The sequence below is a fragment of the uncultured Sphingomonas sp. genome (assembly GCF_902806265.1).
Classification (GTDB): Bacteria; Pseudomonadota; Alphaproteobacteria; order Sphingomonadales; family Sphingomonadaceae; genus Sphingomicrobium.
The window spans coordinates 1-54,219 of sequence record NZ_CADCVZ010000014.1 but is presented as its reverse complement, the minus strand read 5'-3'; the positions used below and the strand labels follow the sequence as shown (position 1 = coordinate 54,219).

The 54,219-nt window shown below is 66.8% G+C and carries 51 protein-coding genes, 1 tRNA gene and 1 other RNA gene; 22 read left to right on the top strand and 31 right to left on the bottom strand.

The window, feature by feature from the left end:
• Window positions 1–78 precede the first annotated feature (78 nt).
• A complete protein-coding gene (locus QZX62_RS03705; RefSeq protein ID WP_294172215.1) occupies window positions 79–801 on the bottom strand; it encodes a phosphatidylcholine/phosphatidylserine synthase in 723 nt (240 codons plus the stop codon).
• Window positions 802–842: 41 nt separating this feature from the next.
• Window positions 843–1,571, bottom strand: coding sequence for a phosphatidylserine decarboxylase (locus QZX62_RS03700; RefSeq protein ID WP_294172213.1), 729 nt, complete (start codon window positions 1,569–1,571; stop codon window positions 843–845).
• A gap of 106 nt (window positions 1,572–1,677) precedes the next feature.
• Here QZX62_RS03700 and QZX62_RS03695 point away from each other — a divergent pair, with 106 nt between their 5' ends.
• Window positions 1,678–2,913 carry an NADP-dependent isocitrate dehydrogenase gene (locus QZX62_RS03695; RefSeq protein ID WP_294172212.1) on the top strand — a complete coding sequence of 412 codons (1,236 nt, stop codon included), beginning with the start codon at window positions 1,678–1,680 and terminating at the stop codon, window positions 2,911–2,913.
• A 54-nt stretch (window positions 2,914–2,967) separates the two neighbouring features.
• Here the strand turns inward: QZX62_RS03695 and QZX62_RS03690 are convergent, their stop codons facing one another.
• Together QZX62_RS03690 and QZX62_RS03685 are read right to left on the bottom strand one after the other, a co-directional pair.
• Window positions 2,968–4,176: an FAD-dependent oxidoreductase gene (locus tag QZX62_RS03690; protein WP_294172211.1), complete on the bottom strand. Its 1,209-nt coding sequence runs from the start codon at window positions 4,174–4,176 to the stop codon at window positions 2,968–2,970.
• Between the two features lie 50 nt (window positions 4,177–4,226).
• Window positions 4,227–4,439 (bottom strand): DUF2945 domain-containing protein, encoded by a 213-nt coding sequence (locus QZX62_RS03685; RefSeq protein ID WP_294172209.1) that lies wholly within the window; start codon window positions 4,437–4,439, stop codon window positions 4,227–4,229.
• A gap of 76 nt (window positions 4,440–4,515) precedes the next feature.
• On the opposite strand from QZX62_RS03685, the gene QZX62_RS03680 reads away from it, so the two are divergent.
• A complete protein-coding gene (locus QZX62_RS03680; RefSeq protein WP_294172207.1) occupies window positions 4,516–6,246 on the top strand; it encodes a cation:proton antiporter in 1,731 nt (576 codons plus the stop codon).
• On the opposite strand, the gene alaS is transcribed toward QZX62_RS03680, so the two are convergent.
• Window positions 6,243–8,888, bottom strand: coding sequence for an alanine--tRNA ligase (gene alaS / locus QZX62_RS03675; RefSeq protein ID WP_294172206.1), 2,646 nt, complete (start codon window positions 8,886–8,888; stop codon window positions 6,243–6,245). The two genes, QZX62_RS03680 and alaS, sit on opposite strands and share 4 nt — an antisense overlap.
• A 121-nt stretch (window positions 8,889–9,009) precedes the next feature.
• Between alaS and QZX62_RS03670 the strand changes: the two genes are divergently transcribed.
• Window positions 9,010–9,501 (top strand): DoxX family protein, encoded by a 492-nt coding sequence (locus tag QZX62_RS03670; protein WP_294172204.1) that lies wholly within the window; start codon window positions 9,010–9,012, stop codon window positions 9,499–9,501.
• 25 nt (window positions 9,502–9,526) lie between these two features.
• Here QZX62_RS03670 and ettA read toward each other — a convergent pair whose 3' ends face one another.
• From ettA to QZX62_RS03650, 4 genes are all read right to left on the bottom strand, one after another.
• Window positions 9,527–11,206 (bottom strand): energy-dependent translational throttle protein EttA, encoded by a 1,680-nt coding sequence (ettA, locus tag QZX62_RS03665; protein WP_294172203.1) that lies wholly within the window; start codon window positions 11,204–11,206, stop codon window positions 9,527–9,529.
• Window positions 11,207–11,288: 82 nt separating this feature from the next.
• Entirely contained in the window at window positions 11,289–12,896 is a 1,608-nt protein-coding gene (locus QZX62_RS03660) for a long-chain fatty acid--CoA ligase (protein WP_294172202.1), read from the bottom strand.
• Window positions 12,897–13,055: 159 nt separating this feature from the next.
• Window positions 13,056–13,379: a YbaB/EbfC family nucleoid-associated protein gene (locus QZX62_RS03655; protein WP_294172214.1), complete on the bottom strand. Its 324-nt coding sequence runs from the start codon at window positions 13,377–13,379 to the stop codon at window positions 13,056–13,058.
• A gap of 10 nt (window positions 13,380–13,389) precedes the next feature.
• Window positions 13,390–15,039, bottom strand: coding sequence for a DNA polymerase III subunit gamma/tau (locus QZX62_RS03650; protein WP_294172200.1), 1,650 nt, complete (start codon window positions 15,037–15,039; stop codon window positions 13,390–13,392).
• 105 nt (window positions 15,040–15,144) lie between these two features.
• Between QZX62_RS03650 and ffs the strand changes: the two genes are divergently transcribed.
• An RNA gene (gene ffs / locus QZX62_RS03645) (signal recognition particle sRNA small type) lies at window positions 15,145–15,242 on the top strand.
• 123 nt (window positions 15,243–15,365) lie between these two features.
• Here the strand turns inward: ffs and QZX62_RS03640 are convergent.
• From QZX62_RS03640 to QZX62_RS03630, 3 genes are read right to left on the bottom strand one after another with little or no spacing between them, the layout of a single operon-like run.
• Window positions 15,366–15,677, bottom strand: coding sequence for a 2Fe-2S iron-sulfur cluster-binding protein (locus QZX62_RS03640; protein ID WP_294172199.1), 312 nt, complete (start codon window positions 15,675–15,677; stop codon window positions 15,366–15,368).
• Window positions 15,674–16,777: a cysteine desulfurase family protein gene (locus tag QZX62_RS03635; RefSeq protein ID WP_294172192.1), complete on the bottom strand. Its 1,104-nt coding sequence runs from the start codon at window positions 16,775–16,777 to the stop codon at window positions 15,674–15,676. The genes QZX62_RS03640 and QZX62_RS03635 overlap by 4 nt, the downstream gene beginning before the upstream one ends.
• Complete coding sequence (locus QZX62_RS03630) at window positions 16,774–17,865, bottom strand: aminotransferase class V-fold PLP-dependent enzyme (RefSeq protein ID WP_294172191.1); 1,092 nt, start codon at window positions 17,863–17,865, stop codon at window positions 16,774–16,776. The genes QZX62_RS03635 and QZX62_RS03630 overlap by 4 nt, the downstream gene beginning before the upstream one ends.
• Window positions 17,866–17,963: 98 nt before the next feature.
• On the opposite strand from QZX62_RS03630, the gene QZX62_RS03625 reads away from it, so the two are divergent.
• Window positions 17,964–18,626, top strand: coding sequence for an alpha/beta hydrolase (locus tag QZX62_RS03625; protein ID WP_294172190.1), 663 nt, complete (start codon window positions 17,964–17,966; stop codon window positions 18,624–18,626).
• A gap of 4 nt (window positions 18,627–18,630) precedes the next feature.
• Here the strand turns inward: QZX62_RS03625 and QZX62_RS03620 are convergent, their stop codons facing one another.
• Window positions 18,631–18,798 (bottom strand): hypothetical protein, encoded by a 168-nt coding sequence (locus QZX62_RS03620; RefSeq protein WP_294172188.1) that lies wholly within the window; start codon window positions 18,796–18,798, stop codon window positions 18,631–18,633.
• A gap of 48 nt (window positions 18,799–18,846) precedes the next feature.
• On the opposite strand from QZX62_RS03620, the gene QZX62_RS03615 reads away from it, so the two are divergent.
• Complete coding sequence (locus QZX62_RS03615) at window positions 18,847–19,098, top strand: hypothetical protein (protein ID WP_294172187.1); 252 nt, start codon at window positions 18,847–18,849, stop codon at window positions 19,096–19,098.
• Here the strand turns inward: QZX62_RS03615 and QZX62_RS03610 are convergent.
• Window positions 19,077–20,057 (bottom strand): threonine/serine dehydratase, encoded by a 981-nt coding sequence (locus QZX62_RS03610; RefSeq protein ID WP_294172186.1) that lies wholly within the window; start codon window positions 20,055–20,057, stop codon window positions 19,077–19,079. The genes QZX62_RS03615 and QZX62_RS03610 overlap by 22 nt on opposite strands.
• Window positions 20,058–20,246: 189 nt before the next feature.
• Between QZX62_RS03610 and QZX62_RS03605 the strand changes: the two genes are divergently transcribed.
• From QZX62_RS03605 to QZX62_RS03595, 3 genes are all read left to right on the top strand, one after another.
• Window positions 20,247–21,488, top strand: a complete 1,242-nt coding sequence (locus QZX62_RS03605) for a type III PLP-dependent enzyme (RefSeq protein ID WP_294172185.1) — start codon at window positions 20,247–20,249, stop codon at window positions 21,486–21,488.
• 131 nt (window positions 21,489–21,619) lie between these two features.
• On the top strand, window positions 21,620–22,675 hold the full coding sequence (locus tag QZX62_RS03600) for a deoxyhypusine synthase (RefSeq protein ID WP_294172184.1): 1,056 nt from the start codon (window positions 21,620–21,622) through the stop codon (window positions 22,673–22,675).
• Between the two features lie 64 nt (window positions 22,676–22,739).
• On the top strand, window positions 22,740–23,171 hold the full coding sequence (locus tag QZX62_RS03595; RefSeq protein WP_294172182.1) for an MAPEG family protein: 432 nt from the start codon (window positions 22,740–22,742) through the stop codon (window positions 23,169–23,171).
• Here the strand turns inward: QZX62_RS03595 and QZX62_RS03590 are convergent.
• Genes QZX62_RS03590 through QZX62_RS03570 form a run of 5 tightly spaced genes read right to left on the bottom strand, consistent with a single transcriptional unit; the run spans window position 23,168 to window position 29,805 of the window.
• Window positions 23,168–24,340, bottom strand: coding sequence for a class I SAM-dependent RNA methyltransferase (locus tag QZX62_RS03590; protein ID WP_294172180.1), 1,173 nt, complete (start codon window positions 24,338–24,340; stop codon window positions 23,168–23,170). The two genes, QZX62_RS03595 and QZX62_RS03590, sit on opposite strands and share 4 nt — an antisense overlap.
• Window positions 24,337–25,695 (bottom strand): NAD(P)H-hydrate dehydratase, encoded by a 1,359-nt coding sequence (locus tag QZX62_RS03585; protein WP_294172178.1) that lies wholly within the window; start codon window positions 25,693–25,695, stop codon window positions 24,337–24,339. Before QZX62_RS03585 ends, QZX62_RS03590 begins: the two co-directional genes overlap by 4 nt.
• Window positions 25,696–25,704: 9 nt before the next feature.
• Window positions 25,705–26,520, bottom strand: coding sequence for a 4-(cytidine 5'-diphospho)-2-C-methyl-D-erythritol kinase (locus tag QZX62_RS03580; RefSeq protein ID WP_294172177.1), 816 nt, complete (start codon window positions 26,518–26,520; stop codon window positions 25,705–25,707).
• Complete coding sequence (locus QZX62_RS03575) at window positions 26,520–28,178, bottom strand: tetratricopeptide repeat protein (protein WP_294172176.1); 1,659 nt, start codon at window positions 28,176–28,178, stop codon at window positions 26,520–26,522. The genes QZX62_RS03580 and QZX62_RS03575 overlap by 1 nt, the downstream gene beginning before the upstream one ends.
• The gene (locus tag QZX62_RS03570) at window positions 28,153–29,805 is read right to left on the bottom strand and encodes an electron transfer flavoprotein-ubiquinone oxidoreductase (protein ID WP_294172175.1); all 1,653 of its coding nucleotides are present in this window, start codon (window positions 29,803–29,805) and stop codon (window positions 28,153–28,155) included. The genes QZX62_RS03575 and QZX62_RS03570 overlap by 26 nt, the downstream gene beginning before the upstream one ends.
• An 88-nt stretch (window positions 29,806–29,893) precedes the next feature.
• On the opposite strand from QZX62_RS03570, the gene QZX62_RS03565 reads away from it, so the two are divergent.
• From QZX62_RS03565 to QZX62_RS03525, 9 genes are all read left to right on the top strand, one after another.
• On the top strand, window positions 29,894–30,652 hold the full coding sequence (locus QZX62_RS03565; RefSeq protein ID WP_294172173.1) for a uracil-DNA glycosylase: 759 nt from the start codon (window positions 29,894–29,896) through the stop codon (window positions 30,650–30,652).
• Window positions 30,649–32,382: a lytic transglycosylase domain-containing protein gene (locus QZX62_RS03560; RefSeq protein WP_294172172.1), complete on the top strand. Its 1,734-nt coding sequence runs from the start codon at window positions 30,649–30,651 to the stop codon at window positions 32,380–32,382. Before QZX62_RS03565 ends, QZX62_RS03560 begins: the two co-directional genes overlap by 4 nt.
• A gap of 106 nt (window positions 32,383–32,488) precedes the next feature.
• On the top strand, window positions 32,489–33,559 hold the full coding sequence (locus QZX62_RS03555; protein ID WP_294172171.1) for a PA0069 family radical SAM protein: 1,071 nt from the start codon (window positions 32,489–32,491) through the stop codon (window positions 33,557–33,559).
• 685 nt (window positions 33,560–34,244) lie between these two features.
• Entirely contained in the window at window positions 34,245–35,627 is a 1,383-nt protein-coding gene (locus tag QZX62_RS03550; protein ID WP_294172169.1) for a M28 family peptidase, read from the top strand.
• Between the two features lie 193 nt (window positions 35,628–35,820).
• Window positions 35,821–36,141, top strand: coding sequence for a hypothetical protein (locus QZX62_RS03545; RefSeq protein WP_294172167.1), 321 nt, complete (start codon window positions 35,821–35,823; stop codon window positions 36,139–36,141).
• Window positions 36,142–36,175: 34 nt separating this feature from the next.
• Window positions 36,176–36,252, top strand: a tRNA-Pro gene (locus QZX62_RS03540).
• Window positions 36,253–36,373: 121 nt separating this feature from the next.
• Window positions 36,374–36,505, top strand: coding sequence for a hypothetical protein (locus QZX62_RS03535; protein WP_294172166.1), 132 nt, complete (start codon window positions 36,374–36,376; stop codon window positions 36,503–36,505).
• An 81-nt stretch (window positions 36,506–36,586) separates the two neighbouring features.
• Window positions 36,587–38,470, top strand: a complete 1,884-nt coding sequence (locus QZX62_RS03530) for an asparagine synthetase B (protein WP_294172165.1) — start codon at window positions 36,587–36,589, stop codon at window positions 38,468–38,470.
• Window positions 38,471–38,502: 32 nt separating this feature from the next.
• Complete coding sequence (locus QZX62_RS03525) at window positions 38,503–38,802, top strand: PqqD family protein (protein WP_294172163.1); 300 nt, start codon at window positions 38,503–38,505, stop codon at window positions 38,800–38,802.
• 10 nt (window positions 38,803–38,812) lie between these two features.
• Here the strand turns inward: QZX62_RS03525 and QZX62_RS03520 are convergent, their stop codons facing one another.
• A complete protein-coding gene (locus QZX62_RS03520) occupies window positions 38,813–39,730 on the bottom strand; it encodes a hypothetical protein (RefSeq protein WP_294172162.1) in 918 nt (305 codons plus the stop codon).
• Between the two features lie 55 nt (window positions 39,731–39,785).
• On the opposite strand from QZX62_RS03520, the gene QZX62_RS03515 reads away from it, so the two are divergent.
• Window positions 39,786–40,928: a nucleotidyltransferase family protein gene (locus tag QZX62_RS03515; RefSeq protein ID WP_294172161.1), complete on the top strand. Its 1,143-nt coding sequence runs from the start codon at window positions 39,786–39,788 to the stop codon at window positions 40,926–40,928.
• On the opposite strand, the gene QZX62_RS03510 is transcribed toward QZX62_RS03515, so the two are convergent.
• The 8 genes from QZX62_RS03510 to QZX62_RS03475 all read right to left on the bottom strand — a co-directional run bounded on the left by QZX62_RS03510 (window position 40,891) and on the right by QZX62_RS03475 (window position 49,078).
• Window positions 40,891–42,246 (bottom strand): O-antigen ligase family protein, encoded by a 1,356-nt coding sequence (locus tag QZX62_RS03510; protein ID WP_294172160.1) that lies wholly within the window; start codon window positions 42,244–42,246, stop codon window positions 40,891–40,893. The genes QZX62_RS03515 and QZX62_RS03510 overlap by 38 nt on opposite strands.
• Window positions 42,243–43,262 (bottom strand): tetratricopeptide repeat protein, encoded by a 1,020-nt coding sequence (locus QZX62_RS03505; protein WP_294172159.1) that lies wholly within the window; start codon window positions 43,260–43,262, stop codon window positions 42,243–42,245. The genes QZX62_RS03510 and QZX62_RS03505 overlap by 4 nt, the downstream gene beginning before the upstream one ends.
• Window positions 43,263–43,441: 179 nt before the next feature.
• Window positions 43,442–45,643: a polysaccharide biosynthesis tyrosine autokinase gene (locus QZX62_RS03500; protein ID WP_294172158.1), complete on the bottom strand. Its 2,202-nt coding sequence runs from the start codon at window positions 45,641–45,643 to the stop codon at window positions 43,442–43,444.
• Window positions 45,644–45,681: 38 nt separating this feature from the next.
• The gene (locus QZX62_RS03495) at window positions 45,682–46,386 is read right to left on the bottom strand and encodes a polysaccharide biosynthesis/export family protein (RefSeq protein ID WP_294172157.1); all 705 of its coding nucleotides are present in this window, start codon (window positions 46,384–46,386) and stop codon (window positions 45,682–45,684) included.
• Between the two features lie 127 nt (window positions 46,387–46,513).
• Complete coding sequence (locus tag QZX62_RS03490; protein WP_294172155.1) at window positions 46,514–47,290, bottom strand: metallophosphoesterase; 777 nt, start codon at window positions 47,288–47,290, stop codon at window positions 46,514–46,516.
• A gap of 22 nt (window positions 47,291–47,312) precedes the next feature.
• Window positions 47,313–48,452: a glycosyltransferase family 4 protein gene (locus QZX62_RS03485; protein WP_294172153.1), complete on the bottom strand. Its 1,140-nt coding sequence runs from the start codon at window positions 48,450–48,452 to the stop codon at window positions 47,313–47,315.
• 7 nt (window positions 48,453–48,459) lie between these two features.
• Window positions 48,460–48,729 (bottom strand): hypothetical protein, encoded by a 270-nt coding sequence (locus tag QZX62_RS03480; RefSeq protein WP_294172152.1) that lies wholly within the window; start codon window positions 48,727–48,729, stop codon window positions 48,460–48,462.
• Window positions 48,730–48,937: 208 nt separating this feature from the next.
• A complete protein-coding gene (locus QZX62_RS03475) occupies window positions 48,938–49,078 on the bottom strand; it encodes a hypothetical protein (RefSeq protein ID WP_294172150.1) in 141 nt (46 codons plus the stop codon).
• A gap of 46 nt (window positions 49,079–49,124) precedes the next feature.
• On the opposite strand from QZX62_RS03475, the gene QZX62_RS03470 reads away from it, so the two are divergent.
• Window positions 49,125–49,454 carry a hypothetical protein gene (locus QZX62_RS03470; RefSeq protein ID WP_294172148.1) on the top strand — a complete coding sequence of 110 codons (330 nt, stop codon included), beginning with the start codon at window positions 49,125–49,127 and terminating at the stop codon, window positions 49,452–49,454.
• Here the strand turns inward: QZX62_RS03470 and QZX62_RS03465 are convergent.
• Both QZX62_RS03465 and asnB read right to left on the bottom strand, forming a co-directional pair.
• Window positions 49,429–49,965: a CAP domain-containing protein gene (locus tag QZX62_RS03465; RefSeq protein ID WP_294172147.1), complete on the bottom strand. Its 537-nt coding sequence runs from the start codon at window positions 49,963–49,965 to the stop codon at window positions 49,429–49,431. The two genes, QZX62_RS03470 and QZX62_RS03465, sit on opposite strands and share 26 nt — an antisense overlap.
• A gap of 99 nt (window positions 49,966–50,064) precedes the next feature.
• Window positions 50,065–52,026 carry an asparagine synthase (glutamine-hydrolyzing) gene (gene asnB / locus QZX62_RS03460; protein WP_294172145.1) on the bottom strand — a complete coding sequence of 654 codons (1,962 nt, stop codon included), beginning with the start codon at window positions 52,024–52,026 and terminating at the stop codon, window positions 50,065–50,067.
• Window positions 52,027–52,136: 110 nt separating this feature from the next.
• Between asnB and QZX62_RS03455 the strand changes: the two genes are divergently transcribed.
• Together QZX62_RS03455 and QZX62_RS03450 are read left to right on the top strand one after the other, a co-directional pair.
• Window positions 52,137–52,553: an FdtA/QdtA family cupin domain-containing protein gene (locus QZX62_RS03455; protein ID WP_294172144.1), complete on the top strand. Its 417-nt coding sequence runs from the start codon at window positions 52,137–52,139 to the stop codon at window positions 52,551–52,553.
• Window positions 52,550–53,647, top strand: coding sequence for a DegT/DnrJ/EryC1/StrS aminotransferase family protein (locus QZX62_RS03450; RefSeq protein WP_294172143.1), 1,098 nt, complete (start codon window positions 52,550–52,552; stop codon window positions 53,645–53,647). The genes QZX62_RS03455 and QZX62_RS03450 overlap by 4 nt, the downstream gene beginning before the upstream one ends.
• A 55-nt stretch (window positions 53,648–53,702) precedes the next feature.
• Here QZX62_RS03450 and QZX62_RS03445 read toward each other — a convergent pair whose 3' ends face one another.
• The gene (locus QZX62_RS03445; RefSeq protein WP_294172142.1) at window positions 53,703–54,176 is read right to left on the bottom strand and encodes an enoyl-CoA hydratase-related protein; all 474 of its coding nucleotides are present in this window, start codon (window positions 54,174–54,176) and stop codon (window positions 53,703–53,705) included.
• Window positions 54,177–54,219 lie beyond the last annotated feature (43 nt).

Genomic DNA, 54,219 nt, shown 5'->3' with positions numbered 1-54,219 from the left:
CCTTGGCGGAAGCGGCGATTGCTACCCGGCCGGTGACGGTCCGTTATGCGCCCCGGCCTGCGCCCATGCGTGCGACGGTCAAGCCGGCCGCGGAGTTGCGCGTCGCTGCTTGACCCGGGCGTAGCTGTGCAGCGCCCACGGCAGACATAGCAGGTACAGCGCAGACACGCCGAGCAGGCTCCACCATGGCTCGATCACCAGCGCTGCGCCTAGCAGAGCGACGAATGCCAGCGCGAACAAGCGCATGGAGCGCCGGATCCGGATCGACGACCAGCTGAAAGTCGGGATGTTGGAGATCATCAGCAGCGCGATGAACAAGGTCCATGCCATCACCGGCGGCCAACTGCGGAACAGCTCATTGCCGGTGACCAGCCACAGGTAGACGGGCACAAAGGCCAACCCAGCGCCGGCTGGAGCGGGAACCCCCGTGTTGAAGCCCGCGGACTTGTGCGGCTGTTCGGCGACGTCGATGCGCGAATTGAAGCGCGCGAGGCGCAGAGCACAGCAGACCGCCAACGCGAGCGCGGCGATCCAGCCGAACCGCGGAGCGCTGCTCAAGGACCACATGAAGAGGATCAAGGCCGGCGCCGTGCCGAACGCAATGTTGTCGGCCAAGCTGTCAAGCTCCGCCCCGAACTTGCTCTGCGCGCGCAGCAACCGGGCGATGCGCCCGTCCATTCCATCGAGGACCCCGGCGAGGACCACCGACCCCAATGCCTTGTCCCATTCGCCTCCAACCGCGAAGCGGACGCCGGTCAGGCCAAGGCAGAGCGCTAGGGCGGTGACCGCGTTGGGTACCATCGCCCGAAACGCAATGCCGCCCGGCGCGGCCGGTCGATCGATCACTGGCTCGCCCCGGCCAGCCCCGGGTCTACTCCGAGTTCGGCCACTACCGTTTCGCCGGCGATGGCACGCTGGCCGAGCAGCAGGCGCGAGCCGGTGCCGGCTGGCAGGAACACATCCACTCGGCTGCCGAAGCGGATCAAGCCGATGCGCTCGCCGGCCGTCACCCGATCTCCCTCTGCCACGAACGACAGGATGCGCCGCGCGACCAGGCCCGCAATCTGAGTGAAGCCTACCTTCAGCCCATCCGCTGCCTCCACTACGAGGTGCTGCCGTTCGTTGTCCTCGCTCGCCTTATCGAGGTCGGCGTTGACGAACTTGCCCGGGACATAGGCGATGCGGCGGACGGTCCCGGCAATCGGCGAGCGATTGATGTGCACGTCGAACACGCTCATGAAGATCGACACGCGGGTGAACTCGCCCTCACCGAGGGTAGAACGCAGCTCCGGCGGTGCCGGCACGCGGGTGATCATGGTGACCAGCCCGTCAGCGGGCGCAACGATCAGGCGCGGGCTGACCGGCGTGGTGCGGACCGGATCGCGAAAGAAGGCGGCGACCCAGATCGTCACCCCGATGAGCAGCCAGCCGAGGAACTGGCTGATCGCCCAATAGGTCAGCAGCGCGACACCCGCGGCGATCATCACATATTTGCGCCCCTCCGGATGTACGGACGGGAAACGCCATTTGACGGCGGTCAACTGACTGTCTGGGTTCTCGATATGCGCCATGAAGCCCCCCTACCCTCCGCTTGCCAAGCGAACAACCGCCGCCGTTGCCAGCGCCGCCCCGCGCCGATAGAGCGCCGCCAACCTCCAGACATGCGCAGGACCGAACATGGCCAAGATCACGGTGAAGACCCCGGTCGTCGAGCTCGACGGCGACGAGATGACCCGCATCATCTGGCAGTGGATTCGCGAGCGGCTGATCCAGCCGTATCTCGACATCGACCTCCTATATTATGACCTGTCCGTCGAGAACCGCGATGCGACGCAAGACAAGGTCACGATCGAGGCCGCCAACGCGATCAAGCAGCACGGCGTGGGCGTGAAATGCGCCACCATCACTCCCGACGAGGCGCGCGTCGAGGAGTTCAAGCTGACCAAGATGTGGAAGTCGCCCAACGGCACCATCCGCAACATCCTGGGCGGCGTGGTCTTTCGCGAGCCGATCGTGATCGCCAACGTGCCGCGGCTGATCCCCGGCTGGACTGACCCCATCGTGGTTGGCCGTCATGCCTTTGGTGACCAGTACAAGGCGACCGACTTCAAGGTGCCGGGCGCAGGCAAGCTGACATTGAAGTGGACCGGCGAGAACGGTGAGGAAATCGAGCACGAGGTGTTCGAGTTCCCCGGCGCCGGTGTCGCCATGGGCATGTACAATCTCGACGAAAGCATCCGCGAGTTCGCGCGCGCCTGCCTCAACTACGGCCTGCAGCGCGGCTGGCCTGTTTACCTCAGCACCAAGAACACCATCCTCAAGGCTTATGACGGCCGCTTCAAGGACATCTTCGAGGAAATCTTCGAAGCCGAGTTCAAGGCCGACTTCGAAGCCAAGAAGATCGAGTATCAGCATCGCCTGATCGACGACATGGTCGCTTCGGCTCTCAAGTGGTCGGGCAAGTTCGTCTGGGCCTGCAAGAACTATGACGGCGATGTGCAATCGGACTTGGTAGCTCAGGGTTTCGGCTCGCTTGGCCTCATGACGTCGATCCTGATGACCCCAGACGGCAAGACGGTGGAAGCGGAGGCCGCGCACGGCACCGTCACCCGCCATTACCGCATGCACCAGCAGGGCAAGGCGACCTCGACCAATCCGATTGCGTCGATCTTCGCCTGGACCGGCGGCCTCAAGTACCGCGGTAAGTTCGACGATACGCCGGATGTGGTGAAATTCGCTGAGACGCTCGAGCGCGTCTGCGTCGAGACGGTCGAGAACGGCCAGATGACCAAGGACTTGGCGATCCTGGTCGGCCCCGACCAGCCCTGGATGACTACCGAGCAGTTTTTCGAAGCTATTCGCGCAAATCTCGATCGGGCCATGCAGGCGGAAGGCATCGGTCAGGCGGCTTAGGCCCTTGAGTCCGGCGAGCGCCCGCTCCCTCCAAGCGGCGCTCTCCGCTTTCGCTTAAGCGGCCTTAGCTACCAACGGCTCAACCCGTTCCCGTCGGATGCCGAGCGCGATGGCCCGGCCGGGGATGCGGCGGAGTGCGGGGAAGCGTTCCAGCACCAGCAACGGCAGCGGCGGCTTGCTGAGGAGCTGGTTCCGACGGAGGACAGGCGCAAGCACCCAATCCTGGGTGATCTTCTGCACCAGTTGGATCAGCTTGGTGGAGCCCTCGCGTCGGCGCTGCACCCGCTGGAGCAAGCGGTCGACGTTCTCCCCCTTCGCGAGCGGTTCGGCCAGCAGGTTCGCCGCCGCGACCGCGTCTTGGATGGCGAGGTTGATGCCGATGCCGCCCATGGGAGACATGGCATGCGCGGCGTCGCCAATCGCTAGCAGGCCCGGGCGGTGCCACCGCTTCAGCCGGTCGAGGCTGACTTCCAGCAGGTGCAATTGGTCGAGCTCGACAAGGTCGCCTGCGATGCTGCCCAGCCTGGGCTCGATCGCCTCGATCTCCGACCGGATCGCCCCGATCCCCCGGGCCTTGAGGTCGTTAGCGCCACCTTTGGCAAACACCAGGGCGCATTGCCAATAGCTGCCCCGATCCACGCGGACCAGGATGCGGCCGCGGTCGACCGCGATCCGCAGCGTCCCCGCCTCGGCCGTGCGCTTGGGCAGCTCGAACCAGAAGACGTCGATCGGTGAACCGAGATCCTTGACGGGCAGCAGCTCGTGCCGTCGCACCAGGCTGTGCCGCCCGTCCGCCGCAATCGTAAGCGTCGCCCGGACCTCCTCGCCGTTCGCGAGCCTGACCCCGGCGATCCTGCCGTCCTCTTGGAGATAAGCCGCGACCGGCGTGGCCATATCCAGGCGGAAATCGGGGTAACGCGAAGCCTCCGCACGGAGGAAGTCAAGGAACTCCCATTGCGGCATCATGGCGATGAACGGCGTTCGGCTCCGCACCCGGCTGAGGTCGCCGACCACCATGTCGCGCCCGCCAATGCGGAGCTCAGCACGTTGAAGCCGCTGGTGCGGGCGCTGGAGGAAGCGGTCGAGCAGGCCAAGCCCGGCGAGCACCTCCATGGTCGAGGGATGAACGGTGTCGCCGCGGAAATCGTGAAGGAAGTCGGGGTGCTTCTCGACCACCCGCACGGACGCGCCGGCACGGGCGAACAGCAGCCCAGCCATCAATCCGGCCGGGCCGCCGCCGACGATCAACAAATCCGTGCTCATTGCTCGCTCGTCACTCCCGCACGCGGGAAGTCGGGCGCGACGCTGCGAAATCAAGCCTTCTTCAGCTCGCTCGGCTTGTGCGCGGCTTCCTTGCCGCTCTTGTCGCTCTTGACGAGGTATTCGGGATTGTCCTTCGACGCGGCAACCTTGTGGCCCTTGATCTGCATGGGGCTGGTCAGCTTCTTCTCGACCTTGCCCACGGAGTGTCCTCCGCTCGAGTCCCACTGAACCTTGTCGCCCTTCTTGAACGTCTTCTCGGTCATCGGTTTTCTCCTGCAACCTAGGCGCAAACGAGTAACGCTGCGCTTGGCTCCACCGGTCCCCCCTGCTTAATGGGGCATGGCAGGCGAACTCGGCGGCGGCGGCATCCGCGACGCGTTGGTGATCCTCGGCGCCGCCGGGGTGGTGATTCCCGCCTTTGCGCGCCTGAGGGTCTCGCCCGTGATCGGGTTCATCCTGGTAGGTGCGGCGATCGGACCGGCGGGCCTTGGTGCGCTGGTGCCCCGTCATCCCTGGCTGGAAGCGGTCACCATTACCGATCGCACCAGGATCGAGCCGTTCGCCGAGTTCGGCATCCTGCTGCTGCTGTTCGCTATTGGGCTCGAGCTGAGCTTCCGCCGACTGTGGGGGATGAGATCGGCGGTGTTCGGCTTGGGCGGCCTCCAGATGCTGGCCACCGCTACCCTTGTCGGCGGCGTGCTGCTGCTTGCCGAGGCATCCCCGATCAGCGCGGCAGTGCTCGGCCTGGCTTTGGCCATGTCCTCCACCGCGCTGGTCATGCCGCTGGTGGGGACCGGCACCGCCACCGGCAGGGCGGCGCTTGCCATGCTTCTGTTCCAGGACTTGGCCCTGGTGCCGATATTGTTCCTGCTCGATGCCAAGGGGTCCGCGGGCGAAGTAGCACAGGTGGTCCTGGGCGGGGCGGCGGCGGTCGCCGGGCTGCTGGTCGTTGGACGCCTGCTACTGCCCGGCCTGTTCGCGCAGGCAGCGCGGACCAAGAGCCCCGAACTGTTCCTGGCAACCAGCTTGCTCGTGGTTCTGCTGGCCAGCCTTGCCACGGGCGCGGCGGGACTCGGTGCCGTCATGGGGGCACTGATCGCCGGACTGCTGATCGCCGAAACCGACTACCATGGCGAGGTCGAGGCCATCACCGCCCCGCTCCGCGGCCTTGCCTTAGGGATCTTCCTCATCACCGTTGGCATGCGGCTGGACGTCGCCGCTCTGGCTGCGGCATGGCCAGCCTTGCTTGCCGCCACGCTGTCGCTGCTGGCCGCCAAGAGCCTGCTGATCTTCCTGCTGCTGCGCTGGCGGCGCGCGCGCGCCTCAACCTCCGTCGAGACGGGTTTCCTCATGGCAAGCCCGTCGGAGCTGACGCTGATCGTGCTCGGCAGCGCGCTTGCGGCAGGAGCGATCAGCGGGGCGCAGGCGAGTTTCTGGACCATCGTCACCGCCTTGGGCCTGACCGTGACGCCGCTGCTGGCGGCGCTAGGCCGCAGGCTGTCCCGCCAAGTGGACGCCGACGCGCTTGCATTGGGATCTGCCCCGGAGCCTGAGCAGACGGTTATCCTCGGGTTCGGCCGGGTTGGGCGCCTGGTCGCCGACATGCTGAGCGCGCACGGCCGCCCGTACCTGGGTGTCGACGGCGACGTTGATGCGGTCGCCGATGCCCGGGCTGCCGGCTATCGGGTCGTGTTCGGTGACGTCAGCCGCGGCGACGTAGTGGAGCGCTTCCGCTGCGGCGAGGCTGCCGCCGCCGTGCTGACCATGAACGAACCGGTGCTCACCATCCGCCTGACCCGCGCCATGCGTCGTGCCTGCCCGGAGCTGACCATTGTCGCGCGGGCCCGGGACAACAGCCATGCCGCCGAGCTCTACCGCGCGGGTGCCACCGACGCCGTGCCGGAGACGCTGGAGGGCTCGCTGCAGATGTCGGAAGCGGTCCTAGTGGACATCGGCGTGGCGATGGGACCGGTAATCGCCTCGATCCACGAGAAGCGAAGCGAGCTGCGGGCCGCCATCATGCGGGAAGGCGATCTCGCCGCCGAGCCGGCGCTGGGCCGGCGGCGCTAGGCCGCGACCTTCGCCAGCACTTGCCTGATCGCGGCCAGCGCCTCTGACGCCCTGCTCCCTTCCGGACCACCGCCCTGCGCCATGTCGGGCCGGCCACCGCCGCCCTGACCGCCGAGCGCCGCCACGGCCGCCTTGACGAGGTTCACGGCGCTGACCTGTCCCGCGAGATCGTCGGTGACTCCTGCCGCCACGCTGGCGCGGCCGTCGTTGACGGCGATCAGCGCGCCGACGCCCGAGCCGAGCTGCTTCTTGAGGGCGTCCACCTCCGAACGGAGCGACTTGGGATCGAGCCCCTCGACCACTCGGCCGAGGAAGTTGATGCCGGCGACCTCCTCCGGCCCTGCTGCTTCCGCCTTGCCGCCACCCAGCGCAAGTTGCCGCCGCGCCTCGGCCAGCTCACGCTCCAGCTTGCGAGTGGTCTCGACCAGAGCGACGACGCGGGCGGGCGCCTCGTCTGGCGTCGCCTTTAAACTGGCGGCGATCTCGCGCAGCCGCTGGTCGCGGCCGAGCAACCACTGCCGTGCTGATTCTCCGGTCAATGCCTCTACGCGGCGCAAGCCCGAACCGACCGCGCCTTCCGACACGATCTTGAACAGACCAATCTGACCCAAAGCGCCGACGTGCGTGCCCCCGCAGAGCTCGACCGAGTAGCGCCCGCCGTCGGTGCCCATGGACACGACGCGCACCTCATCGCCATACTTCTCGCCGAACAAGGCCATCGCGCCCTCGGCGATCGCGTCGTCGGGCGTCATCAGGCGCGTCGAAACCGGCGTGTTCGCGCGGATCTGCCCGTTCACTTCCGCTTCCACCGTCGCCAGCTCGGACCCGGCGATGGCGCTCGGATGCGAGATGTCGAAGCGCAACCGGTCGGGAGCGACCAGCGAGCCTTTCTGAGCGACATGCTTGCCCAGCCGCTCGCGCAGCGCGGCGTGCAGCAGGTGCGTCGCCGAATGGTTCGCCCGAACCGCATCTCGCCGTGCGTGGTCGACCTCCAGCCGCACAGGAGCACCGACGCTGAGCTCGCCGAGCTCCAATACCACCGTATGCACATGGAGCTTGCCAGCCTGCTTCTGCGTATCGAGCACTCGGGCCTGCGTGCCACCCTCCCCACGCAGCGTCCCTTGATCACCGACCTGGCCTCCGCTCTCGGCATAGAAGGGCGTCTGGTTGGTGATCACCTGCACCGTCTGTGCCGCTGCCGCGCCGTCCACCCGCGAACCATCGCGGACGATCGCAAGGACGATCCCCTCACCTTCCTCAGCGGTGTAGCCGGTGAACTCGGTCGCGCCGAATTCCTCAGCGAGATCGACCCACAGCTCGTCCGAAGCCTTGTCGCCCGAGCCCTTCCACGCCGCCCGCGCCGCCGCCCTCTGCGCCGTCATGGCGTCGTCAAAGCCCGAGCGGTCGACCTGCAGGCCACGGGCGCGCAGCGCGTCTTCCGTTAGGTCGTATGGGAAGCCATAGGTATCGTAGAGCTTGAAGGCCGTCGCGCCGGGCAGCGTACCGCCCGCCGGCAGCTCCGCCGTGGCCTCGTCCAGCAGCTTGAGGCCGTTGCTCAGCGTCTGCCGAAAGCGGGTCTCCTCCTGGTTCAGCGTCGCCTCGATCAGCGAGTGCGCCCGGACCAGCTCGGGATAAGCGGCCCCCATCTCCGCGACCAGCGCGGGCACCAGCCGGTGCATCAGCGGCTCGCTTGCGCCCAGCAGATGGGCGTGGCGCATTGCCCGCCGCATGATCCGCCGAAGCACATAGCCCCTGCCCTCGTTGGCTGGCAGCACGCCATCCGCGACCAGGAAGCCCGACGTGCGCAGATGATCGGCGATGATCCGGTGGCTGGCCGCCATGTCCGGGCTGTTGTTGCTCGTCAGCTCCTCGCTGGCGCCAATCAGCGCTTTGAACGTATCAGTCTCGTAGTTGTCGTGCGTCCCCTGCAGCACCGCGGCGATGCGCTCGAGACCCATGCCGGTATCGATGCTCTTACTCGGCAGCTCGGACACGATCTCGCCGCCCGCCTGCTCATACTGCATGAACACGAGGTTCCAGATCTCAACAAAGCGATCGCCATCCTCGTCCGGGCTGCCGGGAGGTCCGCCGGGGATATGCTCGCCATGATCGAAGAAGATCTCCGAGCAGGGGCCGCACGGGCCGTCGTCGCCCATCGCCCAGAAATTGTCCTTGGTCGGGATGCGGATGATGCGCTCGTCAGGCAGGCCCGCGATCCGCTTCCACAAGTCGAACGCCTCGTCGTCGGTGTGGTAGACGGTGACGGTCAAGCGGTCGGGCGAAAGCCCCCACTCCTTCGTGACCAGGCTCCAGGCGAGCTCGATCGCGCGATCCTTGAAATAATCGCCGAAGGAGAAGTTGCCGAGCATCTCGAAGAAGGTGTGGTGCCGCGCGGTGTAGCCGACGTTGTCGAGGTCGTTATGCTTGCCCCCGGCCCGGACGCACTTTTGGTTGCTGGTCGCGGCCGAGTAGGGCCGGGTCTCCAGGCCGGTGAACACATTCTTGAACGGCACCATGCCCGCGTTGACGAACATCAGCGTGGGATCGTTTTGCGGCACCAGCGGCGCCGAGGCCTGGCGCGAGTGGCCGGCATGCTCGAAGAAGTCGAGGAAGCTGCGGCGGATGTCATTGGTCGACGTCATGGTCGCGCCTCTATCATGAGGATGCTGCAGCGCGGAAGAGTGCTGCGCTTGGGTCCCGATCCGCGACGTGGTACAAGAAGATCAGTGCCAGAGTCCTGCCCACCATCAAAGGAGGCAGCCGATGCAGAACCCGATGTTCGAAGAAGGCGGCTGGTGCGACCGCTGGTCACCCACGTTCCTGTCCGTGCTACGGATAATGACGGCGCTGCTGTTCCTGTCGCACGGCACGTCCAAGATCCTCGGCGTGCCCCTGAGCACCGCCAGCTTTCCGCCGCCGTGGACTCAGTTCTGGGTGGCCGGCATGCTGGAGCTGATCGGCGGCACGCTATTGCTGATCGGCCTGTTCACCCGCCCGACCGCCTTTATCCTCGCCGGAGAGATGGCGGTCGCCTACTGGCTGGTCCACGCCCCCGACAATTTCTGGCCCGCCCTCAACCGCGGCGAGACCGCCATCCTGTTCTGCTTCATCTTCCTCTACACGGTCTTCGCGGGACCAGGGCCCTGGAGCGTGGACGCGTGGCTGCGGCGGCGGCGAGCAGAGGAAGGACCAGACAGCTACTACGAGGGCCTGCGTCGGGGCGGCACGCACCACGGCGCGAGGGTCGCGGAGTAGCGCGGGCCACTCCGCGGCATTACAATCAGCGAGTCAGCTTCTTGTAGCTCATCCGGTGCGGGCGGTCGGCTTCGGGGCCCATGCGTCGGCGCTTGTCTTCCTCATAGGCTTCGAAGTTGCCTTCGAACCATTCGACGTGGCTGTCGCCTTCGAACGCCAGGATGTGCGTCGCGAGGCGGTCTAGGAAGAAGCGGTCGTGGCTGATGACCACGGCGCAGCCCGGGAAGGCTTCCAGCGCATCCTCGAGCGCGCGCAGGGTCTCGACATCGAGGTCGTTGGTCGGCTCGTCGAGCAGCAGGACGTTGCCGCCCTCCTTGAGCATCTTGGCGATGTGGACGCGGTTGCGCTCGCCGCCCGACAGCTGGCCGACCTTTTTCTGCTGGTCGGCGCCCTTAAAGTTGAAGGCGCCGACATAGGCGCGGGTCTGCATCTCCTGCTTGCCGACGGTCATCAGCTCGTGCCCGCCCGAGATTTCCTCCCAAACGTTGTGCTTCGGATCGAGCGCGTCGCGGCTCTGGTCCACAAACCCCAGGTGCACCGTTTCGCCGATCTTGATGGAGCCGCCGTCCGGCTGCTCCTGTCCGGTGATGAGCTTGAACAGGGTCGACTTGCCAGCCCCGTTAGGGCCGATCACGCCGATGATCCCGCCCGGCGGCAGGTTAAAGCTGAGGTCTTCGAACAGCAGCTTGTCGCCAAACGCCTTGGTCAGCCCGTTCGCCTCGATGACATTGCCGCCGAGCCGTTCGGGGGACTGAATGACGATCTGCGCCTTGCCAATGCTGCGCTTCTCGGAAGCCTCGACCAGCGCATCGAACGCCTTGATCCGCGCCTTGGACTTGGTCTGACGCGCTTTGGGCGACTGCCGGATCCATTCCAGCTCTTCCTTGATCGCCTTTTGCCGGCCCTCGTCCTCGCGCTCTTCCTGCTCCAGCCGCTTGGCCTTCTTGTCGAGGTAGGTCGAATAATTGCCTTCGTAGATGAAGTATTTGCCGCGATCGAGCTCCAGGATCCAGTTCACCACATTGTCGAGGAAATACCGGTCGTGGGTGACCAGGATGACGTTGCCCGGATAGTCGATCAGGTGCTTCTCGAGCCATTGGACGCTCTCCGCGTCGAGATGGTTGGTGGGCTCGTCGAGCAGAAGAATGCTCGGCTTTTCCAATAGCAGCCGGGTCAACGCCACCCGGCGCTTCTCACCGCCCGAGAGGCTGGTGACGGGGCTGTCGCCTGGCGGGCAGCGAAGCGCGTCCATCGCGATCTCCAGCTGGTTGTCGAGCGTCCAGCCGTCGACCGAGTCGATCTTCTCCTGAAGCTCGCCCATCTCGGCCAGCAAAGCATCGAAGTCGGCGTCGGCCGGCGGGTCACCCATCAGCATGGAGATCTCATTGAAGCGGGTCATCATGTCGGCGACCGGCTTCACGCCCTCGCGAACATTCTCCATCACGGACTTGCCGGGATCCAGCTCGGGCTCCTGCTCGAGGTAACCGACCGTGATGTTGGTGCCAGGCCAGGCCTCCCCCTGGAACTCCTTGTCGTGGCCGGCCATGATCTTCATCAGGGTCGACTTGCCGGTGCCGTTAGGACCGACGATGCCGATCTTGGCGTCCGGGTAGAACTGCAGGTTGATGTGGTTGAGCACCGGCTTGGGCGCACCGGGAAACGTCTTGATCAGGTCCTTCATGACGAAGGAATATTGAGCGGCCATCGGGTCGCGGGTCCTTGTGTCTGGCGGTGTCGAGAGTTGCCGCGCCACTTAGGGGATGGCGCAACCGGAATCCAGATGCGCGCTAGTCGCGCCCGACCATCGCCTCGGCATCCTTGAAGCGGTAGTCGCGGAACTGCTCGCGCAGCGTCTTCTTGCTGAGCTTGCCCGTGGCGGTGTGCGGCAGTTCGTCGACGAACTCGATCCCGTCCGGCTGCCACCACTTGGCGATGTGGCGCGACAGATGGGCGCGGATGTCCGGCTCGCCGACCGCACTGCCGCCGGCGCGAACCACTAGCAGCAGCGGCCGCTCGTCCCACTTCGGATGCGGGATGCCGATCGCAGCGGCTTCGGCCACTCCTGGGCAGCCGACCGCGCAGTTCTCCAGTTCAATGGAGCTGATCCACTCGCCACCCGACTTGATCACATCCTTAGCGCGGTCGGTGATCTGCATGGTGCCGTCGGGGTGCAGCGCGGCCACGTCGCCGGTGTCGAACCAGCCCACCGCATCGGCGCTGTCCGCATCCTCCTTGAAGTAGCGCTGCACGATCCATGGTCCCCGCGCCTGCAGCCGGCCCGACGCCACGCCGTCGCGCGGCAGCCCGCGACCCTCGTCGTCGATGATCCTCAATTCGACCCCGAACGGCACCCGCCCTTGCCGCGCGACGTAGTCGAGCTGCTCAACATCGGTCATCTCGTCCCAGTTCGCCGGCGGCGCTCCACACGTTCCGATGGGCGAGGTCTCGGTCATACCCCAGGCGTGGCCGACGTTGAGCCCACGCCGGCGGAACCACTCGATCATCGCTCGCGGCGCAGCGGAGCCGCCGATCGTCACGCTCTGCAGCGAGCCGAGGTCGGCGCCGGTGCGCTCGATATGCTCGATCATGCCGAGCCAGATGGTCGGCACCCCGGCGGAGTGGGTCACCCCTTCGTCGCGGAACAGGTCGCACATTTGCTGGGGCCGATAGTCAGCGGAGAGTACCAGCTTGCACCCGACCAGCGGCGCCGCCCACGGCACTCCCCAGGCGTTGGCGTGGAACATCGGGACGATCGGCAGCACCACGGAGCGCGCGGACAGGCCGAACACGTCGGGAGTCACCTCCATTAGCGCGTGGAGCATCGTCGAACGATGCTCGTACAGTACGCCTTTGGGGTTGCCGGTCGTGCCGCTGGTGTAGCAGAGCCCGATCGGCTCGCGCTCGTCGCCGTCGATCCAGCGGTAGTCGTCGTCCTCCGTGCTCAGCCACTGCGCGAACTCGCCGTCGTCGAAGCAGATGTACTGCTCGATGGTGCTCCACTGCGGCTTTAGCGCGTCGACCAGCGGTTTGAACGCCGCATCGTAGAGCAGCACGCGGTCCTCGGCATGGTTGGCGATAAAGGCGAGCTGGTCCGCGAACAGCCGCGGGTTAATGGTGTGCAGGACGCCGCCCATCCCGACCGCCCCGTACCATGACGTCAGGTGATGGGCATGGTTCATTGCCAGGGTGGCGACCCGGTCGCCGCGCCCGATGCCGAGCCGCTCCAGCGCCCGCGCCATCCGCCGTGCCTGCGCCGCGACCTCCCGCCAGTTTGTGCGGGTCAGCGAGCCGTCACCCCACGCGGAGACGATCTCCCGCGCGCCATGCTCGCGCTCGGCATGGTCAACCAGGCGGGTGACCCGCAGCGGCCAGTCCTGCATCGCGCCGAGCTTCATGGCGTCGATCCTCCCTCTTTCAAGCAGGAGAGTGGCGGGGGCGGACGACAAGCGCAATGCCGTCATGCCAGCGCAAGCTGGCACCCAGCCCAGCTAGTGTCGCAGGCTGAGGCAGTATGGACCCCAGCCTTCGCCGGGGGTGACCATGTAACGAAGCCGTTAGAACGGCATCTGGAACCCGGGCGGCATCGGCAGGCTCGACTGCATTTTCTCCATCTCCGCGTTCGCCGCCTGGTCGGCTTTGGCGCGGGTGTCGTTCAACGCCGCAACGATCAGGTCTTCGGCCATGGTCTTCTCGGACGGCTGCAGCAGGCTGTCATCCAGCGTCACCGCGATGATCCGGCCCTTGGCCGACGCCCGCACCTTAACGAGGCCGCCGCCGGACTGACCCTCCACCTCGATCTTGTCGAGGTTGTCCTGCGCCTTCTGCAGCTCCGCTTGGGCATTCTGCGCCATCTCGAGGATCGCATTCAGGTCGGGCATTTCGGGCATGTCAGGCTTCCTTGGCGGTTGCGGACTCGAGTTGAGCGCCGGGAAAGGCGGAAAGCACGGCGGCGACGTTCGGGTCCGCGAGCACGGCGGCTCGAGCCCGATCCTCGGCCATCTGGTCCTGCTGACGTAACGACGGCTGCCCGTCTTCGTTCGACAACTCGACCCGCCACGCGCGTTGCATAACCTGCCGAAGCGCGTCCGCGAGCGCGCGCGGGAAGTCGGCGCCGAGCGGCTGCAGCGGGCGGAGAACCAGCTCGCCCGAAGCGAAGCGGACCACGCCGACCTGGTCGCGCAACTGCAAGCCCAGCAACTGCTTGCCGGACTTCTCCAGTGCCTCCACGAGCTGAACGAAGGTGGCGGGCTCGGAACTGGCTTGAGCCATCGCCGCAGGAGTCGGCACCGGAGAGCGCGCAAGCGGAGCGGCGTTTGGAACGGCCTCTCCGTTCTGAAGGCGGGCAAGCACCGTTGCGGGGTCGGGCAGTTCGGCCGCATGGATGACCCGCAGCAGCGCCATAGCCGCAGCTTCCTGCGGATCGGGGGCAATCTGCACGTCGCTCAGGCCCTTCAGGAGCATCTGCCAGAGTCGGTGCAGGCTGCTCCAGCCGAGCTTGCCCGCCAACTCGTCCGCCGCCTCGCGCTCCTCCGCCGACGCCAGCACGTCGCCGTTGCTGCCGACCTTGGCCCGGGTGACTGCGTGGAGGTGCTCCATCAGCCCACGCATCAACGCAGTGGGATCAATGCCAAGCGCGTGGGCTTCGTCCAATTGCGCCAGAGTTGCTCCGGCATCGCCGTTGAGGATGCTGCCGAGAAGCGCCCGGATGCGCCCGCGATCGGCCAGCCCGAGCATGTCGCGGACCTGGGCGGCGTCGACCCTGCCGTGTCCGTGCGCAATCGCCTGGTCGAGGATGGACAGACCGTCGCGGGCGGACCCTTCGGCAGCCCGGGCAATCACCCGCAAAGCCTCGGGCTCGACCTCGACCTGTTCCGCCTCCACCACCCGCGCGAAGTGGTCGGCCAACTGCTCGGCCCCGATGCGTTTGAGGTCGAAGCGCTGGCACCGCGACAAAACGGTCACCGGTACCTTCTGCACCTCGGTCGTGGCGAACAGGAATTTGACGTGCGGGGGCGGCTCCTCGAGCGTCTTCAACAGCGCGTTGAAAGCGTTCTTGGACAGCATGTGCACTTCGTCGATGATGTAGATTTTAAAGCGCGCGCTTACCGCCGAATAGCGTACCGCGTCGATGATCTCGCGGACGTCGTCGACGCCGGTATGGCTGGCGGCATCCATCTCGATGACGTCGATGTGCCGTCCTTCGGCGATCGCCCGGCACGGTTCGCACGCGCCGCACGGATCGATGGTCGGCCCGCCGTGCCCATCCGGACCGATACAGTTCAGCGCCTTGGCGACAAGCCGCGCCGTGGAGGTCTTGCCGACCCCGCGCACGCCCGTCAGCAGAAAGGCATGAGCGATCCGGCCGGAAGCGATGGCGTTGCCCAGCGTGCGCACCATCGCATCCTGGCCGATCAGCTCGGCGAAGCTCTGCGGCCGGTACTTGCGGGCGAGCACCCGATAGGGCGAGGCGGCCGCGCTCTTCTCCAGCGGCTGCGCGGGCACGTCGAGTCCAAGCCCAGGCGATTCGAGTTCATCCATTATGGACCTTTCTAGATTGTCAGTCGGTCCATGTCATGTCGCCGCCGCTTGCCTTGCCTTGCCTTGCCTTGCCTTGCCTTGCTCTAAACCTCCCGCCATATGCGCCGCGGGAGTCGGGCGGACGGGACTGTCGCCAACCTGGTCAGGTCCGGAAGGAAGCAGCCACAACGATTCCGTCCCGGGTCGTTCCGGCTCCCACCGCGCAGCGCACACGACAGCAGCACCAAGCTGCTGACGAGACGCGCAAGCGCGGCCGGCGTGCGGCGCAACCGACAGGACCGACGCCGCGAATTTACTCCGCGGCCGGCTTGCCCATCGAGTTGATACTACCCCGGCATCCGCACCGTCAGCGCTCCAACCTCCTCCCTCAGCACGATCTGGCAAGCCAGGCGGCTGGTCGGCGTGACGCCTGCCGCAAAGTCGAGCAGATAATCTTCCTCCTCGCTTGCCGGCGGCAGGCGGTAAAAGTCGTCCGAGGCGACTATCACATGGCAGGTCGAGCAGCTCATCTGCCCGCCGCAGGTGCCTTCGAGCGGCTGGCCGGCGTCCTGTGCGACCTGCAGCAGGATCGCGTCGCCCGGCGCGTCCATCTCCCGGTCGAGGCTGCCGTCGCTCCTGAGGAACCGCACCACCGTCACGCGGCGAACCGCGCCTGTGCGTCCGCAGCCGCAGCAATCTTGCGGCACGCATCCGTCAGCTCTTGCTCCGTCGTGTAGCGGCCAAAGCCCAGCCGTAGGGACGAGCGCGCCTGTGCGTCGGTCAGTCCAAGCGCGCGTAGGACGTGGCTCGGCCGGCCCGAACCGCTGGCGCAGGCGGAGCCCAGACTGAAAGCGATCTCGCGCAGGTCGCCCATCAGGCGCGCCCCGTCCAGGCCATCGCGGCGGATGTTAAGGTTGCCGCGGTAGCGCTGCTCGGCGCTGCCGTTGATCTTCCATCCCGGACCAAGCACGTGCATTGCTGCACTCCACAAGCGCTCAATATGCTGCCGATCCGCCGCGCGCCTCGCTGCCGCCAGCGCCGCCGCACTGCCGAACCCCGCGCAAAGCATCGGCGACAGCGTTCCGGAACGCAGCCCTTGCTCCTGCCCGCCGCCGTGGAGGAAGGGCTCGAGCTGCAAGCCGGACTTCAGCCACAAGCCCCCGATCATTTTGGGCCCGTGCAGCTTGTGTGCGCACACCGCGACCAAGTCCGGGCCGTCGGGCACGTTCATCCGGCCGAAGCCCTGAACGGCGTCGCACAGCATGAGCGCGCCTGCCCGGTGCGCTATTGCGGCGATCTCGCCGACCGGCTGAATCACCCCGACCTCATTGTTGACCAGCATGGCCGCGACCAGCAGCGTGCGCCCGTCCACCGCAGCCGCGACCTCGTCCAGCTCAACCAGACCGTCGGGCCTGACCGGCAGCCTGACCACTTCATGTCCCTGCGTCTTGAGCCACTCGCAGCAATCGAGCACCGCGGCATGCTCGGTCGCGACCGTCACCACCTTGTTGCGGCCAGGCACGCGGAGGCCCTTCATCGCCCAGTTGATCGCCTCCGTCGCGCCCGAAGTGAAGATCAGCTCTCCATCTGGGGGCATGGCGGCAGCGACCTGCTCGCGTGCCACCGCGATCGCCGCGGCGGCTTCTCGCCCCCACCGGTTGGGGCTGTGCGGATTGGCGAACTTGTCGAGCCACGGCTCCATCGCCGCGCGCACCTCCGGCGCGAGCGGAGTGGTCGCCTGGTAATCGAGGTAGATCATGCGGCGCGGCTCGCGGCTTCGGCCGCCAGCGACTGCCATGCCCGGGCGAAGGCGAGGACGTCTTCGTCCAGCGTCTTCGGCGCGAAGCTGACCCTCACGGCCCGTGCGGCGACGTCGGGAGATATTCCGACCGCCTCCAGCACATGGCTCGGCTTCATGGAGCCCGACGAGCAGGCGCTGCCCGCCGACACGCTGAAGCCCATGCCGTCGAAGCGGACCAATTGCGCCTGCGCCGACATGTGCGGCATCGCGTATGATGCTACGAAGGGTGAGCGGACGCCGTCGCGGCAGATCACCGTTCCCCCTTGCGCTTCCACCCACGCATCGAGGATCGCACGATTGTGCAGCTGTCGCTCCACGGCCTCAGCGTCACGCGCTCGCACTTCAAGCGCCGCTGCCATGCCCATGATTGCGGGGAGGTTCTCGGTGCCGCCGCGGTAGCCCCGCTCCTGACCGCCGGTCGGCATCAACAGCTTAAGGTCCCGCACCAGCAGCGCAGCCGCGCCCGGCGGGCCGCCGAATTTGTGCGCGCTGATGATCAGCAGGTCGCCAGACGGCAGGGGCAGCTTGCCCGCGCTCTGGGCGCAATCCACCAAGAGATGGCTTCCCGCCGCATCGACCGCTTCGATGAGCTCGCCGATCGACTGCACCACCCCGGTTTCGCTGTTGACGTGCTGAACGGCGACGAGCCCGCCGGGCGCGAGCCGCAGCCAGGTGGCGAGCCCTTCGGGGTCGACCAGCCCATCGCTATTGGCTGGCAGGCTGAAGCCCTCACCGGCTGGGACCTGGCGTCGGATGGCGTCATGTTCGACGGCCGACAGCGCCGGCTTGGGACCGGCGGCTCGACAGCGCGCGAAGGCTAAGGCCGCCGCTTCGCTCGCACTGGCGGTGAACACGAGGTCGCCATTCCAGCCAAGCGCGGCCTTGATCCGCTCGCGGGCGTCCTCCAGTACACGCTTGGCAATCCGTCCGTCCGCATGCGGCGACGATGGGTTGGCCCAGCGCTCCAGCCCTTCGCCCATCGCCGCGCGCGCTTCCGGCAGCACCGGCGTGGTCGCCGCATGATCGAGGTAGATGCGCTGCTTCAATGCTGGACTCGCCTGAAAAAGCCGCCGATTGCCTGTTGTTGACTCCGCCTATATAGGCGCTCCGCCCTGCCGCCCACCACCTCTTGCCGAGAGGCTCAATGCCCGAAGTCATCTTTCCCGGTCCCGAAGGCCGTCTTGAAGGCCGCTTTCACCCGGGACTGCGTCCGCGGGCGCCCGTTGCGCTGATCCTCCATTCGCACCCGCAGGCCGGCGGCACGATGAACAACAAGATCGTGCAACTGCTCTACCAGACGTTCGTGAAACGCGGCTTTGCCACCCTTCGCTTCAACTTCCGGGGCGTGGGCAAGAGCCAGGGCTTGTTCGACAGCGGAGTCGGCGAGCTGTCGGACGCCGCAAGCGCGCTTGACTGGGTGCAGCAGATCCATCCGGAGGCCGAGCAGACCTGGGTGGCGGGCGTCAGCTTCGGCGCCTGGATCGGCATGCAGTTGCTGATGCGGCGGCCGGAAATCAAGGGCTTCATCTCCATCGCGCCGCCCGCCAACATGTATGATTTCAGCTTTCTCGCCCCCTGTCCGTCGTCCGGCATCATCATTCAGGGCGAGGAGGACGAGGTGGTCACGCCATCCGCCGTGCAGAAGCTGGTCGACAAGCTCCGCACCCAGCGGCACATCACCGTCCACCATGACGTCATCCCCGGCGCCAACCACTTCTTCGCCAATGAGCTCGATCTGCTGATGAAGAGCGTGGACGGTTACCTCGACATGCGGCTCGCCCAACCGGTACCCGCGGGCAAAAGGTAGCCGTCTACAACGTCCAGATCAGCACGTTCGCCAGGATCACCAGCCCGGCGACGATCATCAACGCGCCGTGCTTGCGCTGCTCTGGGCGAAGCACGAAGCGGACGCCCATCCCTACAAGCACGAACGCCGCGATCATTGCGATCGACATGGTCGTGGCCGCCACTGCTTCCATTTGTCTCCTTTTAGACAAACTTAACCGGTTTCGGTGCAATGACGCGGGATGAGCCCGTGCGAACAACAGCACAAGCTGGCCGAAGCATTTGAACGGATCGAGGAAACGATCCTGCCGTGCATCGCCATGATGCTGGACACGCTGCTGGACGCGTCGGCCAGCCTCGCGGAAGTCGATCCCAAGGCACTTGCCGCCGAGCTTCAGATCCTCGCGGCCGAACTGGAGGAGCTCACCCAAACGGTGGAGCGGAGCTCGCCCGTCAACCTGGAGCCCGGTCGCTACCGTACCGCGGTAGCGTAACTGGAGGCGGCTGAAGCCTCCAAGATCTCGGCATGCAGCGCCGGGTCGATGTTTCCGCCCGACAGCACCGCTACCGTGCCGTGCTCGGCAGCCACCCGGCCGCTCAGCAGTGCCGCAAGCGCGACCGCGCCCCCCGGCTCCACGACCAGCTGCAACTCCCGCCACGCGAGCGCTATCGCCGCCCGGGTCTCCATCTCGCTGACTGCGACCGCTTTCGCGCCCCGCGCATGGAGCACCCCAAAGGTGATCGATGATACTCGGGTGGTCTGAAGCGCGTCGCACAGCGTCGGCGGAGCGTCGGCCGCTACCAAAACGACGCGGCCTTGTTCCAGCGAGTGCCCCATGTCGTCCCACCCTTCCGGCTCTACGCAGACGATCTCGGCCTCCGGGCAAGCCAGCGCGATCCCGGCGGCGAGCCCACCGCCGCCCGTCGGCACCAGGATGCGTCTCGGCGCCGCGCCGAGCTGGCCAACGATCTCGAGCCCGGCCGTCCCCTGCCCGGCAACGATGTGCGGGTCGTCGAAGCTCGGCACCAGCGTCGCCCCGCGCTCGGTGGCGAGCCGGGTCGCGATCTCCACTCGGTCCTCAGCGACTCGATCGTAGAAGACGATCTCCGCGCCTTGCGCCTGCGTCCCTTCGACCTTGAGCGCGGGTGCATCCGACGGCATGACGATCGCTGCCGGGATGCCGAGCCGCTTGGCGGCGATCGCCACCCCCTGCGCATGGTTGCCGGACGAAAAGGCGACCACCCCGCGCCGGCGCTCGTCGGGCGACAGTTGCAGCAGCCGGTTGCTCGCCCCCCGCAGTTTGAACGCCCCACCGGTCTGCAGGCACTCGGCCTTGAGCCACACGGGCGCGCCGTGGATGGTCGTACGCAGCAGCGGGGTGCACCGGATATGACCCGCAATCCGCGCCGCCGCCGCGAGGACGGCGCTGCGGGTCGGCTCAGCCGCAGCCATTCGGCTTTCCCGCCAACGACTTAGCCGGGCTGTTGCAGAGGAGCGACGGGCCGCGTGCTCGCGTCCCATATCTGCCGAAAACTTGTTGCACGCGGGTACCCCCCTCCATATATGCGCCTCCGCTGCCCCATGGGACTTCCAACCGCAAGGCAGCTCTTGTCGAAACTACCCCGTTGGAGGTCCCTTGAGTTGCACAAGCATCATCGCGCGCTGGGGCTAGCGACCGCCCCGTTCGGCACTGCCGCCACTGGTGCTGCCGAGATCGCGAAGCTTAAGCCGGTTCAGCCGGTAACGCTTCTTCGGCCGCACGCCGCGCACCGCGCCGCCCGCTTCTTCGTGGAGCGGTTCCCCGGTCGGTCGCTTTATGCGGTCAAGGCTAATCCGTCGCCCGACCTGCTGCGGGTACTGTGGGATGCCGGCGTAACTCACTACGACGTCGCGTCGATCGGGGAGGTTCGCCTGGTCAGCGAGACGCTGCCGGCCGCGACCCTGTGCTTCATGCACCCGGTCAAGGCCGAGGAGGCTATCGCCGAGGCCTACTTTGAGCATGGCGTGCGCACCTTCAGCCTCGACACGCTTGAGGAGCTGGGCAAGATTGTCGAGGCGACCGCCCGCGATGGCGTTCCGGCGAGCGACCTTAACCTACTGGTCCGCCTGCGGGTGAGTTCGGAGCATGCCAAGCTGAGCCTTGCGGCCAAGTTCGGTGCGGAGCCCCAAGAGGTGAGGCCGCTGCTGTTCGCCGCCCGCCAGGCTGCGGACGCGCTCGGCATCTGCTTCCATGTCGGCAGCCAGGCGATGACCCCGGCGGCTTACGCCCAGGCGATGGGCCGCGTCCGCGATGCGATCGTCGAGGCGGCGGTGACCGTGGACATCGTCGATGTCGGCGGTGGCTTTCCATCAACCTACCCGGGCATGGAGCCGCCGCCGCTGGAGGCGTACTTCTCGGTGATCCATGATGCCTTCGAGAAGCTGCCGATCAGCTACTCGGCGGAGCTGTGGTGCGAGCCCGGACGCGCGCTGTGCGCTGAATATGCGTCCGTACTGGTGCGGGTCGAGAAGCGGCGCAGCGACGAGCTGTACATCAACGACGGTGCGTACGGTGCCCTGTTCGATGCAGCCCATATTGGCTGGCGCTTCCCGGTCGAGCTGGTGCGGGCAGAATCGTCCGACATCCGCGCGATGCCATTCAGCTTCTACGGTCCGACCTGCGATGATCTCGATCATATGACGGGACCGTTCGAGCTGCCCGGAGACGTGGCTGCCGGCGACTATATCGAGGTCGGCATGCTCGGCGCTTATGGTTGCGCGATGCGGACCGGCTTCAACGGGTTCGGCTCGGAGTGGCGCGTGATCGTGGAAGACGAGCCGATGGCCAGCCTGTACGGCGAGGTCACCCGCGAGGCGGCGCGCTCGAACGTGGTGAAGCTGTAAACGGAACACGCTCTCGCCCTGATGGGCGGAGCGGCATGGAGGGTGAGGCTGTCCCCTCCGATGAGACCAACGACACGCCTTTGTGTAAGGCCCTCCCGGCGCGCCCGGGAGGGCATGCATCGGAGTATCAGATGAATACCGAGACCAAGATCAACGACACGCGCAAGGCGGAACTGCTGTCGAGCACGGTCGAGCATATCGACATCACCAAGTTCGACGCGCGCCCGATCGTCGAGGCGATGGGCAAGATGAGCTTCACCAGCCGCGATCTGTCCCGGGCAACCGACATCTACAACCAGATGCTTGCCGATCCCGATTGCTCGGTCATACTGGTAGTCGCCGGCTCGACCTCGGCCGGCGGCTGCATGGACCTGTACGCCGAGCTGGTGCGCAACAACATGGTCGACGCGATCGTCGCTACGGGTGCGACCATCGTCGACATGGATTTCTTCGAAGCGCTTGGCCACAAGCACTACCAAGCGCTTGAAATCCCTGACGACGATACGCTGCGCTCGCTCTACATCGACCGCATCTACGACACCTACATCGACGAAGAGAAGCTGCAGGAAACCGATCACACGATCGGCGACATCGCCAGCGCCCTCGAGCCGCGTCCGTATAGCAGCCGCGAGTTCATCAAGGAGATGGGCAAGTGGCTTATGGAGAATGGCAAGAAGGACAACAGCCTCGTCAAGCTCGCCTACGAGCATGACGTGCCGATCTTCTGCCCGGCGTTCACCGACAGCTCGGCCGGCTTCGGCCTCGTCAAGCATCAGGTCGACGCGATGAAGGCAGGCCGGCGCTACATGACGATGGACTCGATCGCCGACTTCCGCGAGCTGACCGACATCAAGATCAAGGCGGGCACCACCGGCCTGCTGATGATCGGCGGCGGTGTGCCCAAGAACTTCACCCAGGACACGGTGGTCTGCGCGGAGATCCTCGGGCACGAGGACGTCGAGGTGCACAAGTACGCCGTGCAGATCACGGTCGCCGACGTGCGCGACGGCGCCTGCTCCTCCTCGACGCTGCAGGAGGCGGCGAGCTGGGGCAAGGTCTCGACTGCGCTCGAGCAGATGGTGTTCGCGGAGGCGACTTCGGTGCTGCCGCTGCTGGCGTCCGATGCTTACCATCGCGGTCATTGGCGCAACCGTGAACCGCGGCGTTTCGCCAAGCTGTTCGACTGAGCACGTTGCGCTTGTAACGGAATGAACTAACCCTCCTCCGCAGCAACACGGGGGAGGGTTTTTCATGCCGCATAGTCCATTGCTCGGCCCGATCGTGGCGCTGGTCGCCTGGACCCTGCTCATGCTGTTCTGGTTAGCGATCGTGCGCGGTCTCGCGGCCAAGCGCGCCGGCATCAATCTCACCGCAAAGCGCGGCGGCCGCGGGCAACAGCTCGAGGGCGTGCTGCCCGACCGGGCGAACTGGCCCGCGCACAATTACATGCACCTGCTGGAGCAGCCAACGATCTTCTACGCGATCGTATTCGCACTGATCCTGATGAACTTCGATGACCCGATCAACGTCTGGCTGGCATGGGGTTACGTCGGCTTTCGCGTGCTGCACAGCCTGGTGCAGGCGACCTTCAACGATGTCCGCGTGCGCTTCCCATTGTTCCTGCTGTCGACGCTCTGTCTCGTCAGCCTGACGGTGCATGCGGCCTTGCGCCTCTGGCACTAGCGCGCAAAGGCGGCGGCAAGCTCCACATGGGTCGACCAGCGGAACTGACCCACCGGCTGCACCCAATTCAGCCGGAAGCCGCCATCGACCAGGGTCCGTGCATCGCGGGCGAACGTCGCGGGGTTGCAGCTGACGTAGGCGACCCGCGGAACGGCTGAGCCGGCAAGCTCCCGCACCTGCTCGGCCGCGCCGGCGCGGGGGGGATCAAGGACAACCGCCTCGAACCGCCCGAGCTCATCCGCGGACAAGGGGCGGCGGTAAAGATCGCGGTGCTCAGTAGCCATATCGGGCCGTGCCGCCCTCAGCGCCACAACCGCGGCTTGCCAAGCTTCGGCTGCGTACACCAGCTGACCAAGTGAAAGCGCAAAGGTGCCGAGGCCTGCAAACAGGTCGGCCACCCGGCGAGCTCCGCCAGTGCCTTCACGCACGGCTTCGACCAGCGCAGCCTCGCCATCCTCCGTGGCCTGCAGGAACGCGCCGGGAGGCAGCGGCACGGGCACGCCGGACAGGGTCACAGTTGCAGGTACGGGCTCGTAGCGGATCTCCGCACCAAAACCCTCGTCCAGGCTGAGCCGGGCCAGCCGATGCCGCTCGGCAAAGCCGGTGAGTGCTTCGGCTGCCGCCAGGCTTTTAACTGCGACCTTGGAGAGCGCCAAGTCGACGCCTTGATCACACAAGGTAAGCCGCACCTCGGAAATCCGGTCGCCTCCTGCCAGCTCACCCAGCAATCGGCGCAGCGGCGCCACTAAGGCGAACAGTTCCGGACGAAGGATATGGCACTCGCGAATGTCGACAATGCGGTGCGATCGCTCTTCGTTGAAACCAATCGCCACGCCCTTGCGAAGGCGCATCGCCCTCAGCGTCGCGCGGCGGCGACTATTGGGCGGGGACAGGTGCGGCTCGCGCACCTCAGTCTCGAGCCCATGCTGGGCCAACGCCGATGCGACGCGGTCTCGCAGGTACAGGCGGTAGGCGGCATCGGCGACATGCTGCAGCTGGCACCCCCCGCATTGTGGGAAGTGGCGGCATGGCGGCGCCTGGTGCATCGGTCCGGGCGTCAACGTGGCGTCCTCATGGAGAAGGTCGCCGGGTGCGGCCAGCGCCGCATGCCGGCCGGACGCAGTCACGCCATCCCCGCGGGCGGCGATACGGACGATCGGCTCGCTCACGGGCAGAGTGCGAGCGCGTGGGGGATGGCGGCGGCGAGATCGTCGGCGATCATCTGCGGGCCAGCCAGCTCGGCCGCTCGCCCGTGGAGCCAGACCGCTGCGCAAGCGGCATCGAAGCTCGGCATCCCGCGTGCCCGCAGCGCCGCGATCATCCCGGCGAGCACGTCGCCCGTGCCCGCGCTCGCCAGCCAGGCGGGTGCCGGCGGAGCGAAGCCGAGCCGCCCGTCGGGACTTGCCACGAGTGTATCCGGACCCTTGTAGACGACGACTGCGCCCGATTTTTCGGCGGCGGCAAGGGCGCGCTCCGACTTGCTTCCAGGCAGCTCGCCGAACAGCCGTGCGAACTCACCGGCGTGCGGAGAAAGGATGGCGTCATGCCCGCGCAGCCGCTCCGGCTCGCCAACCTGGCCGATTGCATCGGCATCGATCACCTTGGGTGCATGCGACGTCAGCGCGAGCGTCAGGACTTGGGGAAGATCGCCCATGCCCGGCCCGACGAGCAGGCAGCCGATCCGGGGATCGTTGATCATGGCGGTGTCGGTCTGCACCACGGCCGCGGGCAGGCCATCGATCGCGCGCGACGTGCTGACGCGCACATAGCCGGTTCCGGTCCGGGCAGCAGCGGTGGCCGCGAGGGCGATCGCGCCCGGCATCTTGCCGGCCAACGCATGGACTAGCCCGCGGGTAAACTTGTGCCCCCCCACGTCCAACCCAGGCAGCTCGGGACGGCCGATTTCCAGCCAGCCTCCGCCTGTCGGCACGCCAATGTCGCCCGAGACGACTTTACCCATCTGCGCCATGGCCGGCATCAGCCGGTGCGCCGGCTTCAGCGCGCCAAAGGCCACGGTCATGTCGGCATCCGGAATGGAAGACAGCAGCTCGCCTGTGTCCGCATCCACCCCGCTCGGAAGGTCGCAGGCGATCCGGAGCCGCGCTCCATCGCTGAGCCGGCGCAGATCGCTCGCAAGGGCATCGTCCAGGCCGCACTTGAGGCCGATGCCGAACAGGCAATCGATGAGCAGCGGAGCGGGCGGCGCTGCCGCGATCGGCTCGATCGTGCCATCCCACGCGGCTCTAGCCCACTTCGCCGCAGGCGTTGCCGGAGCGCCGAGGGATGCCACCCGGACCCCTACCCCACGTTCCCGCAACAGGCGTGCCGCAACATAGCCGTCGCCGCCGTTGTTGCCGGGCCCGCACAGCAGCAGCGTGTCGGCAGGGCCGGCGAAGCGCAGGGCAGCCTCGGCGAGGCAGGCGCCAGCCCGCTCCATCAACCGCTCGGTCGAGGTGCCCGCCGCGATCACGGCCTCTTCAGCGGCGCGCATTCGAGCAGCGGTCAGGATTGGGCGTCCGGTCACCAACGCGGCCTAGCGCAAGCTGGTCGCCAGATGCCACCACTCCGGTGGGCAGCAGCCCCCCGCAAGGTCACGGCAGGCTTCGTTTTCGAACAGCGCGAAGCAGGTCGCCCCCGAACCCGACATGCGCGCCAGCTGTGCGCCATCCTGCCCGGCGAGCCAGTCGAGCACGCTGCCCACCTCGGGCACCAGGCTCCGCGCAGCCGGCTCGAGATCGTTGCGCCCGGCACGCCACTCGGTCAGCGGGCCAAGGTCCTGCCCGCTCCACCGCGCGAAGACCCCGCCCGTGGACAGCGCGACACCCGGATTGACCAGCAACACCGGCGTGCCGGCCACCGCAGCATCGACCAGCTCGAGCCGGTCGCCGGCGCCTTCGCCCCGCGTTGTCATGCTGAGCAGACAGGCCGGAACGTCGCTGCCGAGCTCCGGTGCGATCGCCGCGGCATGGGCCGGATCGATGCTCCACATGTCGGAAAGCAGGCGCAACGCCGCCGCGGCGTCCGCCGACCCGCCGCCGATGCCCGAAGCGACCGGCAACGCCTTGTCGAGAGTCAGCGCAGCGCCTTGCTCGGTGTCCGCGCGTCGCTGCAACATCTTCGCGGCGCGCATGACTAGATTGTCGTGGCCCGTCAGCGCGTCCGCAAAGGGGCCTCGAACGGCAAGGCTGAGTTCGTCCGCAGGCTCCGCCCACAGGCGATCGCCGTCCGTGCAGAAGGCAAACAGCGTTTCCAACGCATGCCGCCCGTCCGCCAGCCGGCCGCGCACGTGCAGCGCGAGGTTGAGCTTGGCCGGAGCAAGCTCGCTCCAGCGGCCGGCCTCGACCTGCATCAAGGAGCGGCGTTGGCGGCGCTCAGCCCAGCGCCAAGCTTGCCTTCGATCCGCGCCTTGACGTCATCTTCCGCAGTAAGCAGCGCCGCCTGCCAGGCATGCCGCGCCTCGAACTTCCGGCCCACGGTATAAAGGGCATCTCCCAGATGCTCGTGGATCTCGGTTTCGCTTGGGTCGGCCGCCGCAGCGCGCTGCAGGGTGGCGATCGCCTCCTGTTGCCGTCCGCGCTTGAACTGAGCCCAACCAAGCGAGTCGGTGATGGAGGCATCATCCGGCGCGAGCCGGTGCGCTTCGGCAATCAGTGCTTCCGCACCGTCCAGGTTTTCCCCACGTTCGAGCTGCGCATAGCCGAGATAGTTGAGCACCATCGCGTTACGCGGGGCCAGGCGCCGGGCTGCCTCCAGCGATATCTTGGCTTGCGGCCAGCGGTCGCTTTCCTCCAGCATCGCGCCGCGCAGCAGATGGAGCTGCCACAGCTCGGGCCCGGAGCCACCGGCTTCGACCAGCGCGACCGCACGGCCGAACGCATCGGCCGCTTCGCCTGACCGGCCCATCTCGTCCAGCACGTCGCCCAGGCGCGACCAGTCGTTGGCGTTGGCTGTGCCCGACGCCACAAAGGCCCTTGCCCGCGCCAACGCCTCCTCCAGCCGGGCGGCGCGGGTGAGCGCCCGCACCTCGGCATCGCGCGCTTGCGCCGCGAAGGGGGCGCCCTCTTCAACGGACCGCAACAGCACCAGCGCGTCATCGAGCCGGTCCGCCTCGGTCAGCAATATGCCAAGCAGCACCGGGGTGGTCGGAGTGCGTGGCGCCGCATGCCGGGCGACCTGCATGGCGGCAAGCGGCAGACCGCCGATCTCGGCCCGCTGGAGATCGATCGCCAGCGCCGTCAGCAGCTCGGCAAATGCCTCGGCCGGCGTCGTGACGCCGGCTCCCGGCGCCGAGCCGGCCACGACCTGCCTGCGCGCCGGGTCAAGCGCTACGTCTCGCGCCACCAGCATCCGCGCTGCCCGGGCGCGATCGCCTGCGCGGTAGTAAGCGTCGGCAAACGCCAGCCGTAGCCGGGTCTCGCGCCCACCGCCCACCTGGAGCGCCTGCGTCACGAACGGCTCGGCCTCGGCGATGCGGCGCGCTCGGAGGAGCAGCAGAGCGCGATGTTCGGGTACGTAGGCCGCAGTCGCGCTTGCCGGCGGAACCGAGTTCAAGCGGTCGAGGGCAGCCCTGATCCTTCGCTCGCTCCAGGCCTCGACAAAGGGCGCCAGAAAGTTGAGCTCCGCTCCACCTCCGCGGAGGCGGAGAATGGCGACGGCGTCCCGCTCCTTGCCGTTCTTGAGCCGGTCGGCGGCGAGCAGCAGGCGGGCGTCGACCGGCAGGCTCGCGGGCGAGCGCCGGCCCGTAAGCTGCAGGGCAAGCTTGAGATCGCCAGCCGCAATCGCTTGGCTGATCGCGCGATCGGCGACAAGCTGGTTGCCCGGCTCGCTGGCGGCCAGCGCCGCGTAGAGCAGAGCGGCGCGGCGCGGGTCGCCGGTCAGCTCCGCCGCGCGTGCGCCGACAAAAGTCGTCGGACCGCTCGGCCGCGCCAGATCGATCCGTGCGGAGGCCGGGTCAGCGCAGCACAGCAGCACCCCCGCCAAGCTACATATTCGGGTAATTGGGGCCACCGCCGCCCTCCGGAGTCACCCAGTTGATGTTCTGGCGAGGATCCTTGATGTCGCAGGTCTTGCAGTGCACGCAATTCTGCGCGTTGATCTGCAGCCTGGGCGCTCCATCCTCCTCGACGTACTCGTACACGCCCGCGGGGCAGTAACGCTGCTCCGGACCGTCGTAGTCGGGCAGGTTTACCCGCGTGGGGATCGCCGGGTCGTTGAGCGTCAGGTGGATCGGCTGGTCCTCCTCATGGTTGGTGTTCGAGATGAACACGGAGGACAGCTTATCGAAACTGATGACACCGTCGGGCTTGGGATAATTGATTTTGGGCGCGATGTCCCGGCGCAGCAGGGTGGTGTGGTCAGGCACATGCTTCATGGTGACCGGCAGGCCGATCTTCAGCTGCCGCATCCACATGTCGGTGCCGGCGACCAGCGTGCCGATGGTTGAGCCGAGCTTGGCCACCGCAGGCTCTGCGTTGCGGACCTTCTGCAATTCCTGCCCGATCCAGCCGTTGCGAACCGCCGGCTCGTAGCCCTCCAGCACGTCGCCGCGGCGATCCGCAGCGATCGCCTCGAACGCCGCCTCAGCCGCCAGCATGCCCGACTTCATCGCAGTGTGCGTGCCCTTGATCCGCGGCACGTTCACGAAGCCGGCCGAGCAGCCGATCAGCGCGCCGCCAGGGAACGCCAGCTGCGGAATGGACTGGTAACCGCCCTCGTTGATCACCCGTGCCCCGTAGGACACGCGCCGGCCGCCCTCCAGCAATGGGCGGATCGCCGGGTGCTGCTTCCACCGCTGCATCTCGTCGAACGGCGAGAGGTGCGGGTTCTTGTACGATAGCGCCACCACGAACCCGATCGAGACCTGGTTGTTGGCCTGGTGGTAGATCCACCCACCGCCCCAGGCATCATCCAGCGGCCAGCCCTGCGTATGGACCACAGTCCCCGGCACATGCTTGGCCGGATCGGTGTCCCACAGCTCCTTGATGCCAATCCCGTAGACCTGCGGCTGGCAGTTCTTTTCGAGATCAAAGGCGCGCTTGAGCTGCTTGGTCAGGCTCCCCCGCGCGCCTTCCGCGAAGAAACTGTAGCGAGCGTGGATCTCCATGCCCGGCTGGTAGTCGGCACGGTGCGTGCCGTCGCGCGCAATTCCCATGTCGCCAGTCGCCACGCCCTTGACCGAGCCGTCCTCGTTGTAGAGCACCTCGGCAGCGGGAAAGCCGGGGAAGATCTCAACTCCCAGCTCCTCCGCCTTGCCGGCCAGCCAGCGGCACAGGTTCGCCAGGCTGCCCGTGAACATGCCCTTGTTGTCGAGAAAGCTCGGCATCATCAGGTGCGGAAAGCTGAAGCTCTTCGCCTTGGTCAGTACCCAGTGCTGGTTGGACGTCACCGGCACCCGATTGAGCAGGCAGCTCTCGTCTTCCCGCCAGTCGGGTAGCAGCTCGTCGAGCCCCTTGGGATCGATCACCGCGCCCGACATGATGTGCGCGCCGACCTCCGAGCCTTTCTCCAGAATGCAGACCGAGAGATCGCGCCCGCCTTCGTTCGCCAGCTGCTTCAGCCGGATTGCCGCTGACAGCCCGGCGGGACCAGCCCCGACGATAACAACGTCATATTCCATGGACTCGCGATGGCTCACGGGCAATTCTCTCGACTTGGCAGCAAGTTGGTCCCCTGCCCCTCACAAGGCGGTGGCGTCAATGGCTGCGGGCGCTATGCTACACCCTATGGGTGGGGAGTCCGGACGCTTCGATCAAGCGGAAGCGGCCAGCTTGTTGAGCTGGTGGCTGGACGCAGGCGTCGATGTTGCGGTGGCCGAGCGGCCGCGCAATTGGTTGAAGCAAGCCTCACCTGTCCCGTTCCCGGCAGCGTCCAGCGATGGACGTGATCAGCCAGGCGGCGACCTCCATCCAAGGCATGGGGCCGACGCGCAGCGGGAAAGCGCTCCCGACAGCCTTCAGGCCTTTCATGCCTGGCTGAAGCAAGCCAGCGACCTTCCGCTGTTCCACTCGGGAGCGGCTCGCGCATTGCCTCACGGGCCGGCCGCAGCCGAGGTCATGTTGATCAGCGACCTGCCCAGCCGGGAGTGCGCGGCGGAAGGCAAGCCGATCGGCGGCGAGGCCTGGGAGCTTACGACCCGCATGCTCAAGGCGGCCGGGCTGGCGCCAGAACAAGCCTATGTCGCCTCCTTGTCCTGCTTTCCGGCGCCAGGTCAGCGCATCGACGCACCAAGCCTGGAACGCTGCGCCCAGACCATGCGGCAGCACATCGCCTTGGTCGGCCCCAAGCGCATTCTTCTGCTGGGCGATGGCCCTTCCCGGGCGCTGCTCGGTCAAGCCGCTGTTCAGGCGCGTGGGCGGACCCATCGCATTGATGGCGTACCTGCAGTGGCGACCCTCCACCCGCGGCAGCTGCTGCAACGCCCGTCCGATAAGGCGCACGCCTGGCGCGACCTCCTGTTGATGATGAGTGACGAGATTTCATGAGCGTTTTATTTAGCTTGTCCGCCGCTGTTCTTGCCGCAACTCAGCAGGCCGATCCGCTTGCGCCGGTCTCGCAGCAGGTCCAACCCGGGCTGCAGATCCTCCCTGCCCAGCCGACCGCGCAAGTTCTGACGCCCGCTCCGGTCGCGCCTCCGCCGGTCATCGTGGCGGTGCCGCGGGATTGGCGCGGAGTGTTCGACGCGATCCGTTCGGGCCAATGGGCGGCCGCTTCCGCGGGGATTGCCGCGTTGCCACCCGGCCCGCTGAGTGCCGTGGCGAAGGCGGAGCTGTTCACGGCTCGAGGATCGCCCGCGGTCCCTGCCGAGCCGCTGGTCGCCTTGCTAGCGCAAGCGCCGGAACTGCCGGGAGCCGACCAGCTGCTACGGCTTGCACAAAGCCGCGGGGCCACCGCCCTTCCGCAGATCGCCGGTCGCTACCCGCAAGTTCAGATCGGCCACTCGCCCCGGCGGGTGCGTGCCCGGCCAGTCAGCGGCGAAGTCGAGGCGGACCGCCTTCGCGCCGAGCTGGAAGCCTACGTCAAGGCCGACGACGCGGCGGGAGCGGAGCTGCTGCTGCAGTCGCGAGCGCCCTATCTCAGCCCGGAAGCGCGAGCCGAGGTCAGTCAACGCATCGCCTGGATGCACTATACCCGCAACGACGACGCGAATGCCCGCCGAGTGGCCGAGATCGGTCGCATGTCCTCGATCGGTGAGTGGGCCGTGCAGAACGCTTGGGTTGCCGGGCTGGCGGCATGGCGCCAGAACGATTGCAACACCGCCTCCGCCAACTTCCGCACGGTCGGCCAGCGCGCCGGCGAGCAATCGCTTCGTGCCGGCGGGCTTTATTGGGCGGCCCGCGCGGAAATGGCCTGCCGCCGGCCCGGCGCGGTCACCCCCCTAATGCGCGCTGCGGCGGCCATGAACGAGACGTTCTACGGCATGCTCGCCAGGCGGACCCTTGGCATGGACGCGCGGTTTGCACCGCTCTCCGATGTGAGCGACCCGCGGGTGGAGTCGCTGCCCAATGTCCAGCGCGCAGTCGAGTTGGCGAGGATCGGCGAGCGCGATCTCGCCGGCCAGTACCTCCGCCATCAGGCGCGGCTCGGCCGCCCGCAGGACCAGCTCGGCCTGATCGCCGTTGCCCGCCGGCTCGACCTTCCTGCGACACAGCACATACTGGCGCACTTCGGCCAGCCCGGCACCAGGGTTCCCGCTGCCGCCCGCTATCCTCGGCCCAACTGGGCTCCGCGGGGCGGCTGGCGGATCGATCCCGCTCTTGGGATGGCGCATGCCCTTCAGGAGTCCAGCTTCCGCGCCGAGGCGGTCAGCCCGGCCGGCGCGGTCGGCCTGATGCAGGTGCTGCCCACCACCATGACCCTGATCTCGCGCAATCGCGGGCTGGCAGCCGGCGACCTGCGGGACCCCGCGACCAACATGGAGTTCGGCCAGAGCTGGATCGAGTGGATGCGCGGCCATGGCGCCACCCAGGGTCATCTTCCCAAGATTGTCGCCAGCTACAACGCCGGGCCGTTGCCGGTCGGCCGCTGGGCCTATCTCGACCGCGGCGACCCGCTGCTGTGGATCGAGAGCATCCCCTATTGGGAGACCCGCTATTACGTGCCGACGGTGCTCCGCAACATGTGGGTCTATGAAGGCTTCACGGGTGGGCAGATGCCGACGCTGACGCAGCTGGCTCAGCACAAGTGGCCGGCGCTCCCGGTAGCCAGACGATAGCAATTGCAAACCGGCGAACGCTGAGGGCTTCCCGAGACCGCCAGCTCAGGCGTCTGCCTGGAAGTGCGTTCTTGTTCTGTTCTCGGCTTTGGCGTAGGCTGCAGCCATGCCGCACGAGTCGCTGCACGGCCGCGGGGCCACCCGCAACGTAACCCCCACCCGCTTCAACCTGGCGGAGCGGCAGGCGGACGGCGACTGGCTTGACCAGGTCGAAGCTCTTGACGGCATAACGGCACGGCGCACCAGCGTGACCGTCGAAAAGCCCAAGTCGATCCTGACGTTCAACCGCTCGCCCGATATTGGCTTCGACCGCTCGGTGAACCCCTATCGCGGCTGCGAGCATGGCTGCATCTACTGCTTCGCCCGGCCGACCCATGCCTACCACGACCTATCGCCGGGCGTGGACTTCGAAAGCCGTCTGTTCGCCAAGCCGGACGCGGCCAAGCTGCTCCACTCGGCCCTGTCGCGTCCAGGCTATGATTGCGCGCCTATCGCGCTCGGCACCAACACCGACCCATACCAGCCGATTGAGGAGCGATGGAAGATCACGCGCTCGGTGCTGGAGGTACTGGCGGAGACCAAGCATCCCTTCACCATCACCACCAAGAGCAATCGTGTGCTGCGTGACCTGGACCTGATTGCCCCCGCCGCGCACGAAGGACTGGCGGCGGTTGCAGTATCGGTGACGTCGCTTGACCCCGCGATCAGCCGGACGCTGGAACCCCGCGCTCCGGCCGGCCGCAAGCGGCTGGAAGCGGTCCGCACCCTCAACGAAGCCGGTGTTCCCACGCTGCTGGCGGTCGCGCCTGTGATCCCGCAGATTACCGATCACGAACTCGAAACCATCGTCGAGGCTGGCGCTGAGGCCGGCGCACGGGCTGGCTTCTACCTGCCTGTCCGCCTGCCTCATGAAGTCGCGCCTCTGTTCCGCGCCTGGCTGGACGAGCACTACCCGGAGCGAGCCGCCAAGGTAATGGCCACCATCCGCTCGATGCGCGATGGGCGCGACAACGATCCTGATTACTTCACCCGCATGCAGGGCTACGGCCCCTACGCCGACCTTCTCCGCACCCGCTTTGCAAAGGCAGCCCAGCAATTTGGCCTGGGCACTGGCAGGACGGTGCTCCGCCGGGACCTCTTCCGACCACCGAACGAACGACAGATGCGGTTGTTGTAGCACCTTCCGCAGCATCTACGCTGCAGGTGCTTGCGCCTGCAGGCGGGTGGCTCGGCTACCAACCGGCAGGCGGCACGCGCACAAGGAACATGTTAAGTTCGCCGTTAGCGGTAACAAGTGCGGATTGCGCGCTGAGCCGAGCCACCACGCATGTTCGCTGACGTAACTTAAGTTATTGACTGGGAATGCGATTCTTCCCTGACGTCGAGGGCGTCCGACTGCACCGACGGAACTTGGTGAGCGTTGTCGGGGCGTCTGTAGTAGTATGGACGATGCTCCTCGCGGCGGCTGCTGCGCTCGTCTGACCCTCGCGCTCGCTAGCGGTCTACTCCGCAGCGACCGGCGCGTGCGTGCTTCTTCCTAACGCCTTCCCGTCAGCTGCTCTTGCGGGCTCATCCGAGGACGTCGGCGCCTTGCTCTTCAGACGAACCCACAGCAGTGCAGCAGCGAGGATGATCGCTGGTGCAATCCATAGCAGCAGCCCAATAATCCAGATGTTCACAACCATTCCCCTGTTCCGTCGCTGGCGTAACCAAGCACGATGCAGCGGCGCCACTGCCATCTTGCGCCTGTCGCGAAACGGAACAGCCCGTTCAAACGCCCTTAATGCGTCCGGGGCGGTCTGGGAGGCCTTACGGGTCCCAGCTACTCGACTTGATGCCGGGCATCCGGCTAGGCAGCGGCCATGAACAAAGCATTCACCGCGCTTCTACTCACCGCCACCTCACTGCCCGTCCATGCCCAAACAGCTTCTCCGGCGGTCGACATGGACCGTGTCGCTCAGCTGCGTGATGCAGCGCTGACCGACGATCTCGCCTATGCAATCACCGAAGGGCTGACGACGGAGGTCGGACAGAGGATGGCGGGAACGGCGGCCGAGGCTCGGGCGCGGGACTGGGCCGTGCGGCGGCTTCGCCAGCTCGGCTTCGCCAACGTCCGGGTGGATCCCTTCACCATGCCGGTGTGGGTTCGCGGTGCGGAAAGTGCGGACATCATGTCGCCTTTCCCGCAGAAGCTGGCGATCGCCGCGCTCGGCAACAGCGCTTCCACGCCGCCGAATGGCATCACCGCGGAGGTAATCGGTTTCCCCAGCGTCGACGCCCTCCGGGCCGCGCCAGTCGAGCAGGTTCGCGGCAAGATCGTTTACATCACCCACGCGATGCCCCAGACGCAAGATGGCTCCGGCTACGGCGTGTTCGGCGCGCCGCGGCGGCAAGGTCCGACGGTCGCCAGCCAGAAAGGCGCCGCAGCCATTGTTATCCGTTCGATCGGCACTGACTGGCACCGCAATCCCCACACTGGGGTCATGAACTTCGCAGACGGCGCGCAGCCCATCCCGGCCGGTGCTCTCTCGAACCCGGATGCCGATCAGCTCGAGCGCATCCTGAAGCGAGGGCGTGCTTCGATGCGCCTGGTGCTGCAATCGACGACCCTCGCCAACCAGTCTTCGGGCAACGTCATCGCCGAGGTACCCGGACGCGACCGCACGGCCGCACCGGTGCTGGTGGCCTGTCACCTCGACAGCTGGGACCAGGGTACGGGAGCGGTCGACGATGCCGCGGGGTGCGGGATCGTCACCGCCGCAGCCAAGCGGATCATGGGTGCCGGCCGCCCTTTGCGCCCGATTCGCATCGTCTGGTTCGGGGCAGAAGAGGTCGGACTGTTCGGCGGCCTCGACTACCGCGCCAAGTACGGGAAGCAGCCGCACCACGCGATCGCCGAAAGCGATTTCGGCGCGGACCGCATCTGGAAGGTGGACAGCCGGCTCGGGCCCGCCCGGAAGGCAGAAGCGGATGCCCTGAGGCAGGCCCTGCAGCCGCTCGGCATCGTTCCCGGCAGCCTCGAAGAAGCCGACGGTTCAGACATCGGTCCGCTGTTGCAAGACGGCCTCCCCGGTGTCGGCCTCAACCAGGACGGTACCCGCTACTTTGATCTCCACCATACGCCGGACGATACGCTGGACAAGGTCGACCTTAAGCAGATGCGGCAGAACGTCGCGGCTTGGACGGCAACGCTCGCGGTGCTGTCCGGGGGCGTCCAGCCGCCCGCGCGAGGTCGCCGCCGTTGATTCGCCCCGTCGCGTCGGGCATTCTTGCCGTGCTGCTGGTCGCTTGCGGCTCGCAAGGACAGGACGCGATCGAGCCGCCCTCGGTATCGGAAGCGCAAAGTTCGGATCGCCTGATGGACGAAGCGGTGCGCGCAGCCGACAACGCTGAGGGGCGCTCCCAAGACTTACCGGACGCCAACCAAGGAGATGGACGATGACCAAGTATCCGGCACTGCTGCTAGGACTGGCGCTCACCGCCTGCAACGCGCGCGATGAAGGCAATGGCACGACCGTGATCTCCGTGAACGGCGAGGCGGTCGAGCAGGGTGTCGAACAAGGAGTGGACCAAGCCGGCAACGCGCTGGAAAGGGCTGCTGGCGAGGTTGAGCAGGCCGCAGACCGGGCCGCGCCCGTTTTGGAAAACGCCGCGGAGAAGACGGGCGCCGCAGCCGAGCGCGCGGGCGAACGAGTTGAGAGCGCCGTGGAGAACACGGACGTCGACGTGGATGTCACCACCCGCAACGACGGGCGCTAGCCGCGGCAGCAAAGCGGTGCTAACCGCGCCCGGTCGGGGAGTGGCGCAGCCTGGTAGCGCATCTGCTTTGGGAGCAGAGGGTCGCAGGTTCGAATCCTGTCTCCCCGACCAGCTTCAGCCTTGGACGAAACTTCCCAGCCGCGCTCGTTCAGCCGCACGCGAGCGGGTAGCTTTTGAGCCGAAAACCCGCTAATCGCAGTGCAATTAACTTGAAGCTGCAGGGAGATCGCCGGTGCCGGACAAGCCGATGTCGAAAAAGGTGTGGCGCAAGCCGGAGGTCAGGCGAATGCGAGCTGGTGCGGCCGAGTTCAACAACGGACAGCGCGACGACGGCGACAACGGCAGTGCTCTCAACAACTCATAACTGAAGGTCCGGGCCGCAGATCCGATGCTGCGACGACGCGGCGTTATCGCCTGCTTCGGAGATGAGTAACGGAGTACCGCGTTGACGGCCCTTGCCGGCTTCTGGTCCTTCAACGGCAAGCCGCCGGGCCAGGATTGTGAGCGCATGCTTCAAGGGCAAGCGCTGTACGGCAGCCATCGCGCGCTGAACGACGACGGCGTCCTTGCGCTCGGCCGCAACCTGTTCGCCATCCTTCCCGAAGACAGGTTCGATCGCGGACCGCAACAGCGCGCCAACTTCCGCCTCGTGGCGGACGTCCGGCTGGACAACCGTTTGGAGCTTGCCGCCAAGCTAGGCTTGTCGCGGGTCGAACAGGCCCGGCTGTGCGACGCGGCTTTGTTGTTTGAAGCTCTGCTCGCGTGGGGTGCCGCGACGGTTGATCACCTGGCCGGCGAGTACGCCTTCGCCTTTTGGAACGCCGACGCTGGCGAGCTGCTGCTTGGCCGGGACATCCTCGGCCTGCGTCCGCTCTGCTTTCATCGCGGTCCGGGCTTCTTTGCATTCGCCTCCATGCCGAGCGGCCTGCATGCACTTGCCGACGTCCCTTACGACCTGAACACGGGCTGCATGATGAAGCATCTTGCACTTGCCCCGCGGACGGGGTCGGAGACCTTCTTCACGGGGATCGAACGGGTGGAGCCTGCGCACCTGCTGCGAGTCACCGTGCATGGCACGCGTTCGCAAGCTTATTGGAACCCTCCCCGGCCCGCCAACACGACCGGCTCGCCACAGGATCATGCGGCTGGGCTGCGGGCATTGCTCGATGAGGTCGTATCAGCTCAGCTGCGCGGCGCCGGCGACACCATTGCAACGCAGCTCAGCGCGGGTCTCGACAGCTCGACCGTAACGGCAACGGTGGCCAAGAACCGGCCCGACGCGCAGGTCATCGCCTACACCGCGGTGCCCCGAGCGGGCTTCGCCGGCCCCATACCCCCCGGCACCATCGCGAACGAGTGGGAGCTCGCCGCCGCGACGGCCCGCAGATACCCGAACGTTGAACATGTACGGATCGAAGGCCGGCCGGAGTCCCCAATGCGATGGCTCGACCGGAACTTCGCTTACCAGCAGCAACCGATGGCGAACCTCACCAACGCCGTCTGGGGACAGGCCATCCATGCCGCTTCGCGTGCCAGTGGTTCAAAGGTCATCTTCAAGGCATCGGCTGGCAATCTGACGATCAGCTACTCAGGACTGGAATGGCTGGCGCAGCTGCTGACGAGCGGCCAGCTCCTGAAGCTTGCCGGGATCAGCCTTGCCCTGGCGCGTCGAGGCCGGTCGCTGACGTCGCTGGGAGCGCATGCCGTTGGCCCGTTCGTCCCGCCAGCCATATGGCGGGCGCTCCGGAAGATGACCGGCAGGGTCGAGGATACGCTGGCCATGTCGGCCGTCAGCAGGATGCGCGCCGAGTCGCTCGAGCTGGACCATGCGGGTCGCCCGGCTGGAAAGCCGTTCGAGACGCGACTCTGGGCGCTGCGCCGCGCGGATGGAGGAAACGCTTACAAGGGCGTGCTGGGCGAATGGGGATTGAGCGTCCGTGACCCGACCGCCGATCGCCGCATCATCGAATACTGCCTTGCTGCTCCGCCCGAGGAGTTCGTCCGCGATGGCATTGCACGATCGCTGGCAAGGCGAGCCTTTGCGGATCGGCTGCCGCCGGAGGTCGCCGGCTTCGCGCTGCGCGGGTATCAATCCGCCGACTGGTACGAGGCGATGGACCTTGCCCGCCCCGAGATCGAGCAGGAAGTCGCGGCGATCGCGCGTTGCCCAGAGGCGGCGGAGGCGTTGGAGCTGGCCTGGGTGGACGAGGCTCTGGCCGACTGGCCGAGCGACTGGTCGCAGGCCGCGACACGGGACCGCTACCGCCTGGGACTTCTGCGGGGTCTTTCCGCCGGTCATTTCATGCGCAAGGTGAAAGGCACCAACTAGACGGCCCGGTGATGACAGCAGAAAGAGCAGGTATGCGGATCAGCGAAGACACCCTGTTTGCCCGTGCGACCAGCCTGCTAGAAGCCGAGGTGGATGACGAGTTGGTCGCGCTCGACGTGAAACTCGGCAAGTGCTTCGGCTTCAACCCTGTTGCCACCTCGACTTGGAAGCTGCTGGCTCAGACCCGCAGCTTTGCTGAGCTTCGTCGGGAGTTGATGGAGGAGTATGAGGTCAACGCCGAACGCTGCACGGAGGAACTTGCGGCGCTCCTGCACGAGTTGGTCGAGACGGGATTGGCTGAGCAGGTCGAGGCGGCTGCCGACGCGCGCTGATCGTGCCCGACTAGGCCTGACGCTCGGTTGCCTTCAGCACCTCGGCAATCATCGCGCGGGCGTGTTGGCCGAGGTCAGGCAAGGACTCCGGCCGAACCGTTCTCAGCACTGGCACCGTCCTGCTCAAGTGGACGCAGCTTTCCCAATGCGGCTGCGCGGCGCCCGTCACCGTGACGAACGCGCCCCGGTAGGTGTTCTCGTACAACGCCTCGAGTGCGTCGATGCCGGTGAGCCGCGTCACGGCGGGAGCAGGCCCGAACTGCAGCAGGCAGATTGCACGAAGCGGCACGGGCCCGTCGCTGATGCTGCACGGGGACACGGCCACGTCGAACTTGTCGAAACCAGCGTTGCCCACGAGCGATCGCGAATGATTGTCCGGATTGCCGCCCAAGCTTTCGAGCGCCTGCCGCCACAGCCGGATACGCGCCAGCCCCGGCTGAACGAACGGGCGTCCAGCCCCGTCGGTCCCCACGACACTGACGTCATCGGCGATGATCCGGTGGCCCTGCTCGGCGTACCAAGCGGTAAGCGTCGACTTGCCGGCGCCGCTCGGGCCCATAAAGGCGATCGCCTGCGCGCCGACCTGCAGGGCATTGGCGTGGAGCGGCAGCAGGCCACGCTGATGCAGGATCAAGCCCATCGCCGAGCCAAACAGGAACAGCTGGACGTTGCCCTGCGGCGCGTGCGCTTCAGGCTCTACGGCGATCCGGGAACCGCCAGTGCAAAGAAAGCGTCCTGCCCGAGGAACGGACAACAAGGCGCCGCCACCCCATTGGTGCAGGCCAGGCTCGCTTGGACAGTCCGGGCCGAACGTCGCTTGCGCGATGACGAGGTCGGTGGGCGCCGCCGGGTCGCCGCGGGCAAGACCCTCCAGCGGGAATCCGCTCCAAAGCGTCAGGCCAAAGGCACGATAAACGAAGTTGCCCATCACGCGCCGTAGGTGTTGATTGAGGGCGTCACCCGATCTTCCATCGCGCCTGCCCATGGCAAGCGCAACCGGAGCGCCATCGCGATTGTCGTTCACGTCCATAGAGACTGCCGAGTTCCGGCTGCTGCGCCAGAGCTGTGCGGCGTCTTTCCCCAGGAGCGGCGCTCCGGTTCTGGACGACCTGACCGATCTCAACTGGGATCGCTTCTTGGCGCTTGCGCGACGCCACCGCGTCCAGGGTCTTTGCTCCGCAGGTCTCGAACAACTGCGTGTGGGCGTGCCGGCAGCGGTCCGGGCCGCCCTGCAAGCGGACCGGCGCACGATCGCAGCAGACGGGCTGCGCGCAGTCAGCCTGTGCGGCGACCTCCGGGCGGCCTTCGATAAGGCCTCACTTCCCCTGTTGTTCCTGAAGGGGATCACAGTCGGGCAGCTGGCCTATGGCGACCCGTTCGTGAAGATGGGGTGGGACGTCGACATCCTCGTCCAACCCGCCGACCTGCCGGCCGCCGCGGTGCTTCTGCAGCGGCTCGGCTATGCGGCCATCCTCCCCCTGGATGTTCGCGCCATCGCCGCATGGCATCGCCGCAACAAGGAGTCCGTCTGGGTCAGGGACGGTGGCCTGACCATCGAACTGCACACCCGGCTGGCGGACAACCCCGAGCTGCTCGACGAGCTGAACCCCTTCTCGGCAACTCAGTTGGTGGAGGTGTTGCCGGGCGTGACGCTCCCTACCCTGCATCCGGAAAAGCTGTTTGCCTATCTCGCGGTTCATGGGGCATCGAGTGCTTGGTTCCGGCTGAAATGGCTGTGCGACTTCGCCGCGCTGATCGCCGCGAAGTCCGAGGCGGAAATCGAGCGCTTGCATCGACGCGCGTCTGAGTTGGGCGCAGGCCGCGCCTCTGCCTGGGCGTTGCTGCTGTGCCAGCGGCTGCTCGGCGTAGCCGGAGCAAGCGTCGAGCGCCTGGGACTCGCGCACCATCCTACGCATCGCCAGCTGTTGCGGTTGGGCCTGGCGGAGTTGGCGGACGAAGCTGAACCCACTGGGCGACTGCTGGGGACGCGTCGCATTCACTATGCGCAGCTACTGCTCAAGCCCGGTCTCGGCTTTGCCGCGCGCGAAGCTCGGCGGCAGCTCAAGTCAATCATAGTCAATCGCCGAGCTAGTCCAGACTCAGGTGGCGGGCAGGACGAGTCCTGACCCCTTCCGGCTCCGGGGTTCGACGGACCCGCGGCTCCGCCATCAGCGCGATCAATGTGGCGAACACTGCGGCGATGGCTGCGGTTCTGATCGGGAAGTCGACCGCGCTGTGCGCAAGGATGGCCGCCGAAGCGATCGTCGCCGCCTGTGCGAAACGCCCGCTGACCGGCGAGCGCCACACTTGCACGCTGCGCCGTACCCACCAGAACAGCGCCGCGAGCAGGAGCAGCGCGCCCGGCAGCCCGGCCTCGAGCACCAGCTCCAGATAATCGTTATGGACATGGTTGACGTACACGAAGTCGACAATGTCGGGGTTCTCATACCAGGGATAGACCCGCGGGAAGGCGCCGAGACCCGCGCCGGCGGGGAACATGTCGCCCGCGATCTGGGCCGAGCGCGCGTAGATGTCCTGCCGGGTGGAAACGGACACGGCCGCCTCGCCGCGCACCAGGGCGGTCGTGCTGGCTATCGCAATGCACCCGACCGCGCCGGTCACGAGAGCCACTCCGGCCAACGCGAGCCGCGCCCTGCTCCCTGGCGCAACCAACAGCGCCGCGCTGGCCAGCAGCGTGGGAACACTCAGCAGCATGGCCGCCATGGACCGGTTGAGCGCCAGTCCTAGCAGCAGCAGCGCAAAGGCGCCCGCGATCAACCCATAGACCCCGAACCGCTTGCGCCAGGCTTGGCCTCCTCCTGCCCGATACCGCGCCAGCAGGGCCAGGGTGAACGGGATGGCGGTCAGCAGCAGCGTGCCCATGTAATTGGCGTTGTTAAAGAACCCAGCCGCCTGCCCTCGACTCGTGAAGCTGTACAGGTAGCCCCATCGACTGCTGACCTGAACCGCGCCGAGCAAGATCCCCGCTACGGTCCCGACCACGATGGCCATCGCCAGGTAACGACCACGATGCGCTCCGAGCCGAACGATGCCGGCCACGACCGCCAACGGAGGCAGCAGCGACAATCCGCTCGCCAGCGTGTCGTAGGGCGCCAGCGACCAGGGCAGCCACGGCAGCTCCTGACCCAGCGAAGCATAGCCCTGCGCGATCGACTCCCGTCCGGGAAGCATCGTCCACATCGCGGGCGGAAGTGGCAGGAGCTGCACCGCGACCAAGCACACGGCGGCGGCGCTCAGCCAGCCGAGCGCACGGGCATCGTCGGTTAGAACCGATGGTCTTCGGGTAAGGGCCGCCCACGCTAGAAGCGCGATCGCGCCAAGCTGAAGCAGCAGGTTGCCGAGGATCCCCTGAGTACTGCCGCCCAGCAGCAGGCAGAGGAGGACGTAAGCCGGCACGGCGAACTGGCGCGCCCGCTCGCTCATCCTGCGCCCTCTCGAACGAGCTCGAGCCCAGTGATGGTGAGGTCCACGTTCGCTGGCAGCTCCGCAGGGGAGCCGCGCAACTGCAGCTCCTGCGCACGGCAGCCTGCCCCAACCGTAAAGGTCAGATCACCTCCATCGGCGACAGCCGTTTCCGCCACTTGTTCGTTGCCGGGAAGGCAGTTGATTCCCCATGACAAGGGTATGTCGTTAGGCGGAGACCCGCTGAGCCGGTAGCGCAGCCGATAGCGCCCTGGCCTCAGCAGCATCAGCTGGGCGGCGAGCACGGCAGCCTCGCGACCGTAGAAGAGGATGCGCAGCCCGCCGTTCGGTGCGGCCTCCGCGATCCCGGCGGCTCCGGCGGCCAGCGTCCAATTGAACGGCGGCGGCGCGCGCGAGGAATTGAAGCTCGCGTTGAAGAGCCCCGATTGCGCGTATGGAGCAACCCCAGCGAACCTGGCCCACAACTGGTAGGCCCGGCGGTAATCACCTGCTTGGACGAGGCTTCGCACCAGACGCGACTGCCAGTCTGGCGGCGGACCGGACGGTGGTTGCTCACCCGCCAAATCGAGTATCAACGCGGCATTAGCCGGGTTCTCGGCGAGCGTCGCCAGCACATTGCCGCGCAGCTGAGGATTCTCGCTCAGAATGGCGCGCACTTGGTCCGCGGCTCCCGGTTGCGTGGCAAATGCCGCCAGCGACGGGGTTAGCGGGCCTGCAGCCTTGGGCAAGCGCCGGATCAGGGCTCCGACCTGCCGCAAGCCGTCTGCCGTTCGGCCTTGCCTCAGATAAAGATCCGCCAGCAGGTAGCGTGCTGCCGGAGACCGTGGATCCCGCCGCGCCGCCTCCCGCAACAGCGCACCGGCGCGTTCCAGCTGCCCTTGGCTAAAGGCATTCGTGCCCGCCACCAGGAACGGTTCGGCCGCGAGTGGGTCGCGGGCGAGCACCGCATTCAACCGCCGGAAGACGGTTGCATCGGGTGGCCGTCCCTCGGCAGTGGCTCGGCCGATATCAATCAAGGAGATCTGCGTTGCCACTCTTGGATGGCTGGGCCAGACTTTTGCCGCCAACTCTGGGCGCTTCTCGGCAAGGGCTTGAACGACGGCGTTCCGGATGGCGACTACGCTGACCAGCACAGCCGCCAACGCGACAACGACGATCCGCCAAGTCGCGGAGGAGTCCACCAGCCGTCGAACGGTCAGACGTCCGCCCGATGTGGGATCATGACGATCTTCTCGCGCCGGCCGTCCTCAACGGCGCCATAGCGATAGTTGTAGTAGCCGTACCCCGACTCATTTTCCGCCGACTTGGTCAGCACTGCGCCAAGTATGTGCGCGCCCGAAGCCTCGAGCCGGTTGAGGGCCTCGACCGCAGCGCGGGTGCGGGTCTTGCCGCTCTGGACCGCGAACAGTACACCGGCGACCAGGGAAGCCAGCAGCGGTGCATCGGCCAGGCCCAGCACGGGCGGCGCATCGACGATCACCGCATCGAACTGGCTGGTTGCCTCGCTCAACACTTGCCCGAAGCGCGGGGTGGAGAGCAGGTCCGCGGGGTTAGGCGGCAGCGGGCCGCACGGCAGCAGCCACAGGCTCTCGAACTGGGTTGGCAGCACATGGGAGCCGACATCGTCATGGTTGGTGAGGAGCTTGGTCAGGCCCTGGTCGTCGTCCGCCGCCTTGAACGATGGCTTGCGAAGATCGCCGTCGATCAACAGCACCGTGCGGCCCTGCCGCGCAAAATTCTGCGCCAAGGCCAGCGCAGTGGAAGACTTGCCCTCCCCCGCTTCGGTTGAAGTCACCAGCAACGACCGAGGCACCCCCTCTTCCGTGCTGAACCGCAGCGACGCGGCGATGGCGGCGTACGCTTCAGAGACCGCCGAACCCGGATCCTGCAGGTCCTCAACGAAGCTGCCCTTGCCGGACCGGCGCGGAACTGCACCAAGCGCGGCAAGCTGCAGCTTGGTGCGGACGTCCTCACGGGTCTTCACTGTGTCGTTGAGGAACTCAAGCCCGACCGCCAGTCCGAGCCCGCCCAGCAAGCCCACGCCGAGACCTGCCAGCAGGTTGAACGGCAGGCTCGGCTTGAACGGACCGCCCGGCACTTCGGCACGGTCGACGATGGAGACCGGGGCGGCGCCGATGCCGCCAGCCACGCCGATCTCCTTGTAGCGCTGCAGCAGCGCGTCATACAGGCCGCGGTTGGTGTCTACCTCCCGCTGGAGGATGTTGTAGCGCACGCTGCGCCCGCGGAGGTCGAGAACCGAACCCCGCAGCGCGTTGACGCGGCTTTGCAGCGCCTGCTCCGCCGACAGGGCGCCGCGGTATTCCTGGGCAAGCGAGTTGTTGCGCCCACCCGCCACCTGCGATGTTTCGCGCGCAATCTGCCGGTCAAGCTCTTCAATGCGTGAGCGCAGGCTCACCATGTCCGGATGATCGGGCTTCAGCAGCGTGCGCTTTTCCTGATATTCCGCTTCCAGGCCGGCGCGCGCCTGGCGCATCGGCTGGGTGCTGGTGTTCACTTCGCTGGTTGCTCCCGACGCCTGCGCGGACCGGTAGGCCCCTTCCGCGGCCACGCGGCGGGCGGTCGCCGTCGCCAGTGCCTGGTTCAAGGCCACCAGCGACTCACCCTGGAGCGAACCCGTGGACTCGGACTTGCCGTCGCTGCCGACGCCGGTGCCAAGGCTGATGATCCCCTGGCTCTGCGCATAGGCAACCAGCTGGCGCTCCGACCGCTCCAGGTCGTTGCGGGTCTTGGCGATCTGGCGTTCAAGAAAGCGGCGGGCGTAGGCGGAAGCTTCAAACCGGCGCTGCAGGTTGGAGTTGATGAAGCTGTCCGCAACACCATTGGCCACCTGCGCTGCGAGCTGCGGGTCGTCCGACGTATAGCTGAAGCGCACCAGCCGGCCTTCCTCCGGTGCCTGCACCGCCAGCCCGCCCGCTACCCGCGCGGTGGCCGTCTTGAGCCGGTCCGCAACGCTGCCGCCTTCCCCTGCGAATCGCGGGTTGCCGGCCAGGTTGAGATCCTGGGCGACCCGCTCGGCCAAGCTGCGGCTCCCGAGTAGTCCGACCTGCGTCTGCAGGAAGTCCCAAGTGTCGCCCGACTGGGCCCGCTGGCGTGTTTGCTCGTCGCTCACCTCGACCACGGGCGGGTTCACTTCCAGCGTGACAAACGCCTTGTAAAGGGGGGTGGTGAGGACCGTCGCGATGACTCCGCCAGCCAGGCCCAGGGCGATCGCGCCGAGGATCAGCCAGCGCCATTCCCGCACGATCCTAAGCAGGGTCGGCAGGTCCAGCTTGGGCGCATGGTGAAGCCGCACCTCCGCCTGGGCCGGGCTGCGCGACACAGTCACGCGATCGCTGAGGCTCCGATTGTCGGCGGTGATCGCCACGTCCCTGTTCACGCGTAACCCCTAGGCTTCGACCGATTTGCGGTGGCCCGTCAGAACGGGCGGAAGATGGAGAAGATAGGCAGGCTGTTGAGGATCGACTTCTGGGTGGCCTTGATGGCCGAGCCATCGACCACGACGATGTCGCCGGGGTAGATCTGCGGGTCCGGGGCCTGACCGCGGCGAATGGCGGTAAGGTCGAACGCCGCTGCCTGCCGCTTGCCGCTGACGGTTCTGAACACCGCCACCCGGCGTGAGTTGGCATCCTCGCCGGTGCCACCGGCTAGGGCCACGGCTTGGATCAAGGTCATCGGCCCGGTCACCGGGAACGAGCCCGAGTTCTTGACCGACCCGTCCACCGTTACGCTGCGCCGGGTGGACGCCTTGACCCCGACGCTGATGTCGGGGTTCTCCAGATACTTGACGCCGTATGCGCTGGTCAGCGCCTGGTCGAGCTGCGTGGTGGTCAGTTCGGCGGCAGGGACGCTGCCGATCAGCGGCATCGCTATCTGCCCCGTTAGGTCCACCTCATAGTCGCCCGACAAGTCCGGCATCTTGAACACCTTGACGCTCACTGTGTCCATCGGCGCAATGCGGTAGCTGGACTCAAGTGGAACAATGGTTGGCGCGTCGGGCGCGGCAAGCGGAACGTCGTACGGAATCGGCCCGCCCCGACCTTCCGAGCAGCCCGTCGCGAGCAGCGGAAGCAGTGCCGCCGGCAAAAGCAGGATTGCAGCTTTCGTCGTCATGGCAGCCATGGATGCCTTTCTCCACCTGAGCCGTTGGTGAGTTCTAGGCTGGCTTCATAGGCATTGTTTCCGCCCTTCGTCGAGCGGGTTGCTCGATCGCCGTGCCGCTTTCGAGAAGCTGCCCGGGACGGCGACCCTACGCTGGGCCATCCTCCATCTGCTGCATGAACCATCGCTCCTCCCCCTCAAACCCTAGCGCCGTCAGCACGCCGAAGTGAAAGGCTCCGGTATCGATGCCGATGCGATTGGCGCGCTCGTCGATCGCCTTGGAGATGGTGTGCCCATGAACCACAATCATTCCGTGGTCGCGGCGGTCGCCCAGGAAGGGCTGCCTGATCCAGCGAAGATCGATCGAGGACTGTTGCTCCAGCGGCACCCCGGGCCGGATTCCTGCGTGAACGAACAGGTAACTGCCGAACCGGAAGCTGTCGCCCATTCCGTGCAGGAAAGCCTGATGCTCGGCCGGGATCGCGTGTCGGATATGCTCCAGAGCCGTTTGCTCGGGCATCGTCAGCAGGGACATGGCGTCTGCGCCGTAGCTGGCAAGACATTCCGCCCCGCCAAAGCTGAACCATTGCCGCAGAAGGCCTTCTTCCCCGTCAAGCAGGCGAAGCAGGACCTCCTCATGATTGCCGAGAAGAGCCACCGTCCGGAAGCCCGGAAGCGCCCCGCCCCGCACCCGCTCCACGACCTGGCTGGAGTGCGGGCCGCGGTCGATCAGATCGCCCAGGAATATCAATAACGGCTGAGCTTCACCGCCGCGGGCGCGATGGTCGCCGTCGATCTGCTGCAACAGTCCATCCAGAAGGTCGAGCCGGCCGTGGACGTCGCCGATCGCATACGCCCGGTGGCCCGCAGCGCCGTTCCGTGCCGGCGCCTTCGCTCGCTCGCCCCGCCATCGCTGCAGGATCATCCGGACGCTCCGTTTGCTCTTCTCATCGCTCGCCCGCGACCTCGCTGATAGCCTCCAGATAGGCGGTAACCACTTTTTCCTCGCTGAAGCGTTCCTCCACGAGCCGGCGCGAAGCTTCGCCCATCCGCCGCTTCTCGGCAGGGGGCAAGCTCATGAAGCGCAGCAACGCGTTCGCGAGGCTCGGGGCCGAGCGGACCGTGCAGAGTAAACCGTTACAACCTTCAACAATCACCTCGCGGTTCCCCGGCACGTCGGTCGCGATCAATGGCCTGCCCATCGCAGCCGCCTCGAGCAGGGAGCGCGGCAAGCCTTCACGGTAAGATGGCAAGACCACCGCGTCCGCCGCCGCGAGAAAGGGGCGAACGTCATCCGCAGCCCCCAGATATTCGATAAGACCGTCCCGTTCCCACCTGCCAAGTTCCTCCGTGCCGATGGCAGAACGATTCGCGGCACCAGCAAAGCCCAGCAGCTGAAAACGCGCGTGCAGCTCCGTGGCCTTGACCAACCGGGCAGCCTCAACGAATTCGCGCACGCCTTTGTCGCCAAGAATCCGGCCAACAAAGAGAAAGGTGCAGCAGCGCTCTTGCTTTGGCAGTTCAGACGAAGGCCGGAAGCGCACGAGATCGACTCCGGACCCCGGCAGCAACCGGGCTTGGCCCGGGCGAACCAACTTGCGGCTAACGAACAGGTCCAGGTCTTCGCCGTTCTGAAAGAAGACAACTGGCGCGCAGCGAAAGGCCGCCCGGTACATCAGGCTGATCAGGCGCTGCAGTGCTCCGCGGCGGATGAAGGCCGTGCCCAGTCCGCTTACGTTGGGCAGCGCGGGTACGCCCGCCAGACCCGCCGCCAGTGCGCCATAGATGTTCGGCTTGGCCGTGAAGCTAAGGTAAGCCAATGGCCGAGTCTTACGAAACAGGCGCAGGTAGGCGAGGACCAGCGATCCATCATGGATCGGGTTCAGTCCATCGCTATTGATCCGCATATCATGCTGCGCATTCCACTGCGCCGGCGTCTCGCCGTTGGCTTCGCCCCGAGGCACAGCCACTGCCACCGCGTAACCTGCTTCGGCCAGCCGCTCGAGCAGACGCCCGCGGAAGTTCTGGATGTTCCATAGGGAGTTCGCCGAAACCAGGATGGTACGGGGTTGCCCGACATGCGCCATGACGGGCTCATAAGCTGCCCGCCCCGCTGCGCCAGCCCGTTATCTTGCGGCGCCTCGGCGAACCATCGACCATCGATGTTGAGCTTTGCGCAACACAGGTCACCCAAATGCGTTGGTCTACTGGCAATTGGGTAAAATCCACGGTAAACGGTGTCGGAATGCAGGGGAGACCGCTGGTGAAGCGTTCGAAGTTGAGCAAGCTTACGACCGGCTTGGTGATGGTTGCGTTTGGCTTTGCTTCGCCGGCTACCGCCGCCTCACGGACGTCCTCCGCCATCGCTCCAGCGGTGTCGGTGGAACGCGCATCACTCAGCCCGTGGGTGGCACTTAGCGCTCTGGGGTCCTCCAGTTCCAGTGCCGCCGTCTGTGCATCGGCTGCTGCCGCCGCAAGCAGTGCTGCGCAAGCCCCGGCCCCCGGATGCGTCCTACCGGCGATCGACGCGCCGCCGCCGATCGCGCAGGTTCCGGACGCAGCGCCAGTCTCCTTAGCTGCCGCGCCGGCGACGGCGGCAGGGTTCAGTGTCCTGCCGCTGCTGCTTGGCCTGGCAGGTGCCGCCGCCATTGCCGCGCTTCTTCTTGCGGGCGACGACGACGAGGATGAGATCGACGTCGAGCCGATCACCCAAGGCTGAGCCGTAACGGCGGCAACGCTCTCTCGCGTCAGCCGGCACATTGATCTGGTACGAGCTCAAGCTGTTCCTCGCTCATGCCAGCGGCGCCAGCATGGATGCGCTGCACGTCATTGCCGGAGTTGCCGTTCAGCTGCTCGTTGCGGCCGTGCTGCGGATGTCCGTGGGGAGTTGGCGCCCGTGGCTGGCGGTGCTTGGCCTTGAACTGCTGAACGAGGCTGCGGACCTGCTGGTCGAGCGTTGGCCGCACCCCGGCATGCAGGTGGGCGAAGCGGCCAACGACCTTGTGCTGACCATGGCCTTGCCGACCGCCCTCATGCTGGCGGGACGGTACCGGCCTTCGCTGTTCAGCGGAGCCAGGCCGTCGGAATAGGCAAGCCGTCCTTGTTGCCGGGCGGGCTGTAGCGGCAGATCAGATAGTCGGTGGCGATGCTGGAGTAGACCGCGCATCCGACCCGAGTCGTGCTCGGCCACACCACCTGCGTATAGTGGGACACATCTTCCCACTGACCGGTCGAACTGACCGCGGGATAGATGCCGGGCCGAAGCAAGGCCCGCTCGTCAATCCACCGCCCGACCATCTGCTCCGGGCTGTAGACGCCGCGACTGCCCATCCACAAATTCTCGCGCTGCCCGGGACGGCTCGCACGAGGCGAGTGGACCAGTCGGCCGAGCAACGCCAACGCCGGACCATAGCTTGCTGCCGAGGCTGCGAGCGCCGGATCCCACGCGAGCGGTGCGGCACCCACCCTGCTGCGCTCGACATTGTGCGCGGCCAGCAGTCGCTGTTCGACCGGCAGCCCCGGCTGCGGCTGCAGCCGAAGCGTAGGGCTGGCGCTGCCCGCACTCGTAGCCATGGCAATCGCTGCAAGCAGACTCAGCATAACGCCCTCCTCTGCCGACAAAGGCGGATCGGCGGTAAAGGATTGGTTAGGGCGGCGGCGACTTGCTTGGGAGGCGCGGCGGGCTTCCGCTGATCGAGCTCAGCCCTCGCGCTGCCGGTCCAGCCATGCCTGGAACATGAGGATCGACCAGATCGCGGCCGTGGCGTTCTGGCGGCCGCTCAGGTGACCGCGCCAGCGCGCCTGAATAACATCGGCATCGAAATAGCCTTCCGAGCGCATCCTTGCCGGGTCCAGGAGCGCCTCGGCCCAGGGTCGCAGCGGGCCCTTGATCCACTCGCCGACGGGCACCGCGAAGCCGGTCTTCGGGCGGTCGAACAGGCCGCGCGGCAAGTGGCGGGCCAGGAGCTCGCGCAGGATCCACTTGCCCTTGCTCCCAACGATCTTGAACGGGAGCGGGATGCGAGCGGCGAGCTCCGCCACGCGGTGGTCGAGGAACGGAACCCGCGTCTCCAGGCTGACCGCCATGGCGGCGCGGTCGACCTTGCACAGGATGTCGCCCGGCAGATAGTTCACCGCGTCCGCGTACATCAGGCGCACGGCATCAGGAGCGCTCACGAGCGGGTTGAAGTGACCTGACGCCGCGCCACCCGCGCCCAGCACTGGGGGCGGCTCGAAGCGCCACTCGTCCGTGAAGCTCCCATAAACGTCGTCGAGGCTCCGCGCGGTGGCGGCGACTCGCAGCCCCTTGGCGATCTTGGCGCCCGCATGGGCCCGCGGACCCGGCAGCAGCCCTTGCCAAAGGCTTGACGGAAGACGCCCAAGCGGACCAGCGAGAGCACGGATCGGTCGGGGAATGCGGGCCAGCGAGCGCCACAGCCGCGGCCCGGCCAAGTGGCGATGGTAGCCTCCGAATAGTTCGTCACCGCCGTCGCCGGTCAGGGCTACGGTGACCTCGCGGCGGGCGAAGCGACTCACCAGAAAGGTCGGGATCTGAGAGCTGTCCGCGAACGGTTCGTCGTAGATGCTGGGAAGCAGCGGAATGGCTTGGAGGGCTTCGGCCGGACCGACCCGATGTTCATGATGAACGGTGCCCAGCTGCTTGGCTACGGCGCGGGCAGCCGCCGTCTCGTCGAACCCGCCTTCGTCGAAGCCGATGGTGTAGGTCCGCACGGGCGAGGCCGAATGCCGTTGGTACAATGCGACAGCGGCCGAGCTGTCGATCCCGCCCGACAGGAAGGCGCCGACCGGAACGTCCGCGACCGCTTGCTCGGCGATCGCCTGGCCAAGCACTGCATCGAGCCTGTCGAGGCACTCGGCCCCGTCCGCGATCGGTTCGGCCAGGCCCTGCTCCACCACCTGGCGGTAGCTCCAGTAGCGCCGCAGCCGCACGTCCGCATGGCCGGGCGACCCCGCCGCGGGCGCCTCGTCCAGGGCCCGGCCAACCGCCCCGCGCGAAACGGTCAGGATGCACCCTGGCTCCAGCTTATACATGCGGCGGTAGATGGTCGCGGGCGCCGGAACATAGCCGCGTGCGGCGAACAGGCCGAGCGCACCCCGATCGATCTCGCCACGGAACTCGGGATGGCACCGCAGCGGCCTGAGCTCTGACGCAAACAGGAAATCGCCCCCGGCCCATCCATAATAGAGCGGCTTCTCCCCGAAGCGATCGCGGACCAGGTGGAGCAGCCGCTCGCGCCGATCCCACAGCGCCAGCGCGAACATGCCGGCCGATACCTCCAGCGCACGCTCGAGGCCCCAGGCGGAAACGGCCTGCAGCAGGGTCTCCGTGTCGCTCGCCCCCCGCCACCCTCCGGCAGGCACCGCCCCTTCCCGCTCCAGCGCCGCACGCACCGCGCGGTGATTGTAGATTTCACCGTTGAAGACGATCAGCCAGCGCCCGTCGGCCGAGCCCATCGGCTGGTGACCCTGGGGCGAGAGGTCGACGATCGCCAGCCGCCGGTGCGCCAGGCCGATCCCGGCATCGCCGTCGCACCACAGCCCTTCGTCATCCGGCCCCCGATGCGCGATGCTTCCTGCCATGCGCCGCAGCAGCTCGTCGCTCACGCCGCCCGCAGTCAGATAACCGGCAAGTCCGCACATCGGGTTGGTTCACCAGGAAAGAGCGCTCACCCGTTTCCTGGCCGACCGCGCCCACGCCTGCAATGCCGTTGCCGCTTGCCTGCCTGCCGCCTGCCGGTAAGAGCTTGCAGGTGAGCCATGACCTGCCGCCCGGTTGCGCCCTCGTCGACCTGCCCGTGAAGGGCGACTCCCGCGGATCGCTGATTGCACTGGAAGGAGGCGGCGACGTGCCGTTCGAGATCGCGCGCGTTTATTACGTGTATGCGACGCAGCCGAACGTCGACCGCGGCTTCCACGCCCACCGCAAGCTCAAGCAGTTCGCGGTGGCGGTAAGCGGCGGGTGCACCATGGTCCTGGACAACGGGAAAGAGCGCGCCGAAGTCCGCCTCGACCGCCCCAGCCGGGGGCTGACCATCGGTCCCATGGTGTGGCACGAAATGCGCGCGTTCACGCCGGGCTGCGTATTGCTTGTACTGGCCGACGCGATCTACGACGAGGGCGATTATATTCGCGATTATTCCCGCTTCCTCGCGATGGTGCGCGGGTGAGCGTTGCCTTTCTCGATCTCGGCGCGGCAACGCGTGAATTGCGAGGCGAGATCGACGAATCGCTGGCGGAGGTGCTTGCCTCAGGCTGGTACATCGGCGGACCGGCGGTCACGCGCTTCGAGGAGGAATGGGCCGCTTACTGCGGCGCGGCTTATTGCGTCGGCGTGGGCAACGGGTTGGACGCCCTTCATCTCTCATTGCGAGCGCTAGAGATTGGGTCGGGCGATGAGGTGATCGTCGCCAGCAACAGCTATATCGCCACCGTGCTGGCCATCACCATGGCCGGAGCCACGCCGGTGTTGGTGGAGCCCGATCCTGCCACTCACAACTTGGATCCCCGCCGGATCGAAGCGGCGCTCACCCCGCGCACGCGAGCACTGCTACCTACCCACCTCTATGGCCAGCCGGCCGACATGGATGCGCTTCTGGCGCTGGCCGGCAGCCATGGATTGCGCGTTATCGACGACGCCGCGCAGGCGCATGGTGCACGTTACAGGGGTCGACGAGTGGGTGCCTCCGCCGACATCACGGCGTGGAGCTTCTATCCCAGTAAGAACCTGGGTGCGCTCGGCGACGCAGGGGCGATCACGACGAACGATCCCGAGTTCGCGCAGCGGGTGCGAGTACTCGGAAACTACGGCTCGTCCCGCCGGTACATCAACGAAGTCCGCGGACTGAACTCACGCCTCGACCCGATGCAAGCCGCCATCCTGGCAGTGAAGCTTCGGCACCTGGACCGCTGGAACGACCGTCGCAAGGCGGTCGCTGGCTACTACAACGATCGGCTGTCTGGTGCTGGCTTGACGCTGCCGTACGTGCCGGACTGGGCCGATCCGGCATGGCACCTGTACGTGGTGCAGCACAGCGACCGCGGCGGGTTCCAGTCGCGACTGGCGGAACGAGGCATCGGGACCTTGATCCACTACCCGGTCCCGCCGCACCTCCAGCAGGCCTATGCCGACATGAACCTTGCGCGCGGGAGCCTGCCGATCGCTGAACGGCTTGCCGACACGGTCCTCAGTCTGCCTGTCGGCCCGCACATGAGCGACGGCGAAGTCGAGCAGGTCGTGCAAGCCGTTCTGGCGAGTTGCTAGAATGTCTTGGCCAGCCTGAGTTTCAGGGATTCGCTGAAGCAAGGCCCTGCTCGCTCTAACGACCATGCCACCGTGGCGCGCGCTTCTCCAAAAAAGCCACTGCCCCCTCCATGTAGTCGGACGTCTGCTGCAGCGAGGACTGGCTTTGCTCAGCATCCGAACGCAGCACAGCGTCATCGAAGCCGCTTGCGATCCGTGCAATGCGAACGCTTTCACGGACCGCTAGCGGCGCGTTCGCGCGCACTTCGCGAGCGAGTTTCATAGCTTCGGCCAAGACATCATGGGACGGCACCACTCGATTCACCAACCCAAACCCAAGTGCTTCAGCGGCGTTGATCGGACGGCCGGTGGTAATCATCTCCATTGCAACCACGCGGGGAACGATCCTCGGCAGTCGGTACAGGCCGCCCGCCGACGCGATCAGGCCGCGCCGGACTTCGGGCAAACCGAACCGGGCGTCGTCGGCCGCGATCCCGACGGGGCCGCCGCCGGGCCTGGAAAAGCGGAGCTCCGCCGCCCGGAGCAGCAAGCGGCCCCCGCCCCCGCGGCGCGCCCCCCCGGGGGGGGGGGGG

Coding starts and splice junctions, on each gene's coding strand:
- QZX62_RS03660 (WP_294172202.1), bottom strand. CDS start 12,896: ATGAAGCTCGGCGCGATGCAGGACTGGCCGCTGCGGGTCACCCGCCTG.
- QZX62_RS03690 (WP_294172211.1), bottom strand. CDS start 4,176: ATGAGCACGGATTTGTTGATCGTCGGCGGCGGCCCGGCCGGATTGATG.
- ettA (WP_294172203.1), bottom strand. CDS start 11,206: ATGGCCGCTCAATATTCCTTCGTCATGAAGGACCTGATCAAGACGTTT.
- QZX62_RS03595 (WP_294172182.1), top strand. CDS start 22,740: ATGCCGCATAGTCCATTGCTCGGCCCGATCGTGGCGCTGGTCGCCTGG.
- QZX62_RS03680 (WP_294172207.1), top strand. CDS start 4,516: ATGGCAGGCGAACTCGGCGGCGGCGGCATCCGCGACGCGTTGGTGATC.
- alaS (WP_294172206.1), bottom strand. CDS start 8,888: ATGACGTCGACCAATGACATCCGCCGCAGCTTCCTCGACTTCTTCGAG.
- QZX62_RS03700 (WP_294172213.1), bottom strand. CDS start 1,571: ATGGCGCATATCGAGAACCCAGACAGTCAGTTGACCGCCGTCAAATGG.
- QZX62_RS03610 (WP_294172186.1), bottom strand. CDS start 20,057: ATGGCTGCGGCTGAGCCGACCCGCAGCGCCGTCCTCGCGGCGGCGGCG.
- QZX62_RS03615 (WP_294172187.1), top strand. CDS start 18,847: ATGAGCCCGTGCGAACAACAGCACAAGCTGGCCGAAGCATTTGAACGG.
- QZX62_RS03655 (WP_294172214.1), bottom strand. CDS start 13,379: ATGCCCGACCTGAATGCGATCCTCGAGATGGCGCAGAATGCCCAAGCG.
- QZX62_RS03565 (WP_294172173.1), top strand. CDS start 29,894: ATGGGTGGGGAGTCCGGACGCTTCGATCAAGCGGAAGCGGCCAGCTTG.
- QZX62_RS03695 (WP_294172212.1), top strand. CDS start 1,678: ATGGCCAAGATCACGGTGAAGACCCCGGTCGTCGAGCTCGACGGCGAC.
- QZX62_RS03485 (WP_294172153.1), bottom strand. CDS start 48,452: ATGGCGCATGTCGGGCAACCCCGTACCATCCTGGTTTCGGCGAACTCC.
- QZX62_RS03545 (WP_294172167.1), top strand. CDS start 35,821: ATGACCAAGTATCCGGCACTGCTGCTAGGACTGGCGCTCACCGCCTGC.
- QZX62_RS03650 (WP_294172200.1), bottom strand. CDS start 15,039: ATGGATGAACTCGAATCGCCTGGGCTTGGACTCGACGTGCCCGCGCAG.
- QZX62_RS03685 (WP_294172209.1), bottom strand. CDS start 4,439: ATGACCGAGAAGACGTTCAAGAAGGGCGACAAGGTTCAGTGGGACTCG.
- QZX62_RS03515 (WP_294172161.1), top strand. CDS start 39,786: ATGGCAAGCGCAACCGGAGCGCCATCGCGATTGTCGTTCACGTCCATA.
- QZX62_RS03670 (WP_294172204.1), top strand. CDS start 9,010: ATGCAGAACCCGATGTTCGAAGAAGGCGGCTGGTGCGACCGCTGGTCA.
- QZX62_RS03625 (WP_294172190.1), top strand. CDS start 17,964: ATGCCCGAAGTCATCTTTCCCGGTCCCGAAGGCCGTCTTGAAGGCCGC.
- QZX62_RS03520 (WP_294172162.1), bottom strand. CDS start 39,730: ATGGGCAACTTCGTTTATCGTGCCTTTGGCCTGACGCTTTGGAGCGGA.
- QZX62_RS03550 (WP_294172169.1), top strand. CDS start 34,245: ATGAACAAAGCATTCACCGCGCTTCTACTCACCGCCACCTCACTGCCC.
- QZX62_RS03510 (WP_294172160.1), bottom strand. CDS start 42,246: ATGAGCGAGCGGGCGCGCCAGTTCGCCGTGCCGGCTTACGTCCTCCTC.
- QZX62_RS03600 (WP_294172184.1), top strand. CDS start 21,620: ATGAATACCGAGACCAAGATCAACGACACGCGCAAGGCGGAACTGCTG.
- QZX62_RS03635 (WP_294172192.1), bottom strand. CDS start 16,777: ATGATCTACCTCGATTACCAGGCGACCACTCCGCTCGCGCCGGAGGTG.
- QZX62_RS03490 (WP_294172155.1), bottom strand. CDS start 47,290: ATGATCCTGCAGCGATGGCGGGGCGAGCGAGCGAAGGCGCCGGCACGG.
- QZX62_RS03580 (WP_294172177.1), bottom strand. CDS start 26,520: ATGCAGGTCGAGGCCGGCCGCTGGAGCGAGCTTGCTCCGGCCAAGCTC.
- QZX62_RS03560 (WP_294172172.1), top strand. CDS start 30,649: ATGAGCGTTTTATTTAGCTTGTCCGCCGCTGTTCTTGCCGCAACTCAG.
- QZX62_RS03705 (WP_294172215.1), bottom strand. CDS start 801: ATGGTACCCAACGCGGTCACCGCCCTAGCGCTCTGCCTTGGCCTGACC.
- QZX62_RS03480 (WP_294172152.1), bottom strand. CDS start 48,729: ATGGCGGAGGACGTCCGTGAGGCGGCGGTAGCCGGCGAAGCAAAGCCA.
- QZX62_RS03555 (WP_294172171.1), top strand. CDS start 32,489: ATGCCGCACGAGTCGCTGCACGGCCGCGGGGCCACCCGCAACGTAACC.
- QZX62_RS03465 (WP_294172147.1), bottom strand. CDS start 49,965: ATGCTGAGTCTGCTTGCAGCGATTGCCATGGCTACGAGTGCGGGCAGC.
- QZX62_RS03620 (WP_294172188.1), bottom strand. CDS start 18,798: ATGGAAGCAGTGGCGGCCACGACCATGTCGATCGCAATGATCGCGGCG.
- asnB (WP_294172145.1), bottom strand. CDS start 52,026: ATGTGCGGACTTGCCGGTTATCTGACTGCGGGCGGCGTGAGCGACGAG.
- QZX62_RS03525 (WP_294172163.1), top strand. CDS start 38,503: ATGCGGATCAGCGAAGACACCCTGTTTGCCCGTGCGACCAGCCTGCTA.
- QZX62_RS03495 (WP_294172157.1), bottom strand. CDS start 46,386: ATGGCTGCCATGACGACGAAAGCTGCAATCCTGCTTTTGCCGGCGGCA.